Genomic DNA, 57,671 nt, shown 5'->3' on the forward strand with positions numbered 1-57,671 from the left:
TCAGCTTGAAGAAGGTCAAACTGTTACTGGTACGATTAAGAACCTTACTGACTACGGTGCATTCGTTGACCTTGGCGGTATTGACGGTCTTCTTCACATCACTGACATGGCTTGGAAACGTATCAAGCATCCATCAGAAGTGGTTGAAGTGGGTCAAGAAGTTACTGTTAAAGTACTTAAATTTGACAAAGAGCGTAACCGCGTATCTTTAGGTCTTAAGCAATTAGGCGAAGATCCATGGTTAGCGATCATGAGCCGTTATCCTAAAGGTTCTATCGTTAAAGCTCGCGTAACAAACTTAACTGACTACGGCTGTTTCGCAGAAATCGCTGAAGGCGTTGAAGGTTTAGTACACGTTTCAGAAATGGACCACACTAACAAAAACATCCACCCATCTAAAGTTGTTCAGATTGGTGACGAAGTTGACGTTATGGTTCTTGAAGTGGACGAAGAGCGTCGTCGTATTTCTCTTGGTATCAAACAAACTCGTGCTAACCCATGGGAAGAGTTTGCTAAGAACCACGACAAAGGTGAAAAAGTTTCAGGTACAATCAAGTCAATCACTGACTTCGGTATCTTCATCGGTTTACCAGGCGGTATCGATGGCCTAGTTCACTTGTCTGACATTTCTTGGAACGAGCAAGGCGAAGAAGCTATTCGTCGTTACAAGAAAGGTGACACTGTTGAAGCGGTTATCCTTTCTGTAGACGCTGAAGGCAACCGTATCAGCCTTGGTATCAAGCAATTGAACAGCGATCCATTCAACGATTTCTTAGCTGCTAACGAACGTGGTGCTTTGGTTAAAGGTACTGTAACTGCTGTTGATGCTCGTGGCGCAACTGTTAAGTTAGCTGACGAAGTTGAAGCAACACTTAAAGCATCTGAAATCAACCGTGATCGCGTTGAAGATGCAACTAAGTTCTTGGAAGTTGGTCAAGAAGTTGAAGCGAAAATCATCAACGTAGACCGTAAATCTCGCTCTATCAACTTGTCTATCAAAGCGAAAGACGAAGCTGAAGAGAAAGAAGCTGTTGCTAACTTGAAAACTGCAACTAGCGGTCAAGACAATGGTCCTAAGACAATTGGTGACTTGATCAAAGCTCAAATGGGCAACTAAGTTGCGGGTAAACTGTATGGTTAATGTAAATTAGCACATACTTTTTACACAAATACTGTAAACGGTAGCGTAGTATTCAATTATTACGCTACCGTTTTGTATTTAAACAGGTTATTATCAGTTTAGGTAAAAGTAGCTTGATAATTAAAGAGGTCGCAGATGACTACTGAAGCACTTAATAAGTCTGACTTGATAGAACGAATTGCTTTGAAAAATCCACATTTGGCTGAGCCATTGGTGGAAGAAGCTGTGAAGATCATGATTGATCAAATGATTGCATCACTATCGGCAGATAACCGAATTGAAATTCGTGGATTCGGTAGTTTTGCATTGCATCACCGTGAACCACGTGTAGGTCGTAACCCAAAAACAGGTAAGTCTGTAGAAGTTGCGGCTAAAGCTGTACCGCACTTTAAACCAGGTAAAGCACTACGTGATGCAGTAAACGAGTCTGTAAATAAATAAAATTCCTAGGGGTGTTTATGCGTTACGTTCTAGTCGCTATTTTAGTTATTCTATTTGGATATTCTCTGGCATTGGTTTTGCAAAACGGCACTGAACTTTCAGTTGACCTGTTATTTACTCAAGTGCCTGCAATGCGTTTGGGTCTATTGCTACTGATTACATTGGCACTTGGTTTGGTGCTAGGGTTATTGTTGGGCGTGCAGGTTTTCCGTGTATTCCAAAATAGTTGGGAAATTAAGCGACTACGTAAAGATATTGAATACCTACGCAAAGAGCAAATTCATGCAGCTCAACTGGCTGCTGCTGAAGCTGCTGCGCATACTCGTCATGAAAAAACGGTATTAGATGTGCATACTGAAGATCGTTCTTCTAATGCACTTTAATTTGCTCTGTTGACTGAATTGATCATCAACACCTCAAGGTTATCTTGGGGTGTTTTTTTATGTGTGCCTTTGACGAATGGCTGATTATCGCTGCGATGGTGGATAAGCTGTCTTTTTGACTATCTGCTTGGCACGAATCACTTTATAATAGCGACTCTTTGTCAAATCCATAGGTAATTCTCTTGAGTATCATTGTTGCCCTCGATGCTAAAAGCCAATATGACGCCTTAACCATTGCAGAACAATTAGACCCTGCATTATGTCGAGTAAAAGTTGGTAAAGAGTTATTTACCCATGAAGGTCCAGCAGTCGTGAAAGCCTTGCATGACAAAGGTTTTGAGGTTTTTCTAGATTTGAAATTTCATGATATTCCAAATACAACAGCTCAGGCTGTATGTGCTGCAGCAGATTTAGGCGTATGGATGGTCAACGTACATGCTTCAGGTGGTCGCAAAATGATGGAAACCTGTGTGGAGCGTTTAAAAGCAGGGAATTATCAGACGCAACTGATTGCAGTGACTGTACTGACTTCTATGGGGCGTGAAGATTTAAAAGATTTAGGTTTAGATATTGAGCCTTTTGAGCAAGTTCAGCGTTTAGCTAAACTCACTAAAGAAAGTGGTTTAGATGGTGTGGTGTGTTCTGCGCAAGAAGCCAAAATGCTGCGTGAAACCTTAGGGCAAGATTTTGCTTTAGTAACTCCAGGGATTCGTCCTGAAGGCTCAAATGCCGATGATCAAAAACGTATTGTGACTCCCAAACAAGCTATGCTGGATGGTTCTACGCATTTGGTGATTGGTCGTCCAATTACAAAATCTGAAAATCCACGTCAGACTTTGAAAGATATTTTAGCGACGCTTTAATTTTACTATCGCTGACTCTCTAAAAGGGAGATAAGCCCTCTCTCTAACTCTCGCCTAAATAGAGCGCAAACCCTCTCTCCAACTCTCTCCCAGAGGGAGAGAGGACAATTGTTGATTCTTTTTAAATAGCAGCCAATACACTTACAGCAATGGGTGCAAGGATTGACAATACAAATCCACTGACCATGGCATGTGGAATAAAATCGTTGCCACAGGCTTGTTTTACCATGGGCAAAGTGACGTCCATGGCAGTTGCGCCTGCGGCAGAAATTGCAGCACGTGGATAACGCCATCCCAAAATATACATCAGCAATATCGCAAAAATCTCTCTGAATAAATCATTCATTAACGCAATACTACCCAATTCGGCATTGCGAAGTTCTGACACCACAATCCCGCTCATGGAATAAAATCCATAACCTTGTGAGAGCATAAGCAAATCTTGTAGAGCGATGGGGAGCCAAAGTGCGCAAAGTAGTACCCCTGCAACTGAACCGAAAATACAGCCTACGGGCACCATTAAAATTTTCCAATTCAGCCAAGAACGATCTAAAGGCGAATAAGCGAGATCGAGTCCAATCATCCACATAAACAGCAACAGTAAATACCAAGTGTTGATCTGAACTTGGAAATCCATAGCACTAAAAAGTAGATGCAGCACGTAGCCTGCCAAAAGTGCAAAAAAGGCATAACTGATGTTGATGCAGGATTGAATCAACAACTGTAATGAAACTTTGCCTTGCGTTGCTTGCAGCCCCAAACCTTTGTAAAGCAAATAACAACACAGAAAAGCACCAATTGATGTAGCAAATGCAATCTGTAAAGCTGTAGATAGAATATGCGATGGCTGCTGTAGTGAACCGAGCGTTTGTGAAAATTCCATCGCAATTGCAATTAGCAGGATATAGCTAAAATATGGAAGCAGTTGAAACGCAATTTTTTCGATTATTCGAGGGAGGCGTTTTGCCAGTACAAAGCCTAGACATAAACAGCAGAGTAATTGGAAAATCAGCCAAAGAGATTGCATGAGATCAACAGGTGGGAGATAGATAAAAACCTGTTGATTATGCCAGTTTGCTTTTAAAAGCGGTAATTTATGCCGCTTTACTGATTAATCTGAAATCACTCGGATGCAGCGACTTGGTTTTTAGCCAATATTTCCAAGTATAGGTTGGCCAAAGTGCAAAGTTTTTTCCACCATCTTGTTGATACCAACTTACACAGCCAGATTGCCAAACCGTGTTATTTAGCATGTCTTGCACATCGTGGTTAAATTGATCTTGTACTTGATCTTTTACTACAATTGCATTGCTCTGTGATTGTGCCACCAAATCCATCATTTGCAGAATGTAATCGACTTGCGATTCGATCATAAAAATAACCGAGTTATGCGCCAAAACTGTATTTGGCCCAAGCAACTGAAACAGGTTCGGAAAACCTTTGTGGCTAATGCCGTAATAGCTTTCTGCGCCATCTTTCCATGCCTGTTTTAATTCAACGCCATGTTCACCAATGCAGCTAAATGGCTGTAGATAGATACGCGGATCGGTAATAAAGCCTGTGCCATAAATCAGACAATCAATTTTTCGCATTTTACCATCTTTGGTGATGATGCTGTCTGCAGTCAATTCCTGTATTGCATCAGTCACTAATTCGACGTTGTCACGGTTAAAAGTTGGGAAGTATTTATTGGACACTAAAATACGTTTACATCCCATAATGTAGTCAGGCGTGAGTTTTTGTGCCAATTGTTTGTCTTTGACCTGAAAACGAATAAAGGCTTCTGCCAGTTTTTGGGTATATTTCATCACGCTAGGTTGCATGATTGGAATTGCACGTGATTCATTCGACCAATACAAACGCGCACGATGCAATTTTCTAAACCAGTCTGCTTGTTTAAACAGTTTTTTCTCAATATTCAGATATTTGCGTTCATCTCGTGGAATGACCCATGCAGCTGTACGTTGCATGACATATAACTGTTTAACTTGAGGTGCAATTTCAGGAATGTATTGAATCGCGCTGCCGCCTGTGCCAATAGATGCCACAACTTTGCTATTTAAGTTGTATTGATGATCCCATTGAGACGAGTGAAAAACCTTGCCCTGAAACTTTTCAATGCCTTTAATGTGCGGGATTTGTGGCACATGCAGTGGGCCAGAAGCAAAGACTAAATATTGGCAACTCAATTGTCTGCCATCTTTTAACGCAACATGCCATACACAGTCTTTTTCATGGTATTCGGTATGCACCACTTCGCTGTTAAATTGGCAATATTCACGCAGATTAAATTGTTGCACCACATCTTGAATATATTGAAAAATTTCTGGTGCTTCGGCATAGCGTTTTGACCAGTCAGTTTTGGGTGCAAATGACAATGAATACAGATGCGACTGCACATCACAAGCCGCACCAGGGTATTGATTTTCACGCCAAGTACCACCCACTTCATCAGACTTTTCTAAAATCACAAAGTTATGAATATTGCGTTGTAGTAAACGAATCGCCATGGCTAATCCGCCAAAGCCTGCACCAATAATTGCGACTTGATAATACGCTGCTGCATCCTGCATGAAGATATCCTTATATTTATTTTGTTTGATTTGAGTTTGTTTGAGTCAGGATAGAATAAGCCAGCATGCGGTAACATGATCGTGCTGACATAAAAATTGATATTTTCGGCAATTTCTATCTGTGGATGAATCGGGTAAAAAGGATATTCCGTTTCGCACTGTTCATTTTATGAAAAGATCCATACTTGGCTTAATGTATTTAATACAAGGCATGCGTAAAGCAGGCGTTGATGTCGATGCAAAATTGCAAAGTATCGGCTTGCGTGCAGATGCGCTGGATACCAGTTCAATTATTCATCCGAGTTTGGAATGGGATATTCTCAAAGTCATTGGTGAAGATGTAGAGCCTGAAATGGGGCTGTTTATTGGACAGCATTATGCTTTGGCAGGTTATGGTCCTTTATTGATGTTATTGGTGACCAGTCCAGATATTGCCACTGCATTAGAAAAAGGGATTCAATATCAGGGATTGACGCATTTAAGCGGGAAACTAAGTTTACAACATAGCACGCGACATATTGCATTGTGTTATCAACCCAATGATTTACATAGTAGTTTAGGTGTATTACGTGCGCAGTGTGAAATTTCAGGCACATTCAAATTTATTCAAGACCTATATAAAATGATGGGAATGAGTGCGCCACGTATTCGCATAGAATTGCCATTTGTACAGCCGCAGCAAAGTGAAGTTTTGCAAACTTTTTATGATTATTACGGTCAAGATATTGTTTTTAATCAATCACAAGCAGCATTTTGGTTTGATGATGCAGTTCTCACAGCACGTATTCCCTCTGCCGATGCAGTCACTTTTAGCAGTTTTGAAGCCAAGTGTGTGATTGAGTTAGAGCGACTTAAACTTGAAGATGATGCGCCTTCGGTAGTGCAGCGCGTAAAAGATTATTTGGAGTTACAACAGGGCAGTATGCCGAGCATGGCAGAAACAGCACATGCTTTGCAAATTCCTGAACGGACATTGCGCCATCAACTGCAACAACTGAACACCAGTTATAAACAAATTCGTGAAGATCTCATCAAAGATAAAGCATTGCGATTAATTGAATATCAGGAATATTCAATTGAAATGATTGCAGAGTTACTTGGTTATTCAGAACCCGCAGCATTTAATCATGCCTTTAAGCGGTGGTTTGGACAAAGTCCACGCCAATATACAAAATAGCCTAAGTATTTTGCAAACTATGCCAAAGTGCTATATCTCGTGATTCGATCTTCGTTATAATCTATTTGCCCAAATAAGTACTGATGAATATGTCTGATTTTAATTCGCCACAAACCACAGCCTTTACTCCATTATCGCCTGCGGAGCGTTATGCACAAGCGTTAGCCTCTGGACAATTTATGCCAGATGATGCGCAGGCGCAGGCTGTACACGAACTTGAGCGTGTGTGGCAGGAATTAATTCAACGCTATAAAGCATCAAAAAAAGCGTTCCGCCGTTTCCGCCGCCAAACAGCACCACAGGGTGTTTATATGTGGGGTGGTGTAGGTCGTGGTAAAACATGGCTCATGGATCAGTTTTACGACTCGATTCCATTTAGACGTAAAACACGTATGCACTTTCACCACTTTATGCAGCATGTGCATCGTGAACTGAACAAACTTTCAGGGCAGCGTAACCCGCTCGATTCTGTTGCAGACCAAATTTATAAAGATGCAGTGGTGATTTGTTTCGATGAATTTTTCGTATCTAACGTGACTGATGCGATGATTCTGAGTGACTTGTTCCAAAAATTATTCCATCGTGGCATTACTTTGGTGGCAACATCTAACATCGCCCCAGACGGTTTATATAAAAATGGTATCCATCGAGATCGTTTTATTCCAACCATTGAAATGGTCAAAAAACATTGCCAAGTGCTAAATGTCGATGCTGGTGTAGATTATCGCTTACGTGTTTTGAAACAGGCGCAATTATTTAAATCGCCTTTAACGCATGATAATCAAAACTGGATGGCACAGCGTTTCAGTGCTTTGAGTAATACACAACATTATTCTTCTGAGCCAATTATTATCAACCAACGTATTGTTGAAACAATTGCGCATACTGAAGATGTGTTGTGGTGTGAATTTTCAGAACTGTGCTTTAAACCGCGTAGTCCTGCAGACTTTATTGAAATTGCCAACATCTACAACACGGTTTTGGTGAGCAATGTACCGCATTTAACAGACTTCTTGTCTGAAGGAACACGTCGTTTTATTTATTTGGTCGATGAATTTTATGATCGTGGTGTCAAGTTATTACTGACTTCTGAAGATTCGATTATTGAAATTTATCAGGGCGAAAAACTGGCATTTGAAATTGAACGCACACGTTCACGTTTATTGGAAATGCAGTCTGATGATTACTTAAATGAAGAACATCGACAGATACAGGCCACCGAAGCCAAACATCAAATCAGTTGATCTTTTAAGCGCCTAGAACTAGGCGCTTTTTTATGATAGAAAAGATGTGACTGTTGGTTTTATCGACATTTTGTCATAAACATGGCTTAATCTTGAAGGGTTGCAATAAGACTGACGTCGATTTTTACAACAAAATCTGAACTTAAGTCTAATTTCGACATTTCAAAAACTTTATACACTGTAAAAGTGTATTTAGATGAGTAATAGTGTCGTGTTTCTGATCAGGATTTATGATGATTGTTGTCATTCATCTTGTAATAAATGATCGTTATTTTGAAATGTGATAATACTATTCAGCTAAATATAAATCAGTATACTAGAATCTCTTGTATAAAAAGTAGCAATATCAGGAAAGACAATGACTGCACGTATTCAAAAAGGCAAGTTAGCGATTGCTAAAGAACTTTACGATTTCATCGAAAATGAAGCATTACCAGGTTCTGGTTTGGACAGTGATACATACTGGAAAAACTTTGAGCAAGTCGTTGTCGATCTTAGCCCTAAGAACAAAACATTACTCGCAAAGCGTGATGAGCTTCAGGCTAAAATTGATGAATGGCACCGCAATAATACATTTGAATTAGAAGCTTACAAAGCTTTCTTGACTGAAATTGGCTACTTATTACCAGAAGTAGAAGATTTTCAAATTACCACCGAAAATGTTGATGAAGAAATCGCATTATTGGCTGGTCCACAGCTCGTAGTACCTGTACGTAACGCACGTTATTGCTTGAACGCAGCAAACGCACGTTGGGGTTCGTTATATGACGCACTTTACGGTTTTGACGTTATTTCTGAAGAAAATGGAGCAGAAAAAGGTAAAGGCTACAACCCAGTTCGTGGTGAAAAAGTAATTGCATTCGCGAAAAACTTCTTAAATGAAACTTTCCCATTGGCGCAAGGTTCACATGCCGACGCGACTCAATATGCTGTAGAAGCAAACAAACTTGTTGTTCGCCTAAAAGATGGTTCTACAACAACTGTTACGGATAGCTCTAAATTCGTTGGTTACAATGGCGAAGCTTCTGCACCAACTGAAATCGTACTGAAAAATAACGGCCTGCACGCAGTCATCCAGATTGATGCAAACAGCCCAATTGGACAGACAGATGCAGCTGGCGTGAAAGATGTTGTGCTTGAAGCGGCTGTAACGACGATTCAAGACTTGGAAGACTCTGTTGCAGCAGTTGATGCTGAAGAAAAAGTTGAAGGCTACCGTAACTGGTTAGGCTTGATGAAAGGTACGCTTGAAGAGTCTATCGAGAAAAATGGCAAGACCATTACCCGTAAACTAAATGCTGACCGCACCTTCAAAAATGTTGAAGGCGGTGAGACCAAGGTTCATGGCCGTTCATTGATGCTGCTTCGTAACGTGGGTCACTTGATGACAAACCCGGCGATCCTTGTAGATGGCGAAGAAATTTATGAAGGCATCATGGATGCATTGGTCACTCCATTGCTTTCTGTGGCTGATATCCGTGGTGAGAACACGATCAAGAACTCACGTACCGGTTCTATGTATATCGTTAAGCCAAAAATGCACGGTCCAGAAGAAGTAGCATTTGCGGTTGAGCTGTTTGAACGTGCTGAACAAGCGCTTGGCTTACCTGCTAAAACCCTGAAAATCGGTATCATGGATGAAGAGCGTCGTACCTCTGTTAACCTGAAAAACTGTATTGCTCAGGCGAAAGACCGTACCATCTTTATTAACACCGGTTTCATGGATCGTACAGGTGATGAAATCCATACCTTCATGGAAGCAGGTCCATTTGTTCGTAAAGGCGAAATCAAAGGCCAAAAATGGTTCCCAGCTTACGAAAACCGTAACGTCATGGTAGGTCTACAAACAGGTCTACGTGGTAAAGCACAGATTGGTAAAGGCATGTGGCCAAAACCAGACATGCTGTTAGACATGTACAAAACCAAGACTGAACATCCTGAAGCAGGCGCAAGCTGTGCATGGGTTCCGTCTCCAACAGGTGCAGTGATTCACGCGATTCACTACCATCAAATTAATGTAGCAAACCGTCAGCAAGAATTGCTTGCAACTGAAGCATTGCCTTTAGATGATTTGTTAACTCCACCTCTTGCAACTGATACCAACTGGTCTAAAGAAGAGAAACTAAAAGAACTGGAAAATAACTGCCAAGGTATCTTGGGTTATGTCGTTCGTTGGGTTGATCTGGGTGTAGGTTGTTCTAAAGTTCCAGACATCAATGATGTGGGCCTGATGGAAGACCGTGCAACTTTACGTATTTCTTCTCAGCACGTTGCCAACTGGTTACGTCACGGAATTGTAACGCGTGAACAGGTTGAAGAAGTAATGCAGCGCATGGCGAAAATTGTAGATCAACAAAATGCTGATGATCCACTATACACGCCTATGTCTAACGACTTTGCTAATAACATTGCATTCCAAGCTGCATCTGACTTGATCTTCAAAGGTGGCGAGCAACCTTCTGGTTACACAGAGCCACTTTTACACGCAGCGCGTTTAAAGTTAAAAGGTTATACAGGTGATTAATCCTTTAGGATTTGATTTACTGATTGTGTAATACAAACAAATGAGCCTCTTCGGAGGCTTTTTTGTTGCCTGTATTTTGCTTATGGTTTTTTGAAAATTTTGCAGCTGAATAGTTACAGGATGTACTTGCTGCTAGAAAAACATCAAGCTGCGGAGTAGAGTGAAAGTCATATATAAAAAGTAGCGCAAGGACAAATACATGCCAGCATATCAAGATTTGAATCAACAATTTATTGGCGGCAAGTGGTCGGTTGGGACATCTACTAAAACCATTCCAAACTTGAATCCATATCATCAAACTACAATTTTTGAGATGCAGGGCGCCAGCGTGGTAGATGTTGATAGTGCCTATAGTACAGCGCAAAAAGCTTTTGATGAACAATTGATTCAATCCACAAGTCTGCGTCAATACATCATTAAGAACTTAGAGCAAGTCATTCAGCAACGACGCGAAGAAATTATCCAGTGGCTGATTGATGAGTCGGGCAGTACCCGTTTAAAAGCCAATATCGAAGTCGATGCTGCTTTAGGGATTATTCAAGAAGCTGCACAATTTCCCGAGCAAATGACCACGACGCAACTGGAAAGCAAAGATCCGAAAGTCCGTAGTGTTGTTTTGCGTAAACCTTTGGGTGTTATTGCTGTGATCAGTCCGTGGAATTTCCCTTTCCATTTGTCTATGCGTTCAGTGGTTACAGCGATTGCTTGTGGTAATAGTGTAGTGCTCAAACCTGCCAGTGATACGCCAGTCACAGGTGGAACTATACTCGGTAAACTGTTCGAAGAAGCAGACTTGCCTGCAGGCGTACTCAATGTGGTGGCGGGTGCGAGTCGTGAAATTGGTGATTACTTTGTTGAGCATGTAACTCCTAAAATGATTTCATTTACAGGCTCTACAGAAGTTGGACAGCATGTAGGGCAACTGGCCGTTGCGGGTGAGCATTTAAAACGTGTCGCCTTAGAACTCGGTGGCAATGCACCTTTAGTCATTTTGGATGATGCAGATATAGATTTGGCCGTAGAACTAACTGTGATGGGGCGCTTTTTGCATCAAGGTCAAATTTGCATGAGTACCAATCGGGTCATTGTCGATCAGTCTATTTATGCAGCCTATCTTGAAAAATTGTTAGCAAGTGTGTCGCAATTAGTAGTAGGTGATCCGAATAAAAATGACACCTTGATTGGGCCAATTATTAATGCAGAACAGGTGAAAAAGCATCAGCATATTATTCAAAAAGCACAGGCGCAGGGTGCAGAATTGGTTTATGCGGGCGGGGTTACGGGGAACTTAGTTGCACCACATGTTTTTGTGAATGTCGCTGCCGATTCAGAAATTGTACAAAATGAAAGTTTTGGACCTATTTTACCGATTCTCAAAGCAGCAGATACCGCACATGCCTTACAGTTAGCGAACGATACACGCTATGGTTTATCTGCTGCTGTATGCACTACAAATGTAGAACGCGGTGCAGAATTTGCAGCACAGTTTGATGTTGGAATGACACATATTAATGGTATTACCGTTGCCGATCATGCCAATGCACCGTTTGGTGGTGAGAAAAACTCAGGCTTAGGTCGTTTTAATGGGCGCTGGATATTTGAAGAATTTACCCGCACGCATTGGCTGACATTGCCAGCTTAACGGTAATTATTTGTCCTGCGTTTTGTTTGAGTAAGAAGGAATGCGTGGGTGCGCACTTACTGTTCATGATCAAAACGCATAATATAGTGCGTGTGTCTAATCATCCAATTTGTATATGTGTGCCAATTTTAAACCAATAAGCATAGCGCAATTATCTGCATTAGGTCTGCCTGAAATTCCGTTTGAATATGCTGAAGAAGCGTATCCAAATTCGAGTGTGCCACTATTGTTTAAGTCTGAACAAGGTTTAGAGTGGCGCTCGGTGAATTTTGGCTTGATTCCCAAATGGGCGGAAGACAGAAGTATTGCGCAAAAAACCTATAATTGCCGTAACGAAACTTTATTAGAAAAACCAAGTTTTAGTGAAGCTGCTTATAAGTGTAAATTTGGCGCGATTGTTGTGTCAGAATTTTATGAATCCAAATATATAGACAGTAAACCGCAGCGTTGGGGTGTACGTCGTAAAGATGGACAGGCCTTTTTTATTGCAGCACTGTATGAAATTTGCCGTTTAAAGGATGGGCAAGGCACGGAAGAAATTGTCCGTTCTGCGAGTATGATTACCATGGACGCAATTGATCACGCGATGATGAAGGAATTTCATGAGCCTGGGCCAGTCAAACGTTCTGTTATTGTTATTCCACATGCACGTTTAGATGAATGGCTAAGTTTGAAAACACCGAACATACACAGCTTTGTGCAGGGCTTTCCTGTAGACGAGTTTGAGTGTTCACATGTACCAAAAGCAAAGATCGAAAAAGTAAGCCCCCAGCTCAATTTTTTCGATCTTTAAGTACATCTTGTGCTTATATAGGATAAGAACAGATGTGGAACAATAACGTGATGTTTAGCGTGCTAAATTATTAAAAATATGACGTAAACTTTCCATCATTTTTTCAATTTGTAGTGGAGTTAAACCATCAAATGACTGCTCTAAAACAACGCTAGTCAGATCATTAATTTTGTTGGTCATCTCATTACCTTTTTCAGTAAGCACGACACGAGTGATACGCGCATCATCATCACAAGAATAAGTTTCAACCAAACCTTCATCTTTTAAACGATAAACAATTTTAGTTGTAGTTGACATTTTTGACACCACCATGTCTGACAAATCAGACACACTCGCATGTGCTTTTGACCTTAATGCCAATAAAATACGACGGCGAGAATTATCTAAACCATACTTTTTAAGTGCCTGATCGACATTCTGTACATATTGAGCATGTACTTGTGTGACCCAATAATACGGAAATTGTTCAATATCATATTGGTCGGCGGATGGTAGAAATTTTGAATATTTCTTGGACATTGCATATTCCCTGCATTGTTTTAATTGTATTTTTGATATTTCACATTTTATGTGAAAACTCATGTGCTTAGCAAGATGCTTTCAGTGGCTAAAATTTGGTTGAAATCTGACGAAATATGATGAATCTCGATTTAGAAGCTGGCTTTGAAATGGCTATTTTTCCAAGCGCGTAGGCATTTGTTTAAGTTCAATCCATATTCATGTGTCATATCAATTAATCCTATAGAATTGTTTTAGTTTGGATTAGTAGTGAGTTATCTGGTTTTATAAGTTGAATTATCAATTTAACCATCAACTTAGGCTGCATTTTAGTTAAAAAAATACATTTGTACACTTGGCTTTTAGGTAAAAGTGCGGGTTATTGCGTTGAATTTTGCAAAAAAATTATAAGCTTTGGTCTAATCTTTTAACAATAGTTGTTTTTTATCAATATTTTAAGTTTAGATTAAAGTGTGGGTTGGCTTACAGTTGTAATCTATGACTAATGCGTCTAAAAATACATTACAATTCATTTGACATTTTTAATCCATTCTCACGGCTTTTGTTTGGCTGTCATCGCTCTAAAAAAATTAAGAATGTGAAAAATAAAGTAAAAACCATCTTATAGATCGTACTGTTTAGTTTTATTCAAAAAAATTAAAAATTTAATTACAAATGTTCAAGATTGTGCATAATTAAGCTATCTATTGCTAAAAAGGTTACTTTTATGGATCCGTCGCCGTGCGCAGGTCTACTTTATATTTCGATTTCTGCTAACTATCTCGGAGCTATGAACTAATGGAGTTTTTATTAGATCCGGGAATATGGGTTGGTTTAATTACACTTATTATTCTAGAAATCGTATTAGGTATTGATAACCTAGTCTTTATTGCAATTCTTGCAGAAAAATTACCCCCAGAACAGCGTGATAAAGCCCGTGTGATTGGCTTATCTTTAGCGTTGTTTATGCGTTTAGGATTGTTATTTGCAATCTCTTGGTTGGTTACTTTAACCGAACCGTTAATTACCTTATTTGAAAAAACCTTTTCAGGGCGTGACCTCATTCTCTTGGGTGGCGGTTTGTTCCTCGTCTATAAGGCGGTAGGAGAGTTGCATGAGAAGATGGAAGGCAAACCCGAAGTCAAAGTCACGACCAATGTGGTTTATGCAAGTTTTGCCGCAGTTGTAGCACAAATTGTTGTTCTAGATGCAGTTTTCTCTTTAGACTCAGTTATTACCGCAATTGGCATGGTCGACAACATCTATGTGATGATGGTTGCCATGGTGGTTGCAATGTTGGTGATGTTACTTGCATCTAAGCCATTAACTGCTTTTGTGAACCGTCATCCAACAGTGGTGATTTTGTGTTTAAGCTTCTTACTATTAATTGGTATCAGCTTGATTGCAGAAGGTTTTGGCTTCCATATCCCTAAAGGTTATATCTATTCGGGTATTGGTGTTGCGATTGCTATTGAAGCGTTTAACCAATTTGGTCAGCGCAATGTTGCAAAACATGAAGCAAAAATTCCGTTACGTCACCGTACTGCAGATTCAATTTTAAAATTGATGGGGGGGCGAGTTGAAACCAGTAGCCCTGATTTGCATAACGAAGCGCAAGAAGCGTTTGCAGATGAAGAACGCTACATGATTGGTGGTGTCTTGACTTTGGCAGAGCGTTCAGTCGCATCAATTATGACGCCACGTAGCCAAATTTCATGGGTCGATATTGAAGATTCACCTGAACAAATCCGCGAACAGATTCTATCTGTACCACACAGCTTATTCCCAGTGTGTCGTGGTAGTTTAGATAAAGTCATTAGTATTGTACGTGCCAAAGAGTTGTTGGATGTATTGGACGAAGAAGAAGAGCTTAAAGCTTTAATTAAACGTCAGCGTCCAATTTACATTTTTGAAAAAATGAAAGTGATTGATGCGATCAATACGTTACGTACCTCTAAAGGTTCTTTGGTTTTAGTCAGCGATGAGTTTGGTAATGTTCAAGGTTTGATTTCACCGCTTGATGTGTTTGAAGCGATTGCAGGTGAATTCCCTGATGCAGACGAACAGTTAGATTTGGTTAAAACCAATGAAAACGAATGGAAAGCAACAGGTATGCTGGATTTATACCAGCTTGAACTTGAACTGGGTATGATGGATCTGATTGAAGAAGATGCAGGCTACATTAGCGTTGCAGGTTTGATTTTAGATAAAACCCAAGGTGAAGTTCAGGTCGGCACGCAGTTGGATTATCAAGGTGTGCACTTTGAAGTGACAGAACTTGATGGTAACCGTATTAAAACTGTGATGATTCGCTTACGCTAATTACTAAGCTTTGAATTAAATCACTCAAAAAGCTCTACCGAAATGGTGGAGCTTTTTTATGGTGTAATAAAAAGATTGTGATGTTTCATCCTGAAAATGTGTATCAGCGATAAGTCTGGATTTTAAAAGCTGAACATGAAATGTGGCATGGAATAGAAAAAAAGAAACAACCAAACAGGATTACAAATTTGGTTGCTTAAACAGGGAAAAGAAAAAGCGAGAAACTAAAACAAATGTTTAATTTGTATGTGACTTCGCCACTAAAAATTAAACTGCCAATTGATTTTCAATCACATTCCATAAATTTCGATGTGACTTTTTAAACATCGCCATATGCCCAATGGCTTTATGCTGATAACGCTTTGGTTTAAGTTCAATCATATTAGTCGATGCATGGGGATAGAGACGGAGTAAATCTTTCACATTGGCTTCGGTGGCAATCTCATCATCCGAACTCCAAATAGCAGTAATCGGGCAACGAATTTCATCGTGATAATGCTGTGAAACTGTTTTGCCTATAGCATTGATGACATAGCCGGGTTTGCTACAAAATTGTGCCCATTGTTGGGCCACATTTTTAGGTAGGTTTTCGCCCATGCCAATTGCATTGGTTGGGCCATAACCATGTGTGATTCTGGCAAGTGGAAAAATAACTTTAAACATCACAGGGGCAAGTAGGCGAGTACGACCTTTTAAACCTTTTGTGTGGCCTGTAGAGCCTGAAACAGCTACGACTTTTGCCACTTTATGATATTCAGGATTAATCCCCAGTAATTGTCCGCCTGCGCTGTGTCCCAATAAAACCACTTGTTCAGCTTGCGTTTTTTGCAGCAAAGTATTTACTGCTGCAGGAATATCTAACTGCCCCCAATCAACAATACTGGCTTCACATTGTTTCAATGGTTCGTGTAACGAATCACCAATACCACGAAAATCAAAACACAGCACAGCATAGCCTTGTTCATTTAGCCATGTGGCAAAAGCGTGATAAAAATTCTTGGTAATGCCTGTCGCGGGACAAATCAAGACGGGTAGACGCTGTGCTTGTGTATATTGATTTGGATAATAACGGGCAGCGAGGGCATAACCATCTGCACATATAATATTTAAGCTTTCAAATGTGCTCATAATGTTTTAAGGATGATGAGAATAAAGTTACTTTACACGAGTTCCAAAAAGAAACTTGTATTTATTCTGACTCTAAAGTCAAGCTTAGTAGTCTGCGAGTGTAGTTAAATAGCCACACGAAAAATAAAAGAGTGTTAAACATGGAAAGTTTATCTTTGGCAGTGCGCCTTGCGATTATTTTCAGTGGAATATTTTTGTGGGTGGGGATGCTTACAGGCGTGTGGAAATATTGGCAAATTCGTGCTTCTGCCCAAGCGCGTGCTCATTATTATGTGGATATCGCACATCGCAGTAGTTTGTTATATGCACCTGCAAGTTTAATTTTAGCGGTCTTGGCTTATTTTTGTATTTGGGATGCCACTGTAATTTTAATTTGTGTGATTCTAAATTTAGTATTTTTTAGCTTTTCTATTCTGAGTTATATCTTGCATGGATTGCTTAAAGATACCACTAATCAATTTAAACAACCGCATCAAATTGCAGCATGGACATTGCCAAGTTGGTGCATGAGTTTGGCGATGCTGTTATTGATTGTGGCTGAATTGGGTGGGACTAGTGTGTTATTGCTTGGCGCAATCTATGGATTGTTGTAATTCTAATTGCTCAGTTTAATTTTTTCTTGGTAGCCCGTAGAAGATTTTGAGATTTTTGCTGTAGATCAGGAATGATGATTAGAATCTACTTTTTGAGTTTGGCGGCAGAGGAGTGATCCATCTGCCGCAAAGTGAAAGCGAAAAAGCTAAAATGAGTGGGTGCTAGGGTAAGATTAATGAACTTCTACGTTTTTATGTTCACGAAACTTTTGGTCAATGGATGTCCAAATCGCAAAGGCTATACATACCAATAAGGCATATAAAAAATAGGTTGGTTTCAAGTTGCCTTGAATTGAGCCTTGGAGCAATAGGGTCAGCATCAGTGCAAAAGTGGTGCTTAAAAAAGTAACTAGATTTTGGTTAGCCTTCAGAGCGTTAATGAAGACTTGCGTATTGAAATGTGAAAACATCTCCATCCCTCCTTGTTATAAATCACTAAAATCAGAGCATTTTAGTCAGATTGGTTTTATTGTTCTACCTTGTTCAGCAAACTATTTCAAGCCCTTATAGTCATATTTTGATAAAAAACATCATTTTCATATGAAATACTACTATTTGTTATCATTTATTTACAAAATAATAAAAAGTAGTGTGTTTTTTAAGCCATTTAAATACGATTTCAATCGTACTTGCATATTTTATGCCAGCTAATTTTGAGGGCGACTATACGACTTTAGCGTTAATTTGAGCTCTGCTTAAAATGGGTGAATGATTTATTTTGTTTTAGTTTTTTATTGAAAATATTTTAATTTCATTTGTTTATTTATACCAAATAATTATTTGGGTTGCTATTATCATGACTGATAAATTGCCTTAAAAAGAGGCAGTTTTAGCACAAGAAACAATAAGTGCGGGTTTGGGTAAAACCTGACAATTATTGTCTAACTTAAATTCGTATTTGGATAAAACACGACTTTAATACAATACAGCTCGAAAATAGAGCATGACTTGAAAAAATAGCCGAGCTCGAAGTCCGTACTGGCTATTTTTTCATTCGATCATGAATTGCAGCGAATACAAAAATCAGTAATGCAGGAATCAACCAAGCGAGGTTTTGTTCACTCAGGGGAAAATTGGTCAGTGTGGTTGGCAAGAATCTAGCTAAGTCTGCGGCCTTCATTGCATCAATGATGCCAAAGAGCAATGCAACTGCGGCAGTAGGTGCAATCACGCGGGTTGGAATACGGAATAATCCCCAGAAAAAGCTGAGTAGAATGACCACAATTGCAGGTGGATAAATCGCGCTTAAAATAGGCACTGAAACTGCAATGAGTTTGGTGAGTCCAAGATTGGAAATAACAAAGGCAAAGCCCACTAAAATAAATACCCAACGGCGATAATGAATTTTAGTAATTTGCTCAAAATATCCAGCACATGCGCATGTCAGTCCAATTGCCGTAACCATGCAGGCAATAAAAATCATTGCAGCTAAAAATACCGAGCCAAATCCGCCAAAAGCATGTTGCACATAGGCATGTAAAATGACTGCACCATTACTGGCATTGGCGGCAACATCGTGACTGCCCATCCCCAGTTTAAATAGGCTTAGATAAACTAAAGTTAAACCGATCCCTGAAATTAAACTTGCCCATACCGCATAGCGGGTGATGAGTTTTTTATCAGTTACGCCACGTGAACGAATCGCATTAATAATCACAATCCCGAATACCAATGCACCTAAGGTATCCATAGTGAGATAACCGTTAATAAAGCCTTCAGATACAGGACTGTTCACATAATTGTGAATGGCAGGTGAAATTGTACCTGTCGGAATAATAAATGCAGTGATGCCTAAAATTAGTAATGACAGAATTTTAAGCGGGGAAAGTACATAGCCCACTGTATCTAAAATTTTGTGTGGATACAGTGAAACTAACATCACCAAGGCAAAATAGATGGCGCTATAAATGAATAAGGTGCTCGCGGAATCGCCAAAATAGGCAGAGAAACCAATTTCATAAGATACGGTAGCGGTACGTGGTGTGGCGAAAAGCGGGCCAACCGCTAAATAACAGACGACTGTTAAAATTAAGCTCGCGATTTTGCCTAAAGGCGAACTTAAAATTTGTATAGAACCTTCGACACGTGACAACGCCATAATGGTAATCACGGGTAAGCCAACTGCGGTAATGAGAAAACCGAGCGCAGCAAGCCAGACGTGCTCGCCCGCTTGCTGTGCCACGATAGGTGGGAAAATAATATTACCTGCACCAATAAACAGCGCAAAGGTCATAAAACCCAAGGCAATAATATCCCGTGTGCGTAAATTCGTCATGGGAGAGAAATAAGATGTAAACAAAAGAAAGCGATTTTAGTAGATCGAGCTATGATTTTCTAATTTATTTTATAGGTCATATGAATATTTTTTATGATATGTGTTTGTAGGCTATTTTAATCTTCACTATAAAAATTAAATAACTTACTGTTTATCTGATGTATTTTTGAAAAATGCTGATCCCACATAGTATAGATGGCTTATCTAGTATAAGTTTTGGTTGCTATTTTAAATGCGCAGTTCTTAAACAAAACTGTTGGTCGCATGACGATGGATACTTGTTTGGCAGCTTGAGCTGATTTTACAAGCCGAAAGGGTTAATAACTGCTAGTTGAAATCTACCTATTTCTATATTATTATATACAAATGAGTGGATATGTTAGTATTGGCGTTGCAGCTAAAACACTGGGTGTTTCCATCCAAACCCTAAGAAGATGGGATGAGGAAGGCACTTTAGTCGCAGATAGAACCCCAAAAAATCACAGACGTTACGATCTAAGCAAGATCACACCTGAACTTATCCATGATCTATCAATTCAGAACAGCCGAAAAACTATTGCTTATGCAAGAGTATCTAGTCACGATCAAAAGGCTGATCTTGAGCGACAAAAACAAGTTTTGGAAATGTACTGTGCCAAGCAGGGATGGACATTTGAGATTATTAGTGATTTAGGCTCAGGGATGAATTATCACAAAAAAGGGCTTAAGGCTCTTTTGGATGGAATTATTAATAATGAAATTGGTCGATTGGTTTTAACCCACAAAGATCGATTATTACGTTTTGGTGCTGAATTGGTTTTTGCTTTATGTGAAGCTCGGAATGTTGAAATTGTAATTATTAATCAGGGTGAAAATTTGAGTTTTGAGGAGGAACTGGCTCAAGATGTCCTGGAAATTATCACTGTATTTTCAGCACGATTATATGGAAGCCGAAGTAAAAAGAACCAAAAGCTAATACAGGCGGTCAAAGAAGCACTATGAGTCGATTTATACGAGGGCATATCATTGAATTGATGCCCAATAATAAACAAGCAAGCCATTTTGCTCAGGCAAGTGGTGTTGCTCGTTTGTCGTATAATTGGGCTTTAAGAGAGTGGCAGCGACAATACAAGGCTGATAAGGAATATCGAGATCAGTGTGAGTATTATGATGTTGCGGTGAATGAAATGCTTCTTAATAGACCTAAAGAGAGTAAATTAAGAAAGCACCTAAACACTTTTAAATTTGAAAAATATCCTTTCATGAAGAAAGTGACTAAGTGCGCACCACAGTTGGCGATTAAGCAGTTGGGTAGTGCTTTTGATAGATTTTTTAACGGCAAATCAGGATACCCCAAGCCAAGAAAAAAAGGCAAGGATGACCGTTTTTCATTATCAAATGATCAATTTAGCGTAAAGGGTCGGTCTATTAAAATCCCTAATTTGGGTTGGGTGAAAATGACTGAGAATCTGCGCTATAAGGGTAAAATTCTCTCGGCCAAAATATTTAAACAAGGTGGTAAGTGGTTTGTATCAATCGCTGTCGAACTCACCCAGATCGAAAAGCTTAAACCGAAAACAGGTTTAAGTATCGGTGTTGATTTGGGTGTCTCTAATCTTGCCACCCTTTCAAATGGTGAGGTTATTCCTTCTAACGCACCACTTAAAAGACAGCTTGCAAAACTAAGGCGACTCAACAAGTCTTTTAGTCGTAAGAAAAAAGGTAGTCAGAATCGAGAAAAAGCAAAATCCAAGCTATCTCGCCTGCACTATAAAATTGCCTGTCTACGCAAGAATAATCTTCATCAAGTCACAACGGATTTGGTAACACGTTTTGATGTGATTGCGATTGAAGATTTGAATGTTAAAGGCATGTTGAGGAATCGTAAACTCGCAAGAGCTATATCCGATATGGGTTTTTATGAGTTTAAAAGGCAGTTGATTTATAAAGCCAAACAGCATGGAAAATCGGTACTTTCGGTTGGTCGATTCTTCCCAAGTAGTAAAATGTGTTCGTGCTGTGGTGAATTAAATCAATCTCTCACACTTTCTGCGCGAGAGTGGAAGTGCTTAGTTTGCCAAACCATCCAAAATCGTGATGTTAATGCATCAATTAATATCCTGCGATATGCGGATAAAGATTTAATCACTGCATAAGTGGTGATTAAGGCGGTGAGTTACACCGTGACAGCCTATGGAATTGAGGTAATCCCTAAAGCAAATGTTTTAGGTTCTTGATGGTGAAGTAGGAATTAAACATCAAACCCACATTGAGTAGGTTTGAGTAGGTTTTAAATAACGGCTATAATCTCAGGCTTCAGGTCAGGAGTTCATCATGCGCGCCCTTAAAGTCAGCATTAAATCAGAGCAAGATATTGAGAAATTACGCATTTCGGGGCGTTTGGCTGCTCAGGTGTTGCAGATGATTGGCGAGCATGTCAAACCCGGAGTCACGACAGAATACTTAGATGATTTGTGTCACGATTATATTGTAAATACCTTAAAAGTCATTCCTGCCAATGTGGGCTATCACGGTTATACCAAAACCACCTGTATTTCACCCAATGAAGTGGTCTGTCATGGTATTCCATCATCCAAAACCATTTTAAAAGATGGCGACATTATTAATATTGATGTGGCAGTGATTAAAGATGGTTTTTATGGTGATACCAGTCGTATGTACTATGTGGGTCAGGTGAAACCAGAAGCGAAAAAACTGGTCGATACCACTTATGAGGCGATGCGCGCAGGGATTCATGCGGTGAAACCGGGCGCGACTTTGGGCGATATTGGCTATGCCATTCAAAGTGTGGCGCATCGTGAAGGGTTTAGCATTGTGCGTGAATATTGCGGACATGGTATTGGGCAGGTGTATCACGAACAACCAAGTGTGCTGCATTATGGTCAGCCTGGACAAGGCTTGGTGCTTAAAAAAGGCATGGTATTTACCATTGAGCCAATGGTGAATGCGGGCAAAGCGCGTGTGAAAGAACTGAAAGATGGCTGGACGGTGGTGACGACAGATAAATCACTTTCTGCACAATGGGAACACATGGTTGCTGTGACTGATACAGGCTTTGAAGTGTTATCGCCGTGGCCAGAAGGTACGGGGAGTTATCCTGAAATTTAATGCACGAATGCTTTCAGGTTAAGACTGATAGATAAAACATCTTAGACTTTAGTTTTAAACTATTTGTTAAAAAATGAACAATCGCTATAATTGAAGTCAAAGATACTTGCTGTAGTTTCTTTGTTTTAGCTTTCTTATTTTAGATTGTAGTTTTCAAAGCTTATCTGTCTTAGATAAGCTTTTTTTTTGCTGTTTCGTATCTGAAATCAAAAGATCCTATGTGCTAACGAATGGTTAGCTTTTCGACCAAATAGTCGATAAATACACGTACAGCAGGTAATAAACCACGGCGTGATGGATAGACGGCATGGAAAATACCATGCGGTGCGTGCCAGTCGGGTAAAACACGAACCAATTCACCCGATGCAACATAATCTTCAACAATCGTGTCAGGCAACAACACAATGCCACAATTTTGTCGTGCCAATTGCGCTAGCATCATTAAATCTGAACCCATGACTGTAGGGTTGACCTTAATTTTTTTCGGTTGCTGTTGTTGATCATGCACAACCATGTATTGATCTAAATGCTCATCCGACATGCTTAAAATTTTATGATGACTTAAATCTTCAGGTTTTTTCAAATCGCCAAATTCATTCAAATAAGCCTGACTGGCAAATAGATGTTGTTCGATGTTGCTGAATTTGCGAATCACCAAACTTGGATCATCATCTAAATTTGAGCGGACACGCAGGGCAATGTCGATCCCTTCGTTGACGATATCGACACGACGGTTGCTGACAATTAGCTGTACTTTAATTTCAGGGTAGGCTTTCAAAAACTCAGGCAAGATTTTGGCAATTTCATTTTGTGCAATTGAAACAGGTAAGCTGACTTTAATTACACCACGCGGTTGAATACTTAAGTGATCAACCAGATCATGTGCAGCTTGGGCAGCATTCATCATAACCTGCGCATGACGATAGACGTTCATGCCAATTTCAGTCACTGCAAAATGGCGTGAGCTGCGCTGAATTAAGCGTACACCTAAGCGTTCTTCCAAATTATGGACTCTGCGGCTCAGTTTGGATTTTGGAATGTCCGTCGCGCGTTCTGCAGCACTAAAACCACCGTGTTCGACCACTTGGGCAAAACAATAAAAATCATCCAAATCTGTGAGCATGACTAAATTCCATTTGTGCAACAATGTTTAAATTAAAGAGGCATCGTTGCATGATGTCAATTATTAATTGTGTTTTGTTGCTGTGCTGTTTGCAGAATATCTAAAACCTGTTTGTATTCTTCTAAACGAGCTAAATCACGTGCTGTTGGATGTGAGATACGCGCAAGATTCATATTGTCTTGCACATCTAATATTTTCACGCTGCGTGCGAGTGAATTGCATGCAGTACGTTGTGCGGCTTGGATGCGGGTTTCATGTGGCTGTTTAGTCAAGGCTTGAATCGCTTGAATAATATGTGCTTGAAAGCCCAAGTTGTGCAGGTCTTCTGCCGTAGTGGAGGTATCTTCAAGGATATCGTGTAGCACTGCCACAATTTGTTGATCAGGGTGCTGTAATTGCAACATTAAGCGTAATGGATGCAAAATATAAGGCCGACCGCCTTTATCGATTTGGCCTGCATGCTGTTGTGCTGCCAATGTAATTGCGTTTTCTAAAGTACTCATGTTTTTTAAACAAAATTTTTGATGATTATAAGTGGCTGATACCACAAAATATAGCAATTGCTTGCTATGATGCGAACGATATAGCGTATTTTACGCATTTTATTTTTATTTTTGGTGACGACACGCTATGCCATATCAATTGATTGAATTGAATACACCCGCCACAGAAAATTTGCTTTGTCCACATTGTAAGCATGCTGTGATTAATTGGGCTGAAGAGCAATATATTCAGCCTTGTGAGCATACTTTATTTGTGGCAATGGACTTGGGTTTTGAATTCGTGGCAGATGTATTTGAACAGAGTATGCTGTGTAGTGTTGATGATATTCATGCACATGACGATCAGTTGGATATGTGGCAGGAATTGACATCTAGCCAGTACCTGCAATATTTAATTTATAAGACTGACTTAGGTGTGCAGGATTTGTCTCGTTACATTGGCTTTACTGCTGCCTAATTGGCTTGATCTTAAAGCATCTAAGCCTATAAAAAAGGGAAACTCAGGCATTGAGTCTCCCTCTGTGATGAAGCATGGAGTTTTTTATTTGTGCTTAACTGATTTAGCTCTCAATTTCTTCTTCTACTTCATCATCTGCACTGTCCATACCTAACTCTTTGAGCTTTCGGGTTAGAGTGTTACGTCCCCAACCCAATAGTTCTGCTGCATGGCGTTTACGCCCACGGGTTTGTTGTAGTGCTGCATTAATTAAAGTACGTTCAAACATTGGAATGGCAATATCCAGAAGTTTCATTTCACCATTTTTGAGCTTTTGAACTGCCCATTGACCCAACAATTCATCCCAGTGGTGCATAGACACTCGATCTACCAAGTGCTGTGCAGGATGCTCACCTAATTTTTCAATTGGAATTTGCTTGAGTTCAGTTGGTAAATCTTCAGGATAGACCTCACGGCCTGTAATCATGACGGTTAGCCAACGGCAGGTATTTTCCAGCTGGCGTACATTACCTTGCCAAGGCAGTTGTTGCATATATTCAACAGTTTCAGGTCGCAATATTTTTGGACTCACGCCCAATTCTTTGCCTGCACGTGCCAGAAAGTGTTGCGCCAACATCGGAATATCTTCGCTGCGATGCGCCAGTTTAGGAATATGAATACGAATGACGTTCAGACGGTGATACAAGTCTTCACGGAAGCGACCATCCTGTACCAGTTTTTCTAAGTCCTGATGCGTCGCTGCAACAATACGCACATCTACTTTGACAGGTATATGCCCACCAACACGGTAAAACTCACCGTCAGCCAAGACACGCAATAAACGAGTTTGAGTTTCAAAAGGCATATCGCCAATTTCATCTAAAAACAGTGTGCCACCGTTGGCTTGTTCAAAGCGGCCTTGACGTTGTGTATTGGCACCCGTAAACGCGCCTTTTTCATGCCCAAATAGTTCGGTTTCAATCAAATCTTTAGGAATGGCCGCCATATTTAGCGCAATAAATGGTTTGCTGCTACGTGGGGAGTGGCGATGCAGTGCATGTGCCACCAGCTCTTTACCTGTACCAGATTCTCCATTAATCAACACGGTAATGTGTGATTGTGATAATCGTCCAATGGCGCGAAATACTTCCTGCATAGCAGGTGATTCACCAATAATTTCTGTCGATTGAATTGGCTGTACTGTAGATTTTGCAGATTCTTGCTGTTGTAATTTGGTGATGTGTAAAATCGCACGGTTAACCAATGCCAAAGCTTCATCAATATCGAAAGGCTTAGGCAGGTATTCAAATGCACCAGTTTGGTAGCTTGAAACTGCTGACTCTAAATCGGAGTGTGCAGTCATAATAATGACAGGTAGGTCTGGGTAATTTGCTTTGACTTTGGCTAAGAAGGTCAGGCCATCCACCCCAGGCATACGAATGTCGGTCAAAATTACATCGGGTGCATCTTGGCTGAGTTCATCCAGTGCAGATTGAGCCTCTTCAAAACTAGTGACTTCAAAACCTTCTTCTCTAAAGGTTTTTTCCAGTACCCAACGCATTGCACGGTCATCATCAATCACCCAAATTTTATTTCGCGACATGACTCGCCTCCCAAGGTAAATATAAGCTAAATATTGTTTTTCCTGGAATGGATTGGCATTCAATCATTCCGTTATGTTGATGCATAATATTTTGTGCGATGCTCAAACCAAGTCCTGTACCGTTTGCGCGTCCAGTCACCAATGGATAAAACACGGATTCTAAAATGTCTTCAGGTACGCCTGGGCCGTTATCTTCAATATCAACACGTACGGTAGAACGATTCAGCACACCATTAATGGTAACCAAGCGTTGAATACGAGTTCTTAAAATCAATTCAGGTCGATGCTCGGTAAAGAAATCGGGATGTTCGGTCATGGCTTGTACTGCATTGGCGCAAATATTCAGCATGACTTGAATCAATTGATCGCGGTCTGCCATGACTTCAGGTAAAGAAAGGTCATAATCACGGATAATATTTATTTTGTTTTTAGTTTGATTGACGATCAGGCTGCGCACCCGTTCTAAAGGTTCGTGAATATTGACCAGTTCATAGCTTGGTAGTTGGCGTGAGCCGAGCATGGTATCGGCCAAGTTTCTTAAACGATCTACCTCGCTAATAATAATGTCGGTAAATTCATCATATTTCGGGTCATTTAAACTTCGTGCTAACAGTTGTGTCGCACCACGAATTCCTGCAAGCGGGTTTTTAATTTCATGTGCCACACCACGAATCAGCTGACGTGCGACTTGATGCTGTTGAATAAAGTTTTCTTCTTTGGAAATTTTGAGCATCCGATCAATCGGATTCAATTCAATCAGCAAAAGAGGATGATAAGGCTTGCCTGCATTTAACTGTGATGCAGTGTAATCGACATGAATATCTTTAAAATTGACATTAATGGTCGCTTCACGGCGGGTGTAGGGTTGACCAGTTTTGATGGTATTCAGGAAAGCCTCTTGCGTATTGAACTCATCATCAGGCATGTGCAGCAAATTTAAAACGGGTTGCCCCGAAGCGCGAATTAAACTGATATCAAACAATGCTTCACAAGACGAGTTTAAATAAAAAATATTCAGGTCACGATCAACCAGTAAAATTGCGGTGCTGAGGTTATCCACCAAAAGACGATAGTCAATGCTCTGGGTCTGATCCATTCGTGAATGCTTCCTGTATGAAATATTGTGCAAGGGCATTGTCATCTGTCAGCCATGTTCCAAATTTGGATCGAATTGAGGCGAATTAAGCAAAATGCACGCCAACTTTTCGTTTTTAGTGCATTTATCACTGAAGAATCGGAAAAATGCGCAGGAACTGGACTGAATTTTCAAGATATAACGGATAACAGAAACACTGTAAATAAAAAATGCATTAAAATGGTGCAATATTTAAATCATTCAGCCTGAATGGTTGTATTTTGGTGCATTATGCAAAGAGTCGGCTATTTCTCTATTTTTATGCAAAGAAAAGTCATACAATACGCGCATTCTAGTGGAGTGCAGATTCTATGAAATCCCCCAAAGTCGGTTTTGTTTCTTTAGGTTGTCCTAAGGCATTGGTAGATTCCGAACGAATTTTAACTCAGTTAAAAACTGAAGGTTATGATGTCGCATCTGATTATGAAGGTGCTGACTTAGTTGTTGTCAATACATGTGGTTTTATTGAATCTGCAGTACAAGAGTCCTTAGACGCGATTGGCGAAGCCATGAATGCCAATGGTCGTGTCATTGTGACAGGTTGCTTGGGTAAAGATGAAGATAAAATTCGTCAAATGCATCCCAACGTATTAAAAGTGACTGGCGCGGCTGCTTATCAGGACGTGATGGAAGCGGTGCATCAATATGTTCCTGAGCCACCAAAACATAATCCATTTATTGATTTGGTACCTGAACAAGGCATTCGTTTGACGCCTAAACATTATGCCTATCTTAAAATTTCAGAAGGCTGTAACCATCGCTGTACTTTCTGCATCATTCCAAGCATGCGTGGCGATTTAGTTTCGCGTCCTGTGGGTTCGGTATTAGAAGAAGCTGCGGCACTGAAACGTGCAGGCGTAAAAGAAGTATTGGTAATTTCTCAAGATACTTCTGCCTACGGCGTAGATACCAAATACAAATTGGACTTTTGGAACGGTCAGCCTGTTAAAACCAAATTCTATGATATGTGTGAAGCCTTAGGGCAATTGGGTATTTGGGTGCGTTTGCACTATGTCTATCCATATCCGCATGTGGATGCTGTAATTGATTTAATGGCACAAGGCAAAATTTTGCCTTATTTGGATATTCCATTCCAACATGCCAGCCCGAAAGTATTAAAGTTGATGAAGCGACCTGCGCACAGCGAAAACACGTTGGAGCGTTTAAAACTTTGGCGTGAAAAATGCCCTGAGCTGGTGATTCGTTCAACCTTTGTGGTGGGTTTTCCAGGCGAAACAGAAGAAGATTTCCAAATTTTGCTCGACTGGCTAAAAGAAGCGCAATTAGACCGTGTTGGTTGCTTTACTTATTCACCTGTTGAAGGTGCGGCAGCAAACGACTTGCCAGATCATGTGCCAGAAGAAATCAAGCAAGAACGCTATGAGCGTTTTATGCAGGCTCAGCAAGAAATTTCAGCAGCTAAACTGCAAAAACGTATTGGTCAAACCATGACCGTGTTGGTAGATGATTTGGAAGAAGAATTTCCAGTCGCAGTGGCACGTTCTTATGCAGATGCGCCAGAAATTGATGGCAACGTCTTTGTAGAAGATATTGACAAGAGCGTGATTAAAGCAGGTGATTTACTTGAAGTTGAAATTACCGATGCCGATGAATACGACTTATTTGCCAAGCTGATTCAGGTCAAATCTGCATAATGCTTTGCAGATTTGGCTTGCAAGCTGTAAGCCATACAAATTGTAAAAAATTAAAGTTTAGAATTTAGAATTGGAGTAATGACAATGTTAGATTCAAAAAAGCCACGTTATGCACGTATCTTGTTGAAACTATCGGGTGAGGCACTTGCGGGTAATAAAGACATGGGGATTGATGCGCAAGTGCTCGATCAAATGTCTTTGGCAATTGCACACTTGGTCGGTTTAGGTGTGCAAGTGGGTATTGTTGTCGGTGGTGGTAACTTATACCGTGGCAGCCAATTACAAAAAGATGGCTTAGTTGGCCGTGTAACAGGCGACCAAATGGGTATGTTGGCAACGGTGATGAACGGTTTAGCCATGCGTGATGCCTTGGTGCGCCGTAACATCAAAACCCGTTTAATGTCTGCATTGCCTATTGGTACAGTGGTTGAGTCTTACTCAAGCCGTGATGCGATTCGTCACCTGACTCAAGGTGAAGTGTGTGTGTTCGTTGCGGGTACAGGCAATCCATTCTTTACCACAGATACAGCAGCATGTTTACGTGGTATCGAAATCGAAGCTAACTTGATCTTAAAAGCGACCAAAGTAGATGGCGTATATAACAAAGATCCAAGCAAATACGAAGATGCGGTGAAATATGACACACTTACATTTGACCAGGTGTTGGATGAAAAATTAGGTGTTATGGATTTAACTGCAATCTGCTTATGCCGCGATCACAATGTGCCGTTGCAAGTTTTTGATATGAATAAAGCAGGTGCATTGCTTTCTGTAGTGATGGGCGAAAAAGAAGGTACTCACGTTACGAACTAATGTACGTGAGCCACAAAGCTCTTTATACTACGGTCTAATTTAACCCTATATTTTGACTCAAATTTTAGAATACAGTAAGGAAGATCTTATGATTAACGATCTTAAAAAAGACAGCGAAGAACGTATGAGCAAGACTTTAGAGTCTTTAGAACATGGTTTTGCCAAAGTACGTACAGGTCGTGCACATCCATCAATTTTAAATGGTGTGATGGTTTCTTACTACGGTTCCGATGTGCCACTTAACCAAGTAGCCAACATTGGTGTAGAAGATTCACGTACCTTATTGGTTCAGCCATTTGAGCGTTCAATGGTGTCTGCAATTGATAAAGCAATTCGTGAGTCAGATTTGGGTCTAAACCCAATCACAGCCGATGCAATTCGTGTACCGCTTGCAGCATTGACTGAAGAAACTCGTCGTGACATGCAAAAAGTTGCGCGTTCTGAAGCAGAAAATGCCAAAGTTGCTATTCGTAACATCCGCCGTGATGTATTGGGCGACATCAAAGCATTATTGAAAGAAAAAGAAATTTCTGAAGATGATGAGCGCCGTGCAGCAGATGACATCCAAAAAATCACAGACAAATACGTTGCAGAGGTAGACAAGCGCCTTGCTGCAAAAGAAGCTGAGTTGATGAAGGTCTAATCAATGACCACATCGGACGACAGCGCGTCTTTGCCAAAACATGTTGCCATCATTATGGATGGCAACAATCGTTTTGCAAAAAAAAATCAAATGCAAAAAGGGGAAGGACATCGTTCTGGTAAAGATGTACTTGACCCGATTGTTGAACATTGTAGAAAAAAACACATTCAAGCTTTAACCGTTTTTGCTTTTTCGAGTGAAAACTGGAATCGTCCGCAGTTTGAAGTGGATTTACTCATGCAATTGCTGGAAACCACAATTCATGAGCAATTACCACGCATGGAAAAATTCAATATTGCCTTACGTTTTATTGGTGACCGTTCACGTTTGTCGCCGCATTTGCGTGAGTTAATGTTGCATGCCGAACAAAGGACTGCTAATTTCAACAGCATGACACTCACAATTGCCATTAGTTATGGTGGTATGTGGGATATGGCACAAGCTGCAAAACAAATTGCAGCAGATGTTGTGGTGCATAAAATTGATATTGAACAAATAGATACACAACTTTTTGGTCAATATGTCAGTCTGGCAGACCTACCACCTGTCGATCTGTTGATTCGTACAGGTGGCGATTTTAGATTGTCCAACTTTTTACTTTGGCAAGCTGCGTATGCTGAATTGTATTTTACCCAAACCTTGTGGCCTGAATTTAGCATAGAAGAATTTGACGATGCACTGGCAGTATTTGGTGGTCGCGAACGTCGTTTTGGTAAAACTTCTGAGCAAATTCAACAAGAGAAAATTGAGAATTAATACATGTTAGAGCGGATTATTACCGCATTGGTATTGGTTGCTGTGGTGTTGAGTTGTATGTTTGCAACTCAGTCGCACTATCCAATGTTTATGCTGATGATTGTTGCAGCAGGGGTTGCGGGCTATGAGTGGTTCAAACTCATGCCAAGAAAAACTAAATATGTCCTCAAACCTGTGGCTTGGGGCTTTGGTGTATTGACTGCCGCTTTGGCAGCAATGGCACTTTATTTTAGTGATATTGCCTTGTTACTTTGGGCAGCTTCTATTTTGACATGGTTACTCAGTATTTATTGGGTCAAGTCTTATCCAGAATACGATGCATGGTATAACCCAAGCTTAAGTTTTATTGGTTTTATTCTAATTTCTGCTGCGGTCACTGCAATTTTTTCCGTATGGAATAGTTCGCCGTGGTGGTTAATGTACTTGTTCTTGTTGGTTTGGGGTGCAGACTCAGGTGCTTATTTTGTTGGGCGTAAACTGGGCAAGAAAAAACTTGCACCGAATGTCAGTCCAAACAAATCAGTAGAAGGCTTATATGGCGGTGTTTTTACTGCCATGCTAATCGTGATTGTTGTTGAAGTGGTGTATTTAGACCTGACTTTGGCACAACATATTTTATTCCTGATTCTTTCGGTGATTACGGTATTTAGCTCGGTATTGGGCGATTTATTTGAATCCATGATCAAACGCCGTGCAGGTATTAAAGACTCTGGGCGCGTCTTGCCAGGTCATGGTGGTGTGCTAGATCGGATTGATTCTTTGCTTGCAGCAGCTCCAATTTTTGCTGCGGGTATGTATGTTTTAAAACTTATTGGCGTAGATTTATAAATGTCACAAGCTGTTTGTATCTTGGGTGTGACAGGTTCAATTGGACAAAGCACCCTAAAAGTACTGCAACAACATCCAGAGCAGTATTCAGTTTTTGCCGTGACGGCGCACAGCCGAATTCAAGAACTGGTTCAAATATGCAAACAGTACCATCCTAAAATTGTGGTTGTACCTGCGGCAAAAGTTGATGAATTGCAGCAGTTACTTGCACAGCAACACATTTCAGGGATTGAAATTTTAAGCGATGAGGCGGGTTTAATCGCAGTTGCCGAACATCCTGAAGTGGATGTGGTGATGGCAGCCATTGTCGGTGCGGCAGGTTTATTGCCTACACTGGCTGCGGTTAAAGCGGGTAAGCGCGTGTTATTGGCCAATAAAGAAGCCTTGGTGATGTCGGGCGACATCATGATGCAGGCGGCACGTGAACATGGTGCTTTGTTATTACCTGTAGATTCTGAACATAACGCGATTTTTCAATGTTTGCCTGAACATTATTTACAAACCGAAAGAAATGGACAACCTCAGCTAGGTGTATCACAAATTTTACTGACTGCTTCGGGCGGCCCATTTTTAAATCATAGCCTAGAAGAACTGCAACACGTTACCCCTGCACAAGCCTGCAAACATCCAAATTGGTCTATGGGACAAAAAATTTCGGTAGATTCTGCAACCTTAATGAACAAAGGTTTGGAATTAATCGAAGCGTGTCATCTTTTTGCAATTTCAGAACACTTTGTTACAGTTGTGGTTCATCCACAGAGTATTATTCATTCCATGGTTCAATATGTGGATGGTTCAACTTTGGCACAAATGGGTAATCCTGATATGTGTACGCCAATTGCGCATGCTTTGGCATGGCCGCAGCGTATCCAAACGCATGTTCCGCCTTTAGATTTGTTTGTCAATCATCAGCTTGATTTTCAAGCACCCGATACCACACGTTTTCCTGCCTTAAGTCTGGCACGTCAAGCCATGCAAGAAGGTGGTCTGGCGCCTGCTATTTTAAATGCAGCAAATGAAATTGCAGTTGCAGCATTCTTGCAGCAAAAAATTCGTTTTACTGAAATTGCGACAGTGGTTGAGCATACCTTGAACCAAATACAAAATTCAGCCGCAGAAAGCATTGAACTGATTTTGCAGGCAGACCAAAATGCTCGTGCTATTGCACAGTATTTTGTGTTGAATAAAGGAAGCTAAAGCATGAGTGCCTTATTTATTGTGGTTGCAGCGATTCTTTTGCTAGGACCTTTAATTGCAATTCATGAGTTTGGGCACTACTTTGTTGCACGTAAATTAGGTGTCAAAGTTTTGGTGTATTCCATAGGCTTTGGGCCAACCATTTTAAAATGGACGTCTAAAAAATCGGGGATTCAATATCAGCTTTCGGCACTGCCTTTGGGTGGCTATGTCAAAATGCTTGATGAACGCGAAGAAAACGTTGCAGAAGCAGACCTACCTTATGCCTTTAATCGTCAGCATCCGTGGAAACGTATTGCGATTGTGGCAGCAGGTCCGTTAATCAACCTGATTTTTGCCATATTATTGTTCTGGCTATTATTTTTACCCTCTCAAGAACAGTTGAATACCCGTGTGGGTAAGGTACTGGCAGATACACCTGCGGCGGCAGCGCAAATGCAAGTAGGTGATAAGATTACCGCCATTGATGGTACGCCTGTGACGACATGGGAAAAGCTGAACTTTGCCTTGGTAGATCGTGTAGGTGAAACAGGCAAGATCCAGGTACAGGCGGAACGCGCAGGTGAAATCAAAACATTTAGCTTACCCATTCAAAATTTCTTAAATGATCAATCCCAATCACCTTTAGATATCTTGGGTTTTACACCGTATCGCCCACAAATTCCTGCAATTGTCAGTAAGTTAAGTGAAGATGGTGCGGCCATTCGTCAAGGTATGCAAGTCGGCGATCAAATTATTGCAATTGATGGCGTCAAAATGAATGACTGGTACGATGTGGTACAAGTTGTTCAAGCATCGCCAGAAAAATTACTGAAAGTAGATGTGCTGCGTAACAATCAAGTACAGCAACTGGAAGTGATGCCGCAAGGCAAACGTGACAATATGGGCAATGTTTCGGGTGTATTGGGTGTGCAAAGTGATCCTGGAAAAATTGTCATTCCAGAAGATTATAAGCAAACCATTCAATACAGCCCGAGTGAAGCTTTATTTATGGCGGTAGATAAAACAGGTCAGCTGTCTAGCATGATTCTGAATTCTATTGTCAAAATGGTACGTGGTTTAATTGGTTTCGATAACTTATCTGGCCCAATTACCATTGCTAAAGTTGCAGGACAAAGTGCGGAAATGGGGTGGCAAACTTTTATTTCCTTTATGGCACTCATGAGCGTAAGCTTAGGAATTCTAAATTTATTGCCAATTCCAATGTTGGATGGCGGGCATTTAGTTTATTATTTTATCGAGCTGATTCGTGGAAAACCTGTTTCTGAACAAATACAATTAGTTGGTTTAAAAATTGGTATGGTACTGCTTGGAAGTATGATGCTCCTTGCATTATTTAATGACATTATGCGTTTATAACAACGTAGATACGAAATAAATTTAACACTGGAAAAGACTGGCATGCAGCACACACATTTATTTATGCCCTTGGCACTGGTTAGTGCAATGGCGGCAACACAACAAGTATATGCAGCAGATGAATTTATTGCGCGAGATATAAAAATAGATGGTCTTGTTCGTTTAACGCCAGCCAATGTCTATGGAATGATTCCAGTGAATAGTGGTGATCGTGTCAATGAAGCAGTGTTGGCCAATGCGATTCGTTCACTCTATGCCACAGGTTTGTTTGATGACATTCAGGCCAGTCGTGAAGCCGACACTTTAGTGTTTAAAGTGGTTGAGCGCCCAATCATTTCTAAGGTTGAATTTAAAGGCAATAAACTGATTCCAAAAGAAGCGTTGGAAGATGGTTTAAAGAAAATGGGTGTGGCTGAGGGTGAAGTGCTGAAAAAGTCAGCACTACAAACTTTAGAATCTGAGCTTGAACAGCAGTATATGCAGCAAGGTCGTTATGATGCAGATGTACGCGTCATTACCACAGCACGCCCAAATAACCGTGTAGATTTAACCGTAGAATTTGTTGAAGGCAAAGCCGCCAAAGTGGTAGATATCAACATCATTGGCAATACGGTATTTAAAGATAGCGATATTAAGCAGGCGTTTGCTGTTAAAGAAAGTAGCTGGAGTTCGATTGTTACCCGTAATGACCGTTATGCACGCGAAAAAATGGCAGCAAGCTTGGAAGCATTACGTGCGTTATATCTGAATAAAGGTTATATCAACTTCAATATCACTAACTCTAGCTTGAATTTGAGCGAAGACAAAAAGCATATTTTTGTTGAAGTTTCGGTGGATGAAGGTGAGCAATTCAAGTTTGGCGAAAGCAAGTTCTTGGGCGATGCTTTATACAAACCAGAAGAACTTACGGCACTGAAAATTTATAAAGATGGTGAAACCTATTCACAAGAAAAAGTGAATGCGGTGAAACAATTGTTGCTGCGTAAATATGGTAATGCAGGCTATTACTATGCCGAAGTGAATATTGTTCCGCAAATTGACAAAGAAACTAAACTGGTAGATTTAAACTACTACATCAACCCAGGTCAGCAAATTACAGTGCGTCGTATTAACTTCGCTGGTAACAGTAAAACCGCCGATGAAGTACTGCGTCGTGAAATGCGTCAAATGGAAGGCGCATTGGCAAGCAATGAAAAAATTGATTTGTCTAAAGTCCGTTTAGAGCGTACAGGTTTCTTTAAAACCGTTGATGTCAAGCCTGTGCGTATTCCAAATGTGCCAGACCAAATTGACTTAAATGTAAATGTAGAAGAACAGCACTCAGGTACAAGTACTTTAGCGGTAGGTTTCTCGCAAAGCGGTGGTGTGACGTTCCAAGCTGGTTTAAGCCAAACTAACTTCTTAGGTACGGGTAATTCGGTTTCGATTGATTTGTCGCGTTCTGAAACACAAGACTATTATAATCTGAGTGTGACCGACCCATACTTCACGATTGATGGTGTGCGTCGTGGTTACAACATGTACTACCGTAAAACCAAGCTAGATGATAACTATAACGTAAACAACTATGTGACAGACAGTTTTGGTGGTGGTATTAACTTTGGTTACCCAATTGATGAGAACCAAAGTATTAGTGCAGGTTTAAACATTGACCAAACTGAAGTGACTACAGGGCCTTATGTTTCGACTTATGTGGCAGATTATTTAGAAAGAAATGGCGGGAAAGAAACAGTAAAAGGTGACCATTGTCCAGGTGCAATAGAGGCAACATCTGGGCAATGCGTAGATAAAGATGGCGTGCCAATTAAGACAATTACGTATGGTAAAGAGTTTAAAGGAGACTTCCTAACTTATAACTTAAATTTAGGCTGGTCATATAACACTTTAAACCGTCCGATTTTCCCAACCAATGGTATGTCGCATCGTGTTAATGCTGAAATTGCCTTACCGGGCAGTGATGTAGAATTCCAAAAAGTCACTTATGATGCTCAAGCTTACTTTCCATTAGGTAAAGATTTTGTCTTACGTGGCTATGGTAAGATAGGTTTTGGTAATGATTTACCATTCTATAAGAACTTCTATGCAGGTGGTTATGGTTCGGTGCGTGGTTACGACAACAGTACCCTAGGACCAAAATATCCAGGCGTATATTTCTCTGATACGGAACAATCAGATCTATCTCCAGAAGAAGTGGGTGGTAATGCCTTAGTACAATTTGGTACAGAATTGGCTCTACCAGTGCCATTTAAAGGGGATTGGACACGTCAAGTTCGTCCAGTGATTTTTGCAGAAGGCGCACAAGTTTTTGATACTCAGTGTAATGTTTCTGATTCAAATATTTTTGTGAATGGGGCTTCTGTGAATGCGAAGCAATATTGTAAAGACAACTACGGCTTTGACTTCGGTGAAATGCGTTATAGCGTGGGTGTAGGCTTTACTTGGATTACCATGATTGGTCCATTGTCACTCAGCTATGCGTATCCGTTGAATGAAAAACAAGGCGATGACACTAAAAATATCCAATTCGAAATTGGTCGTACTTTCTAAGTATGACCACTTTTTGGGTAGCATAAATACAGGATAGAAATATGAAAAAAACAATATTGAGTTTGGCATTGTTGGGTTTATCTACAATGGCTGCAGTAGCACATGCTGCAGGCTATGGTGTAGTAAGTTTAGAGCGTGTTGTAGAAAATAGCAGTTATTTAAAACAGCAAAATTTGGCGTTACAGCAGTCGATCAAACCACAAACCAGCAAACTTGAGCAATTGGCAAAAGAATTAGAAGCTATGCAGCAGCGTGCGCAGCAATCTAATAATTTATCTGATGCTGAAAAGCAAAAAATGAATACTCAGTTTCAAGCGAAATTGAAAGAATTTAATGGTTTGCAACAAGTAGTGCAAACTCGTGTTCAGTCAGAATTGCACAAAATTAACGATGGTTTTGAAACTCGTTTAAAGCAAGTTGCTGAACAATTGCGTAAAGAAAATGGTTTAGATGTGGTTTTGAATAAAAACTCAGCACTTGCCTATGACCCGAAGTATGATTTAACTGATAAAATGATCCAAAAGGTCAACGTACTTAAATAATCAATGAGTTCCCAATATTATCGCTTAGAAGAAATTGCTAGTTTAGTTCAAGGTCAATACATTGGACAAGCCGACTTACGTTTGCAAGGTTTGGCAAGCCTTGAGTCTGCTCAGGCGCATCAACTTGCATTCGTGAATGGCGATAAATATTTAGCGCAAGCACGTAGCTCCCAAGCGGGAGCTTTAATTGTGACAGCTTCATTACAAGCCGAGTTAGACAATCATCACAACTTTATTGTGGTCGATAATCCATATCTGGCTTTTGCGATTCTGACCCATGTATTTGAGCGTAAGCATACGCAACGTGGTATAGAAAGCACAGCCCAAATTCATCCATCAGCCATCATCGCCGATAGTGCCTATATTGGTCATTACGTCGTGATTGGTGAAAATTGCGTGGTGGGTGACAATACGATTGTACAATCGCACTGTAAAATTGATGACTTTGTCGAAATTGGTCAACAGTGTTTTATTGATTCACATGTGACGCTAACAGGCGAAGCCAAGCTTGGGCATCGCGTGCGTATACATGCCAATACCGTAATTGGTAGTGAAGGCTTTGGCTTTGCACCTTATCAAGGCAAATGGCACCGTATTGCACAGCTGGGTTCGGTGATTATTGGTAATGACGTTCGTATTGGCTCGAATTGCAGCGTAGATCGCGGTGCACTAAATGATACAATTTTGGAAGATGGTGTCATTATTGATAACCTTGTGCAAATCGCACATAACGTCAAATTAGGTGCTCATACGGCTATTGCAGCAAAAACAGCCGTGGCTGGAAGTGTGACAATTGGCAAAAACTGTATCATTGGTGGTGGAAGTGCAATTTCAGGGCACTTAAATATTACCGATAATGTGACTTTGACAGGAATGTCAATGGTCACAAATAATATTTCTGAATCAGGAAAATATTCGTCAGGTATTGGCTTATTTGAAAATCAAAAGTGGAAACGTACTGTTGTGCGCCTCAGACAATTAGCAGATGTGCCATTGACCCAATTGGTGAAAAGACTTGATGATATGCAATCTCAAATTGAGTTCCTTGAATCAACTTTTAAATTGCGTAAATAATTATGATGACTGAGTCGAATTCTAGCACCTTCACTAAACCTGAATTGCCAATGCACATTCAAACCATTCGTGAATATTTACCCCATCGCTATCCGTTTTTATTAGTAGACCGTATTGTAGAAGTCACTGATAACGGTATCGTGGGTTATAAAAACGTATCTATCAATGAAGAATTCTTGCAAGGACACTTCCCGAATTATCCGATCATGCCGGGTGTTTTAATCGTTGAAGCGATGGCACAAGTGTCGGGTATTTTAGGTTTTATCATGAATAATGAGAAACCGAGCGCAGGTTCTTTGTTCCTTTTTGCAGGCGCAGAAAAAGTTCGATTTAAAAAACAAGTCGTTGCAGGCGATCAACTTGTATTAAAATCTGAATTAGTTATGCAAAAACGAGGCATTTACAAATATAATTGTATCGCCACCGTTGATGGCGTCGTCGCAGCAACCGCGGAAATTATGGTTTCGCATCAGAAAACAGAGCAAGCATGAGCAATAACCCACTCATTCACCCAACCGCTATTATTGACTCATCTGCAGTAATCGCTTCAGATGTCACGATTGGTCCATACTGTATTATTGGCCCAAATGTAACGATTGGTGAGGGTACAAAACTTCATTCGCATGTGGTGATTGGTGGTTACACCCGTATTGGTCAGCACAATGAAATTTTCCAGTTCGCCAGCGTAGGTGAGGTCTGTCAGGACTTAAAATATGCAGGTGAGGAAACTTGGCTAGAAATTGGTGATCACAACAAAATTCGTGAACACTGCAGTTTGCATCGTGGTACGGTGCAAGACAATAGCCTGACCAAAATTGGTAGTCACAACTTACTTATGGTCAATACGCATATCGCACATGACTGTATGGTGGGTGATCACAATATTTTTGCCAATAACGTGGGTGTGGCAGGTCATGTGCATGTTGGGGATTATGTGGTTGTCGGTGGAAACTCTGGTATTCACCAATTCTGTAAAATTGACTCTTATAGCATGATTGGTGGTGCATCGCTCATTCTTAAAGATGTGCCTGCGTATGTCATGGTTTCTGGTAATCCTGCACATGCATTTGCAATGAATGTGGAAGGAATGCGTCGTAAAGGCTGGTCGAAGGATGTGATTCAAGGTCTTCGTGAAGCCTTTAAACTCATTTACAAATCTGGATTAACCACTGAGCAAGCCATTCAGCAAATTCGCATTGATATTTTGCCAAATGTGGCAGAAGCGCAGCGTTTAATTGATTCTTTAGAGCAATCTGAACGTGGTATTGTGCGTTAAGGTTTGAGTTTACCGAATGCGGCAAGCTTCAGAATATTAAAAGACATCCTCGGATGTCTTTTTTTATTGGCTTATTTAAAGAATCTTGCTTCTTCAGACTTTGGATATTGGCTCAGAATTTTACTTTTGTATTGCGCTGCTAAAGTAGGTTTGTGATCTACATCTTGCGCAATACTATATAAACGATATAGGGCACTTGATGCTTTTGCAGATTGAGGGTACTTTGTTGCTACAATTTCAAAATTCTTTTTGGCTTCGGTGTAATTGGTCGGTTCAATCGCTAAATTAAACTCAGCTAACCAAAAATACGCATTGCTGATATACACACTGTTTGGGTGGTTTTTAATAAAGTTTTGCATAGGTGCAATCGCTTTTTTGGCACCACCTTGTTTATAGGCATCCAATGCAACAGTATAGGCTGCTTTTTCCAGCTCAATATTGGTATTTAAACCTTGAGCTGTTGGACTCACATGCGTTGTATTTTGCACAGATTGCGTGGCATTGTTGTTTAACTGGTTGTTGCTGGCGCTGGGTGCAGTATCTTTTTGGTTATCCTCCTCAGCGGCAGGAGCAGATTCAGGGTCTATTTTTTGTTGGAGCAGTTCTAGACGTTGATCTAAATCGGTATAGCGATTTTGCAATTCATGTTTGAGCTGCGCAATTTCATTGTCTTGTTCTTCAATTTTGCCACGTAACTGGCGGATGTCATTTTCAAGTTGCTGATTTTTTTGCATCAACTGCCAATTGATATTGGTGGGTACATTGGCAGTTGCCATATTACTCGTTGCAATCGCAGGGCTATTGGCATAGCCAGCACTGCTTTGGCTGAGGTTGTGGCTTTCAATTGGAATATTGGCAAATACAGACGTTGAGCACAGTAGGGCAAGAGCACAAAGTGCATGCTTTTTTAGCATAATTGAATATCCATCTTAATCTTGTATAAGTGAGTCCTTGTAAGCGTATTGGACTCAACCTGTTGATTTGGTCATTTTCCACATTTAAAACGTCCGCGCGTGGAATTGCAATAAGCTTTTACAAACTTATCATCAATCTCAGCGCAATATGGGTAAATCTAGGATTTAAATCTCAAAATAATTTTATGATGGTTTAGTTAGACTAAGTTTTGAATTTTAAGTGAGGTTATTCTATAAATGTCTTCAATTGTTTTTAAAATAATCAATTGGATAGCATTATAAAAGGAAATACAGAACAACGCTTGCAAGTTTGTTAAAAATCTCTATACTCTGTTTTTGCAATGGTAGCCCTGCTGGTTACTTCGCAATTGTACTCTACGAACCCCGTCAGGACCGGAAGGTAGCAGCGGTAGTGGAACTATGATGTGCCGAAGGCTTGCTGGTAGGGTTGCCACCAGTTTTGAAATAATAATTCTATTTATCTTCTACTTATTTTGATCTTATATCCACTATTTTAAAAATCCTGCTCTTTCCTACGAATTGCTTTCATAATCGCATCCATATCAAAGCCCCGATACTGTAAAAAACGAATTTGTTTGGCTTTAAGTTTTGGCTCGTTTGCGACTTCTGTGCCGAATTTTTTCACTTTCAGTTGATAGGCTTGTTCTGCCCAATCAGTTTCTTTAAGTTCTTCTGAAATTAAACTGCTATCCACTTTTTTGTTTTTAAGTGCCATTTTAATGCGATTTGGCCCTTTACCTTGGCGCTTTTGGCTAGCCAGTAACATTTCTGCAAGACGCTGATCACTCTGATAATTTTCGCGTGCCAGTTCATTGACTAATTCAATCACTTCATCACGGTTTTCTGCATATAAAGCCAATTTTTCAATTAAGTCATTTTTAGAATATTCTTTACGAGTTAAGACAGCGAAGGCATAGCTACGTAGACGAGAACCTGTCAGTCCTGGGCGTTTGCTTTGCTGTTCGTCAGGGTCTTCAATGTATTCTTGATCATCAATGGCATCTGTATAAGCAGGGTATTGTTTATTAATGTTAGGCGCAGAATTTGAGGCAAAATGCAGGGCAGATGTTGTTTCTGAATATGCCTGCTTAGTTTGGCTGCATGATTGCTCATCTTCGCCAAATTGTTGTTTTAGCGCAGCATAATCAATCAGTTTGGGGAATTTATTTTCAGACATGGTAATGCTTCCATATACAATAAAACGCTCCGTAGAGCGTTCTATTTAATTCAGTTTGTTGTGTTCATCTTAGCGCATGCTTTAAACATCAAGTAAGTCGAATTCTTCTTCGTCTTTATCTTCTACAGGTGCAGCTTGACCTGTCGTGAGTAGTTGTTCACGAATAATCGCTTCGATGCCTTTAGCAAGCTCTGGATGTTCTTCAAGATGGCGAATGGTGTTGTTTTTACCTTGACCAATTTTATCGCCTTGATAAGAATACCAAGCACCAGCTTTTTGCACGATATTTTGTTGAACAGCTAAATCGACCAGCTCGCCCAAATGGTTAACACCTTTACCGTAAAGAATCTGGAACAATGCTTCTTTAAATGGAGGTGCCATTTTGTTTTTCACAACTTTGACTTTGGTTTCAGAACCAATAATCTCGTCACCTTCTTTCACTTGACCTACACGGCGAATATCTAAACGAACAGAAGCATAAAACTTCAATGCGTTACCACCAGTTGTGGTTTCTGGGCTACCAAACATTACACCAATTTTCATACGAATTTGGTTAATGAAGATCACCATACAGTTCGAGCGTTTGGCATTACCTGTGATTTTACGCAAGGCTTGGCTCATTAAGCGTGCTTGTAAGCCCATGTGTGAGTCACCCATTTCGCCTTCAATTTCGGCACGAGGGGTTAAGGCAGCTACGGAGTCGACTACAATCATGTCAATTGCACCAGAGCGTACCAACATATCGGCAATTTCAAGAGCTTGTTCACCGTTGTCTGGTTGCGATACTAAAAGATTGTCAATATCTACACCAAGTTTACGTGCATATTGAGGATCAAGCGCGTGTTCGGCATCAATAAAGGCACAAGTTCCACCAGCTTTTTGACATTCTGCAATGGCTTGCAAGGTCATAGTTGTTTTACCTGATGATTCAGGGCCGTAAATTTCAATGATACGACCTTTAGGTAAGCCACCAATACCCAATGCAATATCTAGGGTCAATGAGCCTGTAGATACGGCTTCTACCGCTTGCACAGTGTTGTCACCAAGACGCATGACTGTGTTCTTACCAAATTGTTTTTCAATCTGGCTTAACGCAGCGTTTAACGCCTTGCTTTTATTCTCATCCATCTTACAACCTCAATACGATGTCACGAAACAATATACTCAAGTGGATGCATTTACTTAAATCTTTTCCACATGCAATATAGTGACAGAATTTGTCCTGTAGTTCTATTTATATCACGGGCTGTACGACAGCCTGTGACGCTCTATTTAATCATCATTATATGACCAAAATTGGTCAAATTGCTGATCATTCTCTTGTTTAAATTTGCTGATGTCACGACGGTCTTTTTTACTTGGTCGATGATCAGGTCGTGCTAGATTATGCAACTTTCTTTGGGTCGCAATCAATTCCCTGCGTGCAATACTCACTTCAGTTTCTTCATAAAGTTGCTGAGCGACAGGGGCAGGGCCGCGTACGCCGGATAATGCCTTGACCAATACGGTTTTCTTATCAAAACCTTGTTGAATGGTCAGCTCAGTTCCCACACGAATTTCTTTGGAAACTTTAACGCGCTCGCCATTGTGATGTACTTTGCCGCCTTCAATGGCAGCTTTTGCAATAGAGCGGGTCTTGAAAAAACGTGCAGCCCATAGCCATTTATCAATTCGGATCGTTTCAATGGCTTCGTGGGACGAAGTTTTAGGCATATTTTTGAGTGTCCTCAAATTGTTCTAAGACAGGAATTAAATCTGTTAATTGGTGCAACATAGGGTAATTACAAGTCTGACGCGTAGGTTTTGCTGAGGATGGCTGGGCAATACTATATAAGTGTCCAATCCCAAAGGCTTTAGCACCATTAAGCACCTTTTCGGTGTCATCTATAAAATAGCAATCTTCAGGATTAAATGCATGTTGTTGTTGCAATGTTTGCCAAAATTCAACGCGCTCTTTGGCATAACCAATACTTTCAGAACTAACAATCACTTCAAAATACTTTGCTAAACCTGTATGTGCTAATTTAAAGTCTAAACCTGCACAATCGGCATTGGTGGTGAGCCAAATGTGATAGCCATTATTTTTTAAATATTCCAGTAATTCGATAGCTTGTGGACGCAACGTGACTTGATCTTTATATTCAAGTTGCATCGCAAGCATATCTACCCCCACTTTAGCCGTCCAAAAACGTGAGGAATACCACTCTAAGGTGTGGCTATGCGCTTGATAAAAATCGTATAAAATTTCTTTGCTGCGCTCTAAAGAACAGGCGTGTAATTCTGCATAGCGAATAGGCAGTTGTTCATTCCAAATAAAATCATCATAAGCGAGATCTAACAGCGTTCCGTCCATGTCAAACATGATGATATTTTTGTGCATTTAGATATCCTAAACCATAAAGCAATTGCCAAAAGGCAAATAAAACTGGCTCATTTAAACATGCTTGAGGCATAACTCAAAATGCTGTCTGATTATTCGCCAAATTGTGTTAGGCTAAACAGATAAGCACTGTGCAGGTGTTGCATATAAATAGGTGAGATGGGGCAGTTGTAAAAAGTAACTGTAGCGTTCACAAAAAACAATTTTTTTGACATATTTCTGTATTTGTTTGTCTGTATAAGCATAGAAATTGAGTGGTAAATTTTTTAAATTAGGGAGCTAGTAATGGCTGAACAACAGTATTTAGATTTAAAACACTTAGATAAACAACTCGATGAGTTTGAGAAAAAGAAGAAAAAAATTAAGAAAATGCGTATCGGCTATAAATTATTTGCGCATTTAATGGGCGATGAAAAATTCGCCCATCATGTTTCAGAGTCGGCATTAAACCCAGATAAACGTAGTTATCGTAAAGTGAAAATTAAAATTACCTCAGATGAAGGGGAGTTAACTTTTTTGGAAAAGGATTGATTAATTTTTGATTTAAAATCTAGGTTGATTTTTATTATGTGTACAAATTTGTGTACCTTTAAATCTAGCCCGATTGATGCAGATCGGGCTTTTTTATACCTTAATTCTATGAATGGTTTGGAATGAATTGGAATTCTTTTATAAGTCAAAATTTGATCATAAATCATTAGTAAAATTAGTATTGAAAGTTTCTTCTCTTGCGCCATGTATGGCTCAAGATGAGGAATATTCCGCAAGAGGATGAGGGTGCTGAATTAGAGGCTTAAAATCATGTATGAAAAAAACTTATTTCAGAGGAAGTACAGTTATTTCGTTTGTTTAAATAAAATGCATCAAGTTGTCATAATCTGCACTTAAGCTATTCAGCAAACTCAGTGAAATGTAATAGGTCGTGTTTAGTCTATTTCAGTATAAGTTCTGTATATAAATGTGGCAAAGTGCGCTCAAATGTTACGCTTTAACTATCAAAAGAGGCATGAATATGACAGAGCGATACCTGAGAATAGTGACAATTTTTCATGATTAAATAAATTTAAAAGGAATTGTGATGTCTATTTTAGGAATTGCCATTACCACTATTTTGGGTTTATTGGGTATTGCTGCAATTATTATTGGTTTTTTTGGTGGTGAAACTTATTTGGTGGTTGTGGGTATTTTATTATTGGTTAGTGGTGCACTCACTTTATCGATGTTTAAAAAAGCTTATCCAATCCATTTAAAGATTAATTAACTAAGCACTCAATAAATAGAAAACTTAAGTGAAAACGAATTGCCTTGATACATAAAGTCTTGATTTAGCATGTTTAGAGGCTGAATTGTAACTACGCATCAGCCGTAAATTTTATTACAATGTTTTTATGAAAGTAATGAAAAATTAGACCTTTAGATACAGTCTAAAAAGGATAGTTATGTTTATAAAAACAAAGGCGCCAACGCATACTTTAATTTTACAGTTATTGCCAATCGTGCAGCAGGCGTGTGAAATTTTAAATCAGGAATTTCAAGATTATTGTTCAGGTGCTGCTTTTGATGTAGAAAAGAAAACCGATGATTCTCCTGTTACGCAAGCCGATTATCGAGTCAATTATTATTTAATGCAGGCTTTGGCAAAAATCTCCAATTTACCTGTGTTGTCCGAAGAAGGTGAGCAAGACCAACGTCAGCAATGGCAGCAATTTTGGTTGCTTGATCCTTTAGATGGCACGAAAGAGTTTTTACATCAACGTCCTGAATTTACCATTAATTTAAGTTTAATTTGTGGTGTGCAAACAACTTTTGCAGTACTTGCAGTACCAGGCGAGCAAACTATTTATTTTTGTCCTGAACAGGGTATGCCATTGAAATATCATATTTTAACTCAGCAATGGTATCTCTATCAGTCTGAACCCACGGTAACATCTTCAGTTCTAAAAATTGGATTAAGCCACAGTAGTCAAAAAAAATCACACTATGCAGACTATTTAAAAAGCTTGGCGCAGTTGACCAATTTTGAAGAACTAAAAGCAGGTAGTGCTTATAAATTCTGCATGATTTTGGAAGATCGTGTCGATATTTACCCACGTTTTCATCCGACTTCTGAGTGGGACACCAGTGCAGGACAATGTTTATTGGAACGAATAGGTGGTGGATTGGTCGATTTTCAGGGGCGGGCATTTTTATATAATCAGCGCGATACATTGTTAAATGGTGGTTTTATCGCCTATAAAAATACGCAGATGAAACAGATTGCCTTACAAGCACTTGGACTTATGGCGAAGTCAGATTGAGCAAAGTGCTGAACATGGTATAGTGTCAAGCAACCAAGTTAAAATTTTGGCTAGATCATGGCATTAGAACTACTCCCTGCAAGTATGCTTAAAGCAATTGATTTATTGCCTGATGCTCAGACGCCTGTGACTTTGTTTACCCGTCATTCTATTCGTGAAATTGTCGTTGGTCAGGGTTTGGCTGGCTATAATTTACAATTGACCGAACAAGGTCGCGATTTAGCCGAAGCATGGGGAGGCTACTTGGTTGGAAATACAGATCGGGTGATTCAACACTGTATTTCAAGTCCTATTCAGCGTTGTGTCGATACGGCTGCTTTAATGATTCGTGGGGCAGATGGCATTACCCTCGAACCCAATACCCATCACATTGAAATTATAGAACAAGGTTTATTGGTGGAACCAGGAAGCTTTGTACTTGATATCAAACAGGCAGGCCCATATTTTCAGAAACAGGGTGCTTTAGGCTTTATTAATAGTTTTGTGAATAATGCCTTGCCCGGCATGAAACATCCGATTCATGGTGTCGTGGATGTCCTTGAGCTGATTTATAACACCCATCCAACCAACCAATACGGACTGAGTTTGGCTGTGAGTCATGATACGATTTTAGCTGCAATTATCGCGGTGATTTCTGGACGTAATGAAGTCACGCAAGCCGATTGGCCAGACATGATGGAAGGTTTATTCGTTTGGTTTGAAGGTGATGAGTTTTTAGAATCCAAGCTAAAATGGATTTGGCGCGGTCAGATTCACACTTTAGATATCTCGCAATTTCGTCAGAAAGTTTAAGCAGAACATTGAACGCATATTCTAGTGCTATCCATTCAGTACGATAGAATACCGTCTGTCAGAAATTAAAAAAAATAATTCAAATTTTATTCTCTTTTTTTCCTTCATTTTATGCAGTTGTGAGCGCAAACTCGATCAAATATTGTCTATCAATCTGTGTGCTGCTTTAAAAATTCGCTGATTTTTATAAAGAAAAATTAATAAAATTGTGTTGAAAATATAAAGCGATATGAAACTTGAGAATTGCATAATTTTATACATCTATTTAATATAAAAATACAAGCCATTGAAAAATATGTGTTTATTTTTATATTTTTTGTCATAAATTGACATTGGGGTGGAATAAATAATGAAAAGTGTGACTCGGTTTTCGCTTAGTCTATTAAGCGTATGTATATTATCATCCATGCTTGCTGCATGTGGTGGTGGTGGCGATGGGGATGCCGCTGGGAATTCAAATCAAGAAAATCCAATACCACCGGAAAATCCTCAGCAACCACCTGTGGGCAATGTGGCTAATCCTTATCCTGAACCTAAACAAGATGTCATCAATCAATCGGTACTCGGGTTTTATGATTACAACGCTAATTCTGAATCACGTGAAGTGCGTAATGATTTAGATGGTGATTTTCAGGCAATGATTCAATTTGCTCAAGGGCATGTGGTTGACCCGAATGGTAACGAGGTGAAAAAAATGCCACGTCTAACCGCAGAAAAAGAAGCATTATTATTGGTTACGCCAAATCAAGGCATGGACAATATCGACACTTTACAGCTTGAAGTGTATCAAAATGAGCGCTTGTTACGTCGTGTTGCTTTACTTGATCCAACCCAGATTCCTACTTCAGACCAGAGCAATCAAGATGGTCGTGCCGAGGTACTGTATAGTAAGCGTGCGTGGTCGGCTAAATTAAATTGGGATGAAGTACGTCCCGGTTTAAAGCTGCGTTTGGTTGATTCTAAAAACCGTAGTGGTGCACTTGACGCAGAAAAAATTGATTTTGCAGCACCGGGTGAATTGGTACTCAACAATATTCGTATTGGTTTATTGACTGCGCCGCCGAAGTCTGGCGGGCATTATATGTTATTAGAGCCTGAAAAAGCGGGTACCGATTATTTCCAAACCATTCCTGCGGCGCAAATGACTGTGGCTAAATACGACGACATTCAGCTAGATCGGGTGATGGTCGCTAACGGTACGATTTATGATACCCAAAGTACGGGTGAAGGTGGTGTCTATTCGGGGGACATGCGGGAAAATACTGCAAAATCGACCTTTAGTGTAGGAATTAACTTGGCCAACTGGGGGGTGACCAGTGCCTCGATGTTGAGTCATCAACAGCCACAACTTACACAAACTGTAATTGCCCATCATGCACGAGGTAAATATACAAATGGTGATCAAACGCATGGTTTAAGTGGCGGTAATGGTATGTTGACCCTGTATGATTCTGTGGGCAACGAGTTTAGCCATGAAATTGGGCATCATTATGGTCTTGGGCATTATCCGGGTTCACAAGGTGAAAATATGTTCTGGGCTGCACACCATGCAGACAGCGGTTGGGGCTATATTGCGTATCGTAATAAAATGCGTGGCAACTTGGCGTGGCATACTCGAAACTTGGGTGATGGCAAAAATGGTGTGCCTAACTTCCTGAAACAATATGCTTATGGTTGGGATGCGATGTCAGGTGGTGCAACCAACAGTAGCATTTCGCGTTATACCCATTACACGGGTTACAGTACCCATATTCGGATTCAACCCCACTTTGGGGCGCGACATGTTTGGGATGAAAGCTCACCAAGTGGTTATAAAATTTGGAATAAAGACACACGCCAAATGGAAGTGGTTTATCCAAAAGTACCAAGCTCCAATCAGGTTTGGTACAACAGTGCCGATGGATATTATTTAAAACCGCGCTTATTTGGTGTGCCTGTAATTACTATTATTGGCGGATATGATCCTGAAACTCAGCAAGGTGTGTTGTATCCTGCTGCACGCAGTAACTGGGGTAATGTTTATAATTTACCTGGGGTAAATCGTGCTGCTGAAAATGCCGCATGTTGGTTAGATGTTCAATATGCCAATCGTAATCAGAACGTGGCATTGGCACCTAACCGTATGACCAGCAATGCCAATAAACTGCATGTCAATTTAGCACTTGCTGAGCAGCCAAAACAGGTGAATTTATACTGTAAAAAAGCCAATCATGCCGAGAAGTTATTATCGACACTGAATATTTCGCAATATAGCGATAGTATTCAACCTGCGGTAAAAATTGGTCGTACACATGGCTATGAAGCTTTAAGAAAAGTTGAAATGCCTGATTTTCAGAAGCAGTTGGAAGCGCAAGCCAGTCAAGCTGTGGTGGCTTTAAAACCTGCTGCACAACTATTGTATGATTCTTATGCAGATTATCGTCAAGAGCTAAGTGCAACTGCACAGCAACAATTACAGCGTTATGAACAACAGCAAAATACGATTTATCGTTTAAACCGCTGGATGAATGTTTATCGTGCCGATTTAGAAAAGACTAAGCCTGAAGCGGAAACAGCATTGCACAATTTTGTGGAGCGATTGGGTTTAGGCAATGAAAATATTGTGGCTGAAGCAACACTAATGAAAAACAGAAATAACTGTTTGAAAGTTGAAACTTTGGCGAGTGGTCAGAAAAATGCTTACATTAGTGGAGCAAGTGGCTGTACAGGCGATGCAACTGAGCAGTGGATTTATGATGGTTTGGGGCGTATTCACAGCAAAGCAGAAATGGATCAGTGCTTAACCAACAACGGCAATGTGGTCTCACTTGCAAGCTGCAGTACATCTAAAGACAGTCAGGTCTGGGAAATGCACACAGCTTCGGGAACGATTCGTCAGGGGAATCAGTGCTTTGATTTAGAGCATGGCTACCTAAAAGAAAACCGCGCGCGTTTAATTCGTTATGGTTGCACAGGTGGTGCGAATCAGCAATGGACGCAATTAAAGGCTAATAACAGTTTGCAACTGGCTTATTTAAGTCCACAAAATTTACGACTGATGCTGAAATAATTCTTCGTCTGAATTATTCATCTTCATTAATTTAAAACACCTTTTGACCAGTTCAGGAGGTGTTTTTTATTTTATGGTGGCAGGTGTATTTGAAGTGATGTAATTGGCGTGCAGAAACTAAAGATTGCTTAATTTGATAAATTATCGAAACAGCAGGCACAAAAAAAGCCCTTAACGGGCTTCTTTTGTTTAACACTTAGTTAGAAGCTAAAGCTTTAACTTGAGCGTTTAAACGGCTCTTATGACGAGCTGCTTTGTTCTTATGGATGATGCCTTTATCAGCCATACGGTCAATTACTGGAACAGCTTTTTTGTAAGCTTCAGTAGCAACCGCATAATCACCTGCAGCAATAGCAGCGATTGTGCGTTTTAAATAAGTACGAACCATAGAACGTAAGCTTGCGTTGTGTTTACGTGCTTTAACGTTTTGACGAGCACGTTTTCTAGCTTGAGCAGAGTTTGCCACTCGTGCACTCCTTGAAATAGATTGGTCTGGGCGGGCTGCAATTACTTCCGAAAACCAACATCAGAAGAATTATCACCAGCCCGTAAACAAGTGCCATATTTTGATGAAACTAGACAGTTAAGTCAAGTCTTGACATGCTTTGACAACATTTTAGCTGCAGAAAAATCAGAAAGAAACAGGTAGATTAGCTTTAAGCCTCAGAGATTGTTTAAAAAATGACAAATTCTATTCAAAATGCAATTGTAATTGGTGCGAATGGTTTAGTTGGGCAGCAATTGGTCAAACAGCTTAATCAGCTGCCTGAATGTAAAAATATCACCGTTGTTTTGCGTAGACCTTGCTCGGAATTAAATCGCTTAGAAAAAGTCCAGACGTTACTCCTCGAAGACTTTTTATTGCTCAATGATGAAGATGTGAGCGGTTATAGTCATGCATTCAGTTGTTTAGGCACAACCTTAAAAAAGGCAGGCTCAAAGCAGGGATTTTATGCTGTGGACTATACCATCAATGCACATTTTGCCGAATTATTGCAGGCGAAGGGTACGCATTACATATTGGTCAGTGCTTTGGGAGCAGAAGCCAAATCAGCCGTATTTTATAATCGTGTCAAAGGTGAGCTAGAACAATATATTGAAAGTTTGGATTTAGACAAAGTATCAATTTTGCGTCCATCTTTATTATTGGGTGAGCGCAACGAACAACGGCGTTTAGAAGATTTAGGACAAAAGCTGTATCTTAAAATATCACGATTTATTCCCGATCATTTTACATATAAGCCAGTAAGTGCTACGCAAGTGGCTCATACTATGGTCGAGGCAGCGCAATCGCAAATTCATAAATTCCAAATTTATGATAATTTACAAATACAAAAAACCAAGTAAAAGGGGAACAACGTGTCTACAGTACCATTCGTAACTTGTGACTTATTAGATGACCATCCAGAACATGACCTTCAAGTGGTGATTCCATCTTTGGATGGCAAATTTTTCAAAAGTTACGGTGCACGTAAAACTTTTGGCGGTCAAATTGTGACTGTAAAGTGCTTTGAAGATAACTCGCGTGTAAAAGAGTTGTTGGCAACCGATGGCACGGGCAAAGTTTTGGTGGTAGATGGTGGGGCATCTATGCGCTGTGCCTTAATGGGTGACTTGATTGCTGAATCCGCAGTGAAAAATCACTGGAATGGCGTGATCATTTACGGCTGTGTACGTGATGTCGATGCAATTGCAGCACTTGATTTAGGCGTACATGCTTTGGCTTCAATTCCACAAAAAAGTAACCGCAAAGGCGTGGGTGAAGTGGATGTGAGTTTGCATTTCGGACAAGTCACTTTTAATTCGGGCGATTATGTCTATGCTGATAACAACGGTATTATTGTGGCAAAAGAAAAGTTGGTCGATTTATAAGCGGTTTGATGGCGCAGTCATCAAATTGCTGAGCACATCAAAAGGAAAACAAAATGGTGCATCATCAAATTAAAGTCATTCAGGCAGTGGCATCTATGCTTACCGAAGGTGGACGTGGAGTGAATGGGACAGCATTTCCCAAGCAACCCGAAAAAGCCTTAAAGTTATATGAGTTTGAAGGTTCACCATTTTGCCGTCGTGTACGCGAAGTCATGACCTTGTTAAATTTGGATTATGAGGTTTATCCATGCCCCAAAGGTGGCACAAAATATCGACCTTTGGTGAAACAACTGGGTGGTAAAACTCAGTTTCCATTTTTAATTGATGAAAATACAGGTGATCAGCTCTATGAATCACAGCAGATCATTCATCATTTATTCAAACATTATGGCAAAAGTGGAAAAACGCCAAAAAAATACGCGCATTTTCCTAAAATTCCTTATGTTGCACTTGCAGGCACGTTATTGAATGGTGCACGTGGTGTGTGGATTAACCAGAAAATTGTAGAGCGCGCTGCACCTGAACAACTGATTGAACTGTGGGGTTTTGAGGGAAGTCCTTATACACGTGTAGTACGTGGTGTATTGACTGAACTGGAGTTGCCATTCAAATTTCATAATGTAGCCAAAGAGCGTTGGCAAGATCAAGGCTTGGCAAAATTACGTTTAAAACCGGGTAAATATGTGCCACTGGCAGGTGGTAAGCGTGAGCAGGTATTAAAAGTTATGGGTGATAATATTCAAGTCCCATTTTTAATCGATCCAAATACCCAGACTCAGCTTTTTGAATCGGCCAAGATTGTGAAGTATTTACAGCAAACTTATGGCAAATAAGCTTTAAGTCATTTTTTGATTGTTATAAAAGCATCTTCAAGATGCTTTTTTGCATTTGGCAGGATGCAAAATATGCATCATTATAAATAGCCTAAGCAAAGTGGGGTTAAAACACTGACTTATCACGTCAGGGAAAATATAAATCACCCTGATCAGTTGCATCTATTTTAGTGAAGCATTTAAACTCTGCAGCATTCACTTTGATTTCGCCAATTTATAGGTTCAAAATGTTCAGCAAACTTACAGGGTTGTTTAAAAATAAAGCCAATCTCGAAGAAATTGCCTATTTAGAAGCACAGAATATTCAATGGGATGCGGAACAAGGCTATATGGTCGATGGTATTTTGCTTAACGATGTTTTGGCAGAGCGTTTAAATTATTTATCCAACCGCCGTATGCAGCAGTTTGATGATTTGGCACAGCTGTATTCTACAGCTATGATTATCAATGAAAAAATTGATCTGGAAATTGCGCAACAGCGTTTTAACACAATGCTTGGTAATACCGAAGAAAACTTACTGGAATTTAAAGCGATTGTTAAAAAATTGAATGATTATTATCGACAGTTTTTACGTGATCAAAAGTAAAGAGGCGTGTGTATCAAACTTTAAAGCTCGCTGTTTTATAAAATTTTGCAATTAAATACGCTGTAATGGTGGATGAAAAAAATTACGTAAAACCGTCAATTCATCGTGCTAGTATAAGCCCCATGTTGTTTAGACCCTAAAGCTATATACATGTTCCAACACGAAATTTCCCAACTCAATTTAGCACAACTGAAAGCTGGCGAAAAACGCTGGATTGGTAATCTACAAGGTTCTGCCGCAGCATTATTATTTAAAGAAATTGGTCAGCAGAATCAGCATTTATTTGTGATTGTCGCGCGCAATCAACAACATTTGGCGCAGTTAGAAAGCGAATTAGAATTTTACGGGGTAAAACCGACTATTTTCCCCGATTGGGAAATTTTGCCTTATGACCGCTTGTCACCGCATCAAGATATTGTGTCGGAGCGTTTGGCGATTTTATCCAATATGCCGCAGCAAGGTGTATTGTTGGTTTCGGCAACCACTTTGGCACAACGTGTTGCACCAACCTCATGGGTGTTAGGCGAGCATTTCGATATTCGTGTTGGGCAAAAGTTTGCTTTGGAACAACAAAAGCAGCGTTTGGTACAAGCAGGCTATCATCTGGTCGATACAGTCTATGATCATGGTGAATTCGCTGTGCGTGGCAGTATTATGGATATTTATGCTTCGGGACAGGAAGCACCCATCCGTATTGATTTATTTGATGATGAAGTTGAAACCTTAAAGTTTTTTGATCCAGAAACGCAGCGTACCACCCAAAGTTTGCAGAATTTTACGGTTTTACCCGCCAAAGAATTTCCATTAAAAGAAGGTCGTGCGATTTTCCGTGACCGCTATGCAGAAAGTTTCCCAACGGCAAACCCGAAAAAGAACCCTGTGTATCAGGATGTGTTAGAAGGCATTGCATCGCCTGGTTTAGAGTTTTATTTTCCGTTATTCTTCACTCAAGCACAGCTTGAAGGTCAAAATACATTACTTTCATACTTACCAAAGCATTGCATTGTCATTACAGATAAGGCGGTGGATGACTGTTTAACTCAATTTTGGAAAGATGTGCTGTATCGTTATGAGGACAGACGTCATAACATCGACCAGCCGATTTTGCCGCCTGAGCAATTATTCCTACAACCAAATCAATTATTAGAACAACTGAATCAATTTGGACGTGTGGTTGCATCGCCCGAAGCTTTTGAGCAAAAAGCAGGTGTAGTGAACTTAAGCACACTTGTACCACCACGTTTGGCGGTTGATCCTAAACAAGAACAACCCTTTCATGCCGTTAAGCAATATATTGATGCGGCCAATCATCCTGTTTTATTGGTGGCAGAAAGTGCAGGTCGTCGTGAAACCTTAAAAGATGCGTTGCGTGCCGCTTTGGGTGAAATTCCACAAGTGGAGAGTTTTGAGGCATTTCAGCAGTCTTTACAAGCCATTGCGATTACCAATGCACCTTTAGATCGCGGCTTGGTCATTCAAGATCAATTGAGTGTAATCTCAGAAAATCAGTTGTATGAACATCGTGTGGTGCAGCGCCGTCGTAAACGTCAGCAGGAAGTTTCTGAAGAGTTTTTAATTCGCAGTTTGACCGAGTTAAGCATTGGTGCACCTGTGGTACATATTGATTATGGCGTAGGGCGTTATGCAGGTTTAATTACTTTAAATATTGATGAGCAAGAGCATGAGTTTTTACAACTTGATTATGCCGATGCTGCAAAAGTGTATGTACCTGTTACCAATTTGCATTTAATCAGCCGTTATAGCGGTGGTGATCCAGACCTTGCGCCTTTGCATAAATTAGGCACAGATGCATGGAATAAAGCCAAACGCAAAGCGTTGGAACAAATTCACGATGTGGCAGCAGAATTACTGCATATTCAGGCACGTCGTCAATCTAAACCGGGTTTTGCTTTTGAGTTGGATCATAGTCTTTATATGCAATTTGCCAGTGGCTTTGCTTATGAAGAAACCCTAGACCAAGCCAATGCAATTGAAGCGACTTTACATGACATGCAACTGGCAAAACCAATGGATCGTTTGGTCTGTGGTGATGTTGGTTTTGGTAAAACCGAAGTCGCCATGCGGGCTGCATTTGTCGCGGTACAGAATAATAAACAAGTCGCGGTATTGGTTCCGACCACATTGTTGGCACAACAGCATTATGAATCTTTTAAAGACCGTTTTGCCGACTGGCCTGTGCGTATTGAAGTCTTATCGCGTTTTGGTTCAAGCAAATCTCATCAAAAAACCATTGAAGATTTAGCTGAAGGCAAAGTCGATATTGTGATTGGGACGCACAAAATTCTGCAAGAAAATATTCAGTTCAAGCAGTTGGGTTTAATGATTGTCGATGAAGAACATCGTTTTGGGGTGCGTGACAAAGAACGTATTAAAGCGCTGCGCGCCGATGTGGATATGCTGACTTTAACCGCAACGCCAATTCCACGTACCTTAAATATGGCATTTAGCGGTATGCGCGATTTATCCATTATTGCTACACCACCTGCACGCCGTTTAGCGGTCAAAACCTTTGTGCAAGAGCATACAGGCGATACGGTGAAAGAAGCCATTTTACGTGAATTGTTACGTGGTGGTCAGGTGTATTTCCTGCATAATGAAGTGGAAACCATTGAGCGTAGTGCTGAAACCATTCGTGAATTGGTACCAGAAGCGCGGGTTGCAGTTGCGCATGGGCAAATGCGCGAGCGTGAATTAGAGCAAGTCATGCAGCAGTTTTATCATAAAGAATATAACGTGTTGGTTTGCTCAACCATTATTGAAACAGGGATTGATGTTCCAAATGCCAATACCATTTTAATTGAACGTGCAGATAAACTCGGATTGGCGCAGTTGCACCAACTACGTGGTCGTGTTGGACGTTCGCATCACCAAGCTTATGCGTATTTGCTGGTACCTTCCATTAAGGGCTTAAAAGGCGATGCTGAAAAACGCTTGGATGCGATTCAGCGTGCCTCAACTTTGGGTGCAGGTTTTATGCTGGCAACCGAAGACTTGGAAATTCGTGGTGCGGGCGAATTACTGGGTGAGCAACAAAGCGGTTCAATGCAAGCTATTGGTTATAGCCTGTATATGGAAATGCTGGAAAAAGCCACCAAAGCCATTCAAAAAGGTAAAACCCCTAACTTCGATGCACCATTGTCTTTAACTGCAGAAATCAACCTGCACATGCCTGCTTTAATTCCAGATGATTATTTGGGCGATGTGCATCAGCGCTTATTGTTCTACAAACGCATTAGTAATACCGATACTCAAGAAAAGCTTGATCATATCCGTATGGAGTTGATTGACCGTTTTGGTATTCCACCACAAGCGGTGAAACAATTATTTGCTGTACATCAACTGCGTTTAAAAGCAGAGCAGTTGGGCATCACTAAAATTGATATTGGTACAAATGGCGGTCATATCGAATTTTCACCAGATACACCTGTGCAAGCCATGAGCATCATTCAAATGATGCAAAAACATCCGACCTATTTCCGTATGGATGGTGGACAGCGTTTAAAAGTGATGGTGATGTTGGAGGAAGCTGAAAA

At 40.2% G+C, this 57,671-nt stretch carries 53 protein-coding genes and 1 other RNA gene (2 of these 54 cut by a window edge); 38 read left to right on the plus strand and 16 right to left on the minus strand.

Annotation, left to right across the window (positions count from 1 at the left end; genetic code table 11):
• From rpsA to pyrF, 4 genes are all read left to right on the plus strand, one after another.
• On the plus strand, positions 1 to 1,117 hold the 3' portion of the coding sequence (gene rpsA, locus FTV41_RS07795) for a 30S ribosomal protein S1 (RefSeq protein WP_179996377.1). It extends 560 nt beyond the left edge of the window; only the last 1,117 of its 1,677 coding nucleotides appear in the window; its start codon lies beyond the left edge, outside the window; its stop codon occupies positions 1,115 to 1,117.
• A gap of 159 nt (positions 1,118 to 1,276) precedes the next feature.
• On the plus strand, positions 1,277 to 1,582 hold the full coding sequence (locus FTV41_RS07800; RefSeq protein WP_004976773.1) for an integration host factor subunit beta: 306 nt from the start codon (positions 1,277 to 1,279) through the stop codon (positions 1,580 to 1,582).
• Between the two features lie 17 nt (positions 1,583 to 1,599).
• Positions 1,600 to 1,965 (plus strand): lipopolysaccharide assembly protein LapA domain-containing protein, encoded by a 366-nt coding sequence (locus FTV41_RS07805; RefSeq protein ID WP_004976771.1) that lies wholly within the window; start codon positions 1,600 to 1,602, stop codon positions 1,963 to 1,965.
• Positions 1,966 to 2,147: 182 nt separating this feature from the next.
• Positions 2,148 to 2,828 carry an orotidine-5'-phosphate decarboxylase gene (pyrF, locus tag FTV41_RS07810; protein ID WP_178318417.1) on the plus strand — a complete coding sequence of 227 codons (681 nt, stop codon included), beginning with the start codon at positions 2,148 to 2,150 and terminating at the stop codon, positions 2,826 to 2,828.
• Positions 2,829 to 2,949: 121 nt separating this feature from the next.
• Here pyrF and FTV41_RS07815 read toward each other — a convergent pair whose 3' ends face one another.
• On the minus strand, positions 2,950 to 3,855 hold the full coding sequence (locus FTV41_RS07815; protein WP_004976767.1) for a lysine exporter LysO family protein: 906 nt from the start codon (positions 3,853 to 3,855) through the stop codon (positions 2,950 to 2,952).
• Positions 3,856 to 3,922: 67 nt separating this feature from the next.
• Positions 3,923 to 5,401 (minus strand): NAD(P)/FAD-dependent oxidoreductase, encoded by a 1,479-nt coding sequence (locus FTV41_RS07820; RefSeq protein WP_154320792.1) that lies wholly within the window; start codon positions 5,399 to 5,401, stop codon positions 3,923 to 3,925.
• Between the two features lie 169 nt (positions 5,402 to 5,570).
• Between FTV41_RS07820 and FTV41_RS07825 the strand changes: the two genes are divergently transcribed.
• The 5 genes from FTV41_RS07825 (at position 5,571) to FTV41_RS07845 (ending at position 12,781) form a co-directional block, all read left to right on the plus strand.
• A complete protein-coding gene (locus tag FTV41_RS07825) occupies positions 5,571 to 6,578 on the plus strand; it encodes an AraC family transcriptional regulator (RefSeq protein ID WP_179996378.1) in 1,008 nt (335 codons plus the stop codon).
• Between the two features lie 89 nt (positions 6,579 to 6,667).
• A complete protein-coding gene (gene zapE, locus FTV41_RS07830) occupies positions 6,668 to 7,822 on the plus strand; it encodes a cell division protein ZapE (RefSeq protein WP_004976758.1) in 1,155 nt (384 codons plus the stop codon).
• A gap of 358 nt (positions 7,823 to 8,180) precedes the next feature.
• On the plus strand, positions 8,181 to 10,346 hold the full coding sequence (locus FTV41_RS07835; protein ID WP_179996379.1) for a malate synthase G: 2,166 nt from the start codon (positions 8,181 to 8,183) through the stop codon (positions 10,344 to 10,346).
• A gap of 199 nt (positions 10,347 to 10,545) precedes the next feature.
• Positions 10,546 to 11,988 carry an aldehyde dehydrogenase family protein gene (locus FTV41_RS07840; RefSeq protein ID WP_131261472.1) on the plus strand — a complete coding sequence of 481 codons (1,443 nt, stop codon included), beginning with the start codon at positions 10,546 to 10,548 and terminating at the stop codon, positions 11,986 to 11,988.
• A 115-nt stretch (positions 11,989 to 12,103) separates the two neighbouring features.
• Positions 12,104 to 12,781, plus strand: coding sequence for an SOS response-associated peptidase family protein (locus tag FTV41_RS07845; protein ID WP_154320789.1), 678 nt, complete (start codon positions 12,104 to 12,106; stop codon positions 12,779 to 12,781).
• A 54-nt stretch (positions 12,782 to 12,835) separates the two neighbouring features.
• Here FTV41_RS07845 and FTV41_RS07850 read toward each other — a convergent pair whose 3' ends face one another.
• Positions 12,836 to 13,300 (minus strand): MarR family winged helix-turn-helix transcriptional regulator, encoded by a 465-nt coding sequence (locus FTV41_RS07850; RefSeq protein ID WP_004976754.1) that lies wholly within the window; start codon positions 13,298 to 13,300, stop codon positions 12,836 to 12,838.
• 777 nt (positions 13,301 to 14,077) lie between these two features.
• On the opposite strand from FTV41_RS07850, the gene FTV41_RS07855 reads away from it, so the two are divergent.
• A complete protein-coding gene (locus FTV41_RS07855) occupies positions 14,078 to 15,601 on the plus strand; it encodes a TerC family protein (protein ID WP_004976753.1) in 1,524 nt (507 codons plus the stop codon).
• Between the two features lie 267 nt (positions 15,602 to 15,868).
• Here FTV41_RS07855 and FTV41_RS07860 read toward each other — a convergent pair whose 3' ends face one another.
• Positions 15,869 to 16,729, minus strand: coding sequence for an alpha/beta fold hydrolase (locus tag FTV41_RS07860; protein WP_096901415.1), 861 nt, complete (start codon positions 16,727 to 16,729; stop codon positions 15,869 to 15,871).
• Positions 16,730 to 16,869: 140 nt separating this feature from the next.
• Between FTV41_RS07860 and FTV41_RS07865 the strand changes: the two genes are divergently transcribed.
• Positions 16,870 to 17,322: a hypothetical protein gene (locus FTV41_RS07865; RefSeq protein ID WP_004976749.1), complete on the plus strand. Its 453-nt coding sequence runs from the start codon at positions 16,870 to 16,872 to the stop codon at positions 17,320 to 17,322.
• Positions 17,323 to 17,495: 173 nt separating this feature from the next.
• Here the strand turns inward: FTV41_RS07865 and FTV41_RS07870 are convergent, their stop codons facing one another.
• Both FTV41_RS07870 and brnQ read right to left on the minus strand, forming a co-directional pair.
• The gene (locus tag FTV41_RS07870; protein ID WP_004976747.1) at positions 17,496 to 17,732 is read right to left on the minus strand and encodes a hypothetical protein; all 237 of its coding nucleotides are present in this window, start codon (positions 17,730 to 17,732) and stop codon (positions 17,496 to 17,498) included.
• A 572-nt stretch (positions 17,733 to 18,304) separates the two neighbouring features.
• Complete coding sequence (gene brnQ / locus FTV41_RS07875) at positions 18,305 to 19,597, minus strand: branched-chain amino acid transport system II carrier protein (RefSeq protein WP_096901417.1); 1,293 nt, start codon at positions 19,595 to 19,597, stop codon at positions 18,305 to 18,307.
• A 366-nt stretch (positions 19,598 to 19,963) separates the two neighbouring features.
• Between brnQ and FTV41_RS07880 the strand changes: the two genes are divergently transcribed.
• From FTV41_RS07880 to map, 3 genes are all read left to right on the plus strand, one after another.
• The gene (locus tag FTV41_RS07880) at positions 19,964 to 20,578 is read left to right on the plus strand and encodes an IS607 family transposase (protein ID WP_179996380.1); all 615 of its coding nucleotides are present in this window, start codon (positions 19,964 to 19,966) and stop codon (positions 20,576 to 20,578) included.
• Complete coding sequence (locus FTV41_RS07885; protein ID WP_179996381.1) at positions 20,575 to 21,732, plus strand: RNA-guided endonuclease TnpB family protein; 1,158 nt, start codon at positions 20,575 to 20,577, stop codon at positions 21,730 to 21,732. Before FTV41_RS07880 ends, FTV41_RS07885 begins: the two co-directional genes overlap by 4 nt.
• 178 nt (positions 21,733 to 21,910) lie before the next feature.
• The gene (map, locus tag FTV41_RS07890; protein WP_004976729.1) at positions 21,911 to 22,705 is read left to right on the plus strand and encodes a type I methionyl aminopeptidase; all 795 of its coding nucleotides are present in this window, start codon (positions 21,911 to 21,913) and stop codon (positions 22,703 to 22,705) included.
• 223 nt (positions 22,706 to 22,928) lie between these two features.
• Here the strand turns inward: map and FTV41_RS07895 are convergent, their stop codons facing one another.
• Positions 22,929 to 23,828, minus strand: coding sequence for a LysR substrate-binding domain-containing protein (locus FTV41_RS07895; RefSeq protein WP_004976726.1), 900 nt, complete (start codon positions 23,826 to 23,828; stop codon positions 22,929 to 22,931).
• 56 nt (positions 23,829 to 23,884) lie between these two features.
• Entirely contained in the window at positions 23,885 to 24,331 is a 447-nt protein-coding gene (locus tag FTV41_RS07900) for a guanosine-3',5'-bis(diphosphate) 3'-pyrophosphohydrolase (protein ID WP_179996382.1), read from the minus strand.
• Between the two features lie 127 nt (positions 24,332 to 24,458).
• On the opposite strand from FTV41_RS07900, the gene FTV41_RS07905 reads away from it, so the two are divergent.
• On the plus strand, positions 24,459 to 24,788 hold the full coding sequence (locus FTV41_RS07905) for a hypothetical protein (protein ID WP_179996383.1): 330 nt from the start codon (positions 24,459 to 24,461) through the stop codon (positions 24,786 to 24,788).
• Positions 24,789 to 24,891: 103 nt separating this feature from the next.
• Here FTV41_RS07905 and glnG read toward each other — a convergent pair whose 3' ends face one another.
• Both glnG and glnL read right to left on the minus strand, forming a co-directional pair.
• Positions 24,892 to 26,370, minus strand: coding sequence for a nitrogen regulation protein NR(I) (gene glnG / locus FTV41_RS07910; RefSeq protein WP_168418931.1), 1,479 nt, complete (start codon positions 26,368 to 26,370; stop codon positions 24,892 to 24,894).
• On the minus strand, positions 26,357 to 27,466 hold the full coding sequence (gene glnL / locus FTV41_RS07915; RefSeq protein WP_004976718.1) for a nitrogen regulation protein NR(II): 1,110 nt from the start codon (positions 27,464 to 27,466) through the stop codon (positions 26,357 to 26,359). Before glnL ends, glnG begins: the two co-directional genes overlap by 14 nt.
• A gap of 350 nt (positions 27,467 to 27,816) precedes the next feature.
• On the opposite strand from glnL, the gene rimO reads away from it, so the two are divergent.
• From rimO to lpxA, 12 genes are all read left to right on the plus strand, one after another.
• Entirely contained in the window at positions 27,817 to 29,160 is a 1,344-nt protein-coding gene (rimO, locus tag FTV41_RS07920; protein WP_179996384.1) for a 30S ribosomal protein S12 methylthiotransferase RimO, read from the plus strand.
• Between the two features lie 84 nt (positions 29,161 to 29,244).
• Complete coding sequence (pyrH, locus tag FTV41_RS07925) at positions 29,245 to 29,973, plus strand: UMP kinase (protein ID WP_004976712.1); 729 nt, start codon at positions 29,245 to 29,247, stop codon at positions 29,971 to 29,973.
• Between the two features lie 88 nt (positions 29,974 to 30,061).
• Entirely contained in the window at positions 30,062 to 30,616 is a 555-nt protein-coding gene (gene frr, locus FTV41_RS07930; RefSeq protein WP_004976711.1) for a ribosome recycling factor, read from the plus strand.
• A gap of 3 nt (positions 30,617 to 30,619) precedes the next feature.
• On the plus strand, positions 30,620 to 31,372 hold the full coding sequence (uppS, locus tag FTV41_RS07935; RefSeq protein ID WP_179996385.1) for a polyprenyl diphosphate synthase: 753 nt from the start codon (positions 30,620 to 30,622) through the stop codon (positions 31,370 to 31,372).
• A 3-nt stretch (positions 31,373 to 31,375) separates the two neighbouring features.
• Positions 31,376 to 32,200, plus strand: coding sequence for a CDP-archaeol synthase (locus FTV41_RS07940; RefSeq protein WP_136143951.1), 825 nt, complete (start codon positions 31,376 to 31,378; stop codon positions 32,198 to 32,200).
• The gene (gene ispC / locus FTV41_RS07945) at positions 32,201 to 33,397 is read left to right on the plus strand and encodes a 1-deoxy-D-xylulose-5-phosphate reductoisomerase (protein WP_096901423.1); all 1,197 of its coding nucleotides are present in this window, start codon (positions 32,201 to 32,203) and stop codon (positions 33,395 to 33,397) included.
• 3 nt (positions 33,398 to 33,400) lie between these two features.
• Positions 33,401 to 34,756, plus strand: a complete 1,356-nt coding sequence (gene rseP / locus FTV41_RS07950; RefSeq protein WP_179996386.1) for an RIP metalloprotease RseP — start codon at positions 33,401 to 33,403, stop codon at positions 34,754 to 34,756.
• Positions 34,757 to 34,942: 186 nt separating this feature from the next.
• Positions 34,943 to 37,303, plus strand: coding sequence for an outer membrane protein assembly factor BamA (gene bamA, locus FTV41_RS07955; protein ID WP_373682953.1), 2,361 nt, complete (start codon positions 34,943 to 34,945; stop codon positions 37,301 to 37,303).
• A gap of 41 nt (positions 37,304 to 37,344) precedes the next feature.
• On the plus strand, positions 37,345 to 37,845 hold the full coding sequence (locus FTV41_RS07960) for an OmpH family outer membrane protein (protein ID WP_154320776.1): 501 nt from the start codon (positions 37,345 to 37,347) through the stop codon (positions 37,843 to 37,845).
• Between the two features lie 3 nt (positions 37,846 to 37,848).
• On the plus strand, positions 37,849 to 38,919 hold the full coding sequence (gene lpxD / locus FTV41_RS07965) for a UDP-3-O-(3-hydroxymyristoyl)glucosamine N-acyltransferase (protein ID WP_179996387.1): 1,071 nt from the start codon (positions 37,849 to 37,851) through the stop codon (positions 38,917 to 38,919).
• Positions 38,920 to 38,921: 2 nt separating this feature from the next.
• Entirely contained in the window at positions 38,922 to 39,410 is a 489-nt protein-coding gene (gene fabZ, locus FTV41_RS07970) for a 3-hydroxyacyl-ACP dehydratase FabZ (protein WP_004976697.1), read from the plus strand.
• On the plus strand, positions 39,407 to 40,195 hold the full coding sequence (gene lpxA / locus FTV41_RS07975; RefSeq protein ID WP_004976696.1) for an acyl-ACP--UDP-N-acetylglucosamine O-acyltransferase: 789 nt from the start codon (positions 39,407 to 39,409) through the stop codon (positions 40,193 to 40,195). The genes fabZ and lpxA overlap by 4 nt, the downstream gene beginning before the upstream one ends.
• A gap of 71 nt (positions 40,196 to 40,266) precedes the next feature.
• Here the strand turns inward: lpxA and FTV41_RS07980 are convergent, their stop codons facing one another.
• Complete coding sequence (locus FTV41_RS07980; RefSeq protein ID WP_179988741.1) at positions 40,267 to 41,112, minus strand: YbgF trimerization domain-containing protein; 846 nt, start codon at positions 41,110 to 41,112, stop codon at positions 40,267 to 40,269.
• A gap of 348 nt (positions 41,113 to 41,460) precedes the next feature.
• On the opposite strand from FTV41_RS07980, the gene ffs reads away from it, so the two are divergent.
• Positions 41,461 to 41,557: signal recognition particle sRNA small type (gene ffs / locus FTV41_RS07985), an RNA gene on the plus strand.
• A gap of 66 nt (positions 41,558 to 41,623) precedes the next feature.
• Here the strand turns inward: ffs and FTV41_RS07990 are convergent.
• The 4 genes from FTV41_RS07990 to FTV41_RS08005 all read right to left on the minus strand — a co-directional run bounded on the left by FTV41_RS07990 (position 41,624) and on the right by FTV41_RS08005 (position 44,687).
• Positions 41,624 to 42,307: a regulatory protein RecX gene (locus FTV41_RS07990; RefSeq protein WP_179990156.1), complete on the minus strand. Its 684-nt coding sequence runs from the start codon at positions 42,305 to 42,307 to the stop codon at positions 41,624 to 41,626.
• Between the two features lie 81 nt (positions 42,308 to 42,388).
• Positions 42,389 to 43,435 carry a recombinase RecA gene (gene recA, locus FTV41_RS07995; protein WP_004976691.1) on the minus strand — a complete coding sequence of 349 codons (1,047 nt, stop codon included), beginning with the start codon at positions 43,433 to 43,435 and terminating at the stop codon, positions 42,389 to 42,391.
• A 144-nt stretch (positions 43,436 to 43,579) separates the two neighbouring features.
• Complete coding sequence (locus tag FTV41_RS08000) at positions 43,580 to 44,020, minus strand: RNA-binding S4 domain-containing protein (protein WP_004976690.1); 441 nt, start codon at positions 44,018 to 44,020, stop codon at positions 43,580 to 43,582.
• Complete coding sequence (locus FTV41_RS08005; protein ID WP_096901429.1) at positions 44,013 to 44,687, minus strand: HAD-IA family hydrolase; 675 nt, start codon at positions 44,685 to 44,687, stop codon at positions 44,013 to 44,015. Before FTV41_RS08005 ends, FTV41_RS08000 begins: the two co-directional genes overlap by 8 nt.
• 285 nt (positions 44,688 to 44,972) lie before the next feature.
• Here FTV41_RS08005 and FTV41_RS08010 point away from each other — a divergent pair, with 285 nt between their 5' ends.
• The 5 genes from FTV41_RS08010 to FTV41_RS08030 all read left to right on the plus strand — a co-directional run bounded on the left by FTV41_RS08010 (position 44,973) and on the right by FTV41_RS08030 (position 50,825).
• Positions 44,973 to 45,218 (plus strand): hypothetical protein, encoded by a 246-nt coding sequence (locus tag FTV41_RS08010; RefSeq protein WP_004976684.1) that lies wholly within the window; start codon positions 44,973 to 44,975, stop codon positions 45,216 to 45,218.
• 547 nt (positions 45,219 to 45,765) lie between these two features.
• Positions 45,766 to 45,948, plus strand: a complete 183-nt coding sequence (locus FTV41_RS08015; RefSeq protein WP_179993810.1) for a hypothetical protein — start codon at positions 45,766 to 45,768, stop codon at positions 45,946 to 45,948.
• Positions 45,949 to 46,126: 178 nt separating this feature from the next.
• Positions 46,127 to 46,984: a 3'(2'),5'-bisphosphate nucleotidase CysQ gene (locus FTV41_RS08020; protein ID WP_131261461.1), complete on the plus strand. Its 858-nt coding sequence runs from the start codon at positions 46,127 to 46,129 to the stop codon at positions 46,982 to 46,984.
• A gap of 57 nt (positions 46,985 to 47,041) precedes the next feature.
• Complete coding sequence (locus tag FTV41_RS08025; protein WP_004976677.1) at positions 47,042 to 47,776, plus strand: histidine phosphatase family protein; 735 nt, start codon at positions 47,042 to 47,044, stop codon at positions 47,774 to 47,776.
• Positions 47,777 to 48,125: 349 nt separating this feature from the next.
• Positions 48,126 to 50,825: a M66 family metalloprotease gene (locus FTV41_RS08030; RefSeq protein WP_179996388.1), complete on the plus strand. Its 2,700-nt coding sequence runs from the start codon at positions 48,126 to 48,128 to the stop codon at positions 50,823 to 50,825.
• 196 nt (positions 50,826 to 51,021) lie between these two features.
• On the opposite strand, the gene rpsT is transcribed toward FTV41_RS08030, so the two are convergent.
• Entirely contained in the window at positions 51,022 to 51,291 is a 270-nt protein-coding gene (rpsT, locus tag FTV41_RS08035; RefSeq protein ID WP_004976669.1) for a 30S ribosomal protein S20, read from the minus strand.
• 215 nt (positions 51,292 to 51,506) lie between these two features.
• Between rpsT and FTV41_RS08040 the strand changes: the two genes are divergently transcribed.
• The 5 genes from FTV41_RS08040 to mfd all read left to right on the plus strand — a co-directional run.
• A complete protein-coding gene (locus tag FTV41_RS08040; protein WP_131261459.1) occupies positions 51,507 to 52,172 on the plus strand; it encodes an NAD(P)H-binding protein in 666 nt (221 codons plus the stop codon).
• A gap of 12 nt (positions 52,173 to 52,184) precedes the next feature.
• Positions 52,185 to 52,697 carry a ribonuclease E activity regulator RraA gene (gene rraA / locus FTV41_RS08045; protein ID WP_004976667.1) on the plus strand — a complete coding sequence of 171 codons (513 nt, stop codon included), beginning with the start codon at positions 52,185 to 52,187 and terminating at the stop codon, positions 52,695 to 52,697.
• Between the two features lie 53 nt (positions 52,698 to 52,750).
• Positions 52,751 to 53,530, plus strand: a complete 780-nt coding sequence (locus tag FTV41_RS08050; RefSeq protein WP_004976665.1) for a glutathione S-transferase N-terminal domain-containing protein — start codon at positions 52,751 to 52,753, stop codon at positions 53,528 to 53,530.
• A 227-nt stretch (positions 53,531 to 53,757) separates the two neighbouring features.
• The gene (locus tag FTV41_RS08055; RefSeq protein ID WP_131261458.1) at positions 53,758 to 54,117 is read left to right on the plus strand and encodes a hypothetical protein; all 360 of its coding nucleotides are present in this window, start codon (positions 53,758 to 53,760) and stop codon (positions 54,115 to 54,117) included.
• A gap of 150 nt (positions 54,118 to 54,267) precedes the next feature.
• On the plus strand, positions 54,268 to 57,671 hold the 5' portion of the coding sequence (gene mfd / locus FTV41_RS08060) for a transcription-repair coupling factor (RefSeq protein ID WP_179996389.1). Its footprint extends 58 nt past the window's final position; only the first 3,404 of its 3,462 coding nucleotides appear in the window; its start codon is at positions 54,268 to 54,270; its stop codon lies off the right edge, out of view.

Source organism: Acinetobacter sp. YH16051 (genome assembly GCF_013417135.1).
GTDB lineage: Bacteria > Pseudomonadota > Gammaproteobacteria > Pseudomonadales > Moraxellaceae > Acinetobacter > Acinetobacter towneri.

Coding starts and splice junctions, on each gene's coding strand:
- FTV41_RS08005 (WP_096901429.1), bottom strand. CDS start 44,687: ATGCACAAAAATATCATCATGTTTGACATGGACGGAACGCTGTTAGAT.
- zapE (WP_004976758.1), top strand. CDS start 6,668: ATGTCTGATTTTAATTCGCCACAAACCACAGCCTTTACTCCATTATCG.
- uppS (WP_179996385.1), top strand. CDS start 30,620: ATGACCACATCGGACGACAGCGCGTCTTTGCCAAAACATGTTGCCATC.
- FTV41_RS07825 (WP_179996378.1), top strand. CDS start 5,571: ATGAAAAGATCCATACTTGGCTTAATGTATTTAATACAAGGCATGCGT.
- FTV41_RS07870 (WP_004976747.1), bottom strand. CDS start 17,732: ATGTTTTCACATTTCAATACGCAAGTCTTCATTAACGCTCTGAAGGCT.
- rimO (WP_179996384.1), top strand. CDS start 27,817: ATGAAATCCCCCAAAGTCGGTTTTGTTTCTTTAGGTTGTCCTAAGGCA.
- FTV41_RS07840 (WP_131261472.1), top strand. CDS start 10,546: ATGCCAGCATATCAAGATTTGAATCAACAATTTATTGGCGGCAAGTGG.
- lpxD (WP_179996387.1), top strand. CDS start 37,849: ATGAGTTCCCAATATTATCGCTTAGAAGAAATTGCTAGTTTAGTTCAA.
- FTV41_RS08025 (WP_004976677.1), top strand. CDS start 47,042: ATGGCATTAGAACTACTCCCTGCAAGTATGCTTAAAGCAATTGATTTA.
- FTV41_RS07905 (WP_179996383.1), top strand. CDS start 24,459: ATGCCATATCAATTGATTGAATTGAATACACCCGCCACAGAAAATTTG.
- FTV41_RS08010 (WP_004976684.1), top strand. CDS start 44,973: ATGGCTGAACAACAGTATTTAGATTTAAAACACTTAGATAAACAACTC.
- recA (WP_004976691.1), bottom strand. CDS start 43,435: ATGGATGAGAATAAAAGCAAGGCGTTAAACGCTGCGTTAAGCCAGATT.
- FTV41_RS07820 (WP_154320792.1), bottom strand. CDS start 5,401: ATGCAGGATGCAGCAGCGTATTATCAAGTCGCAATTATTGGTGCAGGC.
- FTV41_RS07895 (WP_004976726.1), bottom strand. CDS start 23,828: ATGCTCACAGATTTGGATGATTTTTATTGTTTTGCCCAAGTGGTCGAA.
- FTV41_RS07835 (WP_179996379.1), top strand. CDS start 8,181: ATGACTGCACGTATTCAAAAAGGCAAGTTAGCGATTGCTAAAGAACTT.
- lpxA (WP_004976696.1), top strand. CDS start 39,407: ATGAGCAATAACCCACTCATTCACCCAACCGCTATTATTGACTCATCT.
- FTV41_RS07960 (WP_154320776.1), top strand. CDS start 37,345: ATGAAAAAAACAATATTGAGTTTGGCATTGTTGGGTTTATCTACAATG.
- bamA (WP_373682953.1), top strand. CDS start 34,943: ATGATTCCAGTGAATAGTGGTGATCGTGTCAATGAAGCAGTGTTGGCC.
- FTV41_RS08000 (WP_004976690.1), bottom strand. CDS start 44,020: ATGCCTAAAACTTCGTCCCACGAAGCCATTGAAACGATCCGAATTGAT.
- FTV41_RS07865 (WP_004976749.1), top strand. CDS start 16,870: ATGGAAAGTTTATCTTTGGCAGTGCGCCTTGCGATTATTTTCAGTGGA.
- fabZ (WP_004976697.1), top strand. CDS start 38,922: ATGATGACTGAGTCGAATTCTAGCACCTTCACTAAACCTGAATTGCCA.
- FTV41_RS07815 (WP_004976767.1), bottom strand. CDS start 3,855: ATGCAATCTCTTTGGCTGATTTTCCAATTACTCTGCTGTTTATGTCTA.
- FTV41_RS07885 (WP_179996381.1), top strand. CDS start 20,575: ATGAGTCGATTTATACGAGGGCATATCATTGAATTGATGCCCAATAAT.
- FTV41_RS08050 (WP_004976665.1), top strand. CDS start 52,751: ATGGTGCATCATCAAATTAAAGTCATTCAGGCAGTGGCATCTATGCTT.
- FTV41_RS08055 (WP_131261458.1), top strand. CDS start 53,758: ATGTTCAGCAAACTTACAGGGTTGTTTAAAAATAAAGCCAATCTCGAA.
- FTV41_RS08020 (WP_131261461.1), top strand. CDS start 46,127: ATGTTTATAAAAACAAAGGCGCCAACGCATACTTTAATTTTACAGTTA.
- FTV41_RS07880 (WP_179996380.1), top strand. CDS start 19,964: ATGAGTGGATATGTTAGTATTGGCGTTGCAGCTAAAACACTGGGTGTT.
- frr (WP_004976711.1), top strand. CDS start 30,062: ATGATTAACGATCTTAAAAAAGACAGCGAAGAACGTATGAGCAAGACT.
- FTV41_RS07845 (WP_154320789.1), top strand. CDS start 12,104: ATGTGTGCCAATTTTAAACCAATAAGCATAGCGCAATTATCTGCATTA.
- pyrH (WP_004976712.1), top strand. CDS start 29,245: ATGTTAGATTCAAAAAAGCCACGTTATGCACGTATCTTGTTGAAACTA.
- FTV41_RS07855 (WP_004976753.1), top strand. CDS start 14,078: ATGGAGTTTTTATTAGATCCGGGAATATGGGTTGGTTTAATTACACTT.
- glnL (WP_004976718.1), bottom strand. CDS start 27,466: ATGGATCAGACCCAGAGCATTGACTATCGTCTTTTGGTGGATAACCTC.
- rseP (WP_179996386.1), top strand. CDS start 33,401: ATGAGTGCCTTATTTATTGTGGTTGCAGCGATTCTTTTGCTAGGACCT.
- FTV41_RS08030 (WP_179996388.1), top strand. CDS start 48,126: ATGAAAAGTGTGACTCGGTTTTCGCTTAGTCTATTAAGCGTATGTATA.
- map (WP_004976729.1), top strand. CDS start 21,911: ATGCGCGCCCTTAAAGTCAGCATTAAATCAGAGCAAGATATTGAGAAA.
- FTV41_RS07860 (WP_096901415.1), bottom strand. CDS start 16,729: ATGAGCACATTTGAAAGCTTAAATATTATATGTGCAGATGGTTATGCC.
- glnG (WP_168418931.1), bottom strand. CDS start 26,370: ATGTCGCGAAATAAAATTTGGGTGATTGATGATGACCGTGCAATGCGT.
- FTV41_RS07805 (WP_004976771.1), top strand. CDS start 1,600: ATGCGTTACGTTCTAGTCGCTATTTTAGTTATTCTATTTGGATATTCT.
- FTV41_RS07990 (WP_179990156.1), bottom strand. CDS start 42,307: ATGTCTGAAAATAAATTCCCCAAACTGATTGATTATGCTGCGCTAAAA.
- FTV41_RS07940 (WP_136143951.1), top strand. CDS start 31,376: ATGTTAGAGCGGATTATTACCGCATTGGTATTGGTTGCTGTGGTGTTG.
- brnQ (WP_096901417.1), bottom strand. CDS start 19,597: ATGACGAATTTACGCACACGGGATATTATTGCCTTGGGTTTTATGACC.
- FTV41_RS08040 (WP_131261459.1), top strand. CDS start 51,507: ATGACAAATTCTATTCAAAATGCAATTGTAATTGGTGCGAATGGTTTA.
- FTV41_RS07800 (WP_004976773.1), top strand. CDS start 1,277: ATGACTACTGAAGCACTTAATAAGTCTGACTTGATAGAACGAATTGCT.
- FTV41_RS07850 (WP_004976754.1), bottom strand. CDS start 13,300: ATGTCCAAGAAATATTCAAAATTTCTACCATCCGCCGACCAATATGAT.
- FTV41_RS07900 (WP_179996382.1), bottom strand. CDS start 24,331: ATGAGTACTTTAGAAAACGCAATTACATTGGCAGCACAACAGCATGCA.
- FTV41_RS08015 (WP_179993810.1), top strand. CDS start 45,766: ATGTCTATTTTAGGAATTGCCATTACCACTATTTTGGGTTTATTGGGT.
- ispC (WP_096901423.1), top strand. CDS start 32,201: ATGTCACAAGCTGTTTGTATCTTGGGTGTGACAGGTTCAATTGGACAA.